Origin of the sequence: Enhygromyxa salina, from assembly GCF_002994615.1 — a bacterium.
GTDB classification, from domain to species: Bacteria; Myxococcota_A; Polyangia; order Nannocystales; family Nannocystaceae; genus Plesiocystis; species Plesiocystis salina_A.
Genome location: NZ_PVNK01000170.1, coordinates 1 through 57,671, shown reverse-complemented (window position 1 = coordinate 57,671; position 57,671 = coordinate 1). Strand labels below are relative to the sequence as shown.

Here is a 57,671-nt window from a genome sequence, read left to right as displayed (position 1 = left end):
CAACCTCAACCTGCTCACGCGGATCAACCGCGAGCTCGACGGCGACTTCGAACTCGACGGCTTCGAGCACCGCGCGGTCTGGGAGCCCGGGCCCGCGCGAATGGAGATCTTCATCCGCAGCACCCGAGATCAGCTCGTCCACGCGGCCGGGCACAGCTACCGGTTCGCGGCGGGCGAGGACATCCTGACCGAGTACTCGCACAAGTACACCCTCGACTCGATCCGCGCGCTCGCGCGCGAGGCCGGGTTCGAGCGCTCGACGATCTGGACCGACCCGGACGAGCTGTTTGGCGTCGGCCTGTTTCAGCTCGCCGACTAGCAGCCCTCAAACGAGCGCCCGGGCCCGCTCGAACACCGCGCGCAGCATCGGCCGGGTCAGCCGCTTGGTGAAGGTGTTTTGCTGGCTCGGGTGATAGCTGCCGAGCAGCGTGTAGGGCCCGATCTCGACCTCGGCGCCGTGGCCGAACTTGGGCTTGCGCGGGAGCGCGTGGCCGCGACTCGCAAGCAAGCGCAGCGCGCCGTTCCAGCCGAAGCCCCCGAGCGCGACGAGGACGGTGACCGTGGGCGAGAGCAGGCGCAGCTCGTCGAGCGCCCACGACATGCAGGCGTCGCGCTCGGTCGTCGCGGGCTTGTTGTCCGGCGGCGCGCACTTGACCATCGAGGTGACCCACGCGCCGCGCAGCTCGAGCCCGTCGCCGCGCGCGGTCGAGGCGGCCTGGTTGGCGAACCCGACCTCGTGGAGGGCGCGGTAGAGCCAGTCGCCCGAGCGGTCGCCCGTGAACATGCGGCCGGTCCGGTTGGCGCCGTGGGCCGCGGGCGCGAGCCCAACGATCAACAGCTTGGCCTCGGGGTCACCAAAGCCCGGGACCGGCCGACCCCAGTAGCGCTCGTCGGCGTAGGCCGCCCGCTTGTCGCGAGCGACCCGCTCGCGCCACTCGACGAGGCGCGCGCAGTCACGACAGCGCACGAGCTTGGCCTCGAGGGTCTCGAGCGAGCGGCTCCGAGGTCGCGCGGCCATGCTCGCTAGGCTCCGACGAGGGCGACGAGCCCGGCGAGATCCGGAACGCTCCAGTCGGGCTCGGCCGCGTCGAGCGGGTCGACGCTCGGTGCCGCGCCCACGTCACCGCGGCCGCTGTCGCGGACCACATGGACGGTCTGCACGCCGTGCCGCCGCCCGGGCACGAGGTCGTGATAGCGGCTCTGGGCCGCGTGGAGCAGGCGGCCCGGGGCGACGCCGAAGACCTCGAACGCGCGCTCGAAGATCGCGTCGCCGGGCTTGTAGCAGCGAGCCTGGGCCGCGGTCACGACCGCGTGGAGCTCGACCTCGAGCGTCCGCGCGGTCGCGGCGAACAGGTCGTCGTCGACGTTGGAGATGATCGCTAGCTTGTGGCCCGCGGCCGCGAGCGCGCGCAGGCCCGCGAGCGTGTCGGGGAAGGGCTCCCAGCGCGGCAGCGCCTCGACCAGGGTCTCGAGCTCGTCGGCCTGGGGCGCGAAGCCGAGATCCTTGGCCATCCCCGCGAAGGTCCGGCGCAGGACCTCGCGGTAGGGCTTGTAGGGGCCGGCCTCGACCGCCGACTCGGCCCGGGCGTAGGCCGCGAGGATCTCGTCGGGCCGGCTGACCAGGTCATGGCGCGAGATCACCGGCTGCATCGCGGCGAGGATCCCCGACTCCCAGTCGATCAGGGTGCCGTAGCAGTCGAAGCTGATGACCTCGAAGTCGCGGGGCCCGGGGCGAGCAGGGTCGGTGGTCATGATCTCTCTCTCGTCTCCTGGACGCGACTCGTCTGTCGGGGCTGCCCGACTCGGGCGTGGACCTTAGCAGAGCGGGTGGCCGCCGCCCGCGCGGACACTCGGTCCCGCGACCGCTCGATCCCGACGTCGGTTCTTTTTGCGCTGACCGTGTGTCCGGACACCCTGGCGAGGTCGCGCTACACTGCTAGCAGTGTCGCGCCGGATCCCCGTCGACGAGCGCTGGCTAGCCCTCGCGCTCGTGTTTCTCCCGGGCTGCGAAGGTGAGATCGCGGCGTTGTTCTCGCTCGCGTTCGGGACCGCGCTCGGAGCCTGGATGGTCAGCCGCGACCGCCAGAACCGAGCTCTGTACGCGGCCGAGAACATGCGCCACGCGATCGCGACCGGTCAGCAGCGCGAGATCGAGATGAACCTGCGCAAGCAGCTCGCGCTCGCGGCCGCAGGCGAGGCCGTCAGCGTCGAGCGCCAGTGGCTCGCGCGCGCCCAGCTCGGCGGTCTGTTCGTGGCCGAGTGGCGCCTCGACGAGGCCCGCGAGATCTACGGAGCCGACGACACCGGGCTGTCGCCCCACCTCCAGGCCCTCGCCAACTTCGGCCGCCACGAGCTCGCGATCCTGACCGGGACCCCCGACGAGGACCGCCTGGCCAAGATCCGCGAAGACCGCGACGCCTGCCTCGACCACGTCCCGCCCCGCTACCGCGAGCTCGTCGCCGACGCCTGGCGAGCGCTCGAGGGCCTGTGCCTGGTCCGCATGGGCCGCGCGCGCGAGGCCGGACCGCTGCTCGAGCGCGGGCTGAGCTCGCTGGCCTACAACCCCGCCCGGGTCGTCTACCTGTATCACCTCGGCCAGGCCTACGAGCACCTCGGCGAGCGCCAGCTCGCGGCCGAGACCTACGAGCAGGCGACCAAGGCGTTCCCGGGTACGCGCCTGGCCAGCGAGGCCAAGTCGCGCCGCCTCGCGCTCGTCGAGGGCGAGCACGGCGAGGGCATGTTTCGGCGCATGCTGCCCGAGACGCCCGTCGGCTCCCCGAGCCTGGTCCCGGCCGAGGCCAACGCGAGCGGATCCCGCGAAGACGGCCAGGACTGAGCCCGCGAGGCGCCGCCCACGGGCCGTGAGCTGTCGCAAGTATGATTCTTGCGCTTGGCCCCCGGGCCATTGTGGTGTAATCGCGGTCGCGAGGTTCCGCCGATGGCCGATCAGAAGTACGACGAACATCCCCCGATTCCGGGCCTGCCCGCCATGGCCTGGTTTGCTCTGTTGCTGGCGATCGCGCTCGTGAGCCTGGTGGTGTTTCTGCAGATCAAGTTCGGCGTGCCGACCCCCTGAGCTCAGCTCGAGCTGACTCGGGCTGACTCGAGCTTGGGCCGGGCTTGCGTCAAGCTGGGGTCGGCGGTAGCAGGGCTCGATGGCGAGCTCGTCAAAAGCGGCGTCGATGTTTCGTTCGGTGCCGCGCACCGGGGTGATCTACGTGATGGCCGAGGCCGCCAAGCGGGGCTTCCGCTACGGCCACCCCGAGTGGTGCAACCTCGGCCAGGGCGCGCCCGAGACCGGCGAGCTGCCCGACTGCGCGCCGCGGCTCGAGACGATCGAGCTCGACGCCGAGGTCTCGGAGTACGCCGCGGTCGCGGGGATGTGGGAGCTGCGTGAGGCCGTCGCCGAGCTCTACAACCATCGCTACCGCCGGGGCCTGGCCAGCCGCTACAGCGCCGAGAACGTGGCGATCGCGTCGGGCGGTCGGGTCGGGCTGACCCGGATCGCGACCGCGCTCGGCCGCGTCAACCTCGGCCACGTGCTGCCGGACTACACCGCCTACGAGGAGCTGCTCGATGTGTTCCGCGCGTTCGTGCCGATCCCGATCGTGCTCCACGAGCGCGACGGCTTTCGGCTCTCGCCCGAGGCCCTGCGCGAGGCGATCGTCGGCAGCGGGCTCGGGGCGATCTTGTTGTCCAACCCCTGCAACCCGACGGGCAGGCTGATCGCCGGCGAAGATCTGCGTCGCTGGGTCACGACCACGAGCAAGCTCGGCTGCGCGCTGATCGTCGACGAGTTCTACGCCCACTACGTCTACGGCCCCCCGAGCTTGCGCGTCCACGGCCCCACCCGCGGCGAGCTGCCCCGGAGCATCAGCGCCGCGGCCTGGGTCGAGGACGTCGACCGCGATCCGGTCGTCGTCGTCGACGGCCTGACCAAGAACTGGCGCTACCCCGGCCTGCGCCTGAGCTGGACCGTGGGGCCCAAGTCCGTGATCGAGCGGGTCGGCTCGGCCGGCAGCTTCCTCGACGGCGGCGCGCCCCACTGCGTCCAGCGCGCGGCCCTGCCCCTGCTCGAGCCCGCGGTCGCCGACCGCGAGGCCGCCGCGATCCAGCGCGCGTTCGCGGCCAAGCGCGCGCTGATGCTCGAGCGCCTCGCGGCCATGGGCATCGGCGTGGCCGGGTCCGACGACGGCGGGCCCGAGGGCGCGTTTTACTGCTTCGCGGATCTGCGCCAGCTGCCCGAGCCGCTGTGCGACGGGATGGCCTTGTTCCGCGCGGCGCTCGAGCGCGAGGTCATCTGCGTGCCCGGAGCGTTCTTCGACGTCGACCCGGGCAAGCGCCGGGAGCACATCGCCTCGCGCCTCGCGGGCTTCGTGCGCCTGAGCTTTGGGCCCCGCATCGAAGAGGTCGAGCTCGGCCTGACCCGACTCGGCGAGCTCGTCGCCGCCGCCCGGCGCTAGCGAGAAACCTGGTACCGCAGACCCGACCCGAAGTCCGTGCCGTGCATGACGGACTTCGGTCTGCCGCTCGAGCTAGAGCTTTTCGCTCGCGATGCCGACGTGGTCGATCCCGGCCTCGCGGGCGGCCGACATGACGTCGATGACCGAGCCGTAGGGGACCTTGTCGTCGGCCTTCACGGCCACGCGTCCGTCGGACTGGGCCTTCTCGCTGGCCTCGAGCGCGGCGACGAGCGCGGCGTGGTCACCCGCGACGGGGGTCTTGCCGATCTGCACGGCCCCGTCCGCGTCGATCTTCACGAGCAGCGTGGCGTCGGGATCGTTCTCGGTCTGCTCGATCGGATCTTGCGGGATCGAGATCGGCTGCTTGTGTTTGGGCGGCGGCTTGGCCGCGACCATGAAGATGATCAACAGGCTCAAGAGCACGTCGATCATCGGCGTCACGTTGATCTCCGCGACCGCCTCGGTCTGGATCTCGTCGTCCACGCGGAGAAGCTAGCAGGTTGGCGAAGAGGCCGAAACGACGAAATGTGATCGCGGTCACCTGTGCGTGTTTGGCGCTGGACCTATCCTCGCCTCATGAATCGCTTCTTGCGCTCTCCCTCCGTCCCCCTCGTCGTGCTCTTGGCTGCCAGCGTGGCGTACGGGTGCAGCGACGACGCGCCCGCGGAGTCCGGCGACACGGCGTCCGAGACCGGGGACGGGGACGGCGACCCCGGGGACGGCGACGGGGACCCCGGGGACGGGGACGGCGACCCCGGGGACGGCGACGGGGATCCGATGCCCTTCGGCGACTGCGGCAACGGAGTGCTCGACGAGGGCGAGGTCTGCGACGACGGCAACAACGTGACGGAGTTCGCGCCCTACGCCGCCAGCGACTGCATCGACGACTGCTCGATGGTCCTCGCGACCTGCAACGACGGCCAGCTCGACCCCGGCGAGGACTGCGACGACGGCAACGCCGACAGCAAGGACGCGTGCACGACCTCGTGCACGGCCAACACCATGGCCGTCCACGCGGCCTGCACCGTGTTCGAGGACGGCGAGGAGGTCGACCCGCTGTTCAACGTCAGCGAGGGCGACATCCAAAACTGCACCAACATGGAGCCGATCGCCGGGACCGAGGTCGGCTGCAACCGCTCGTGGGAGTACATCGGCAACAACCTGGTCTACGCGGCCGGCGGCGACTGCCAGATGATCGCGCTCGAGTGCGACGGCGACCTGTGCCCGGCCGGGCCGATCGGCGACTACGGCAGCGTCAACTCGTGCCCCGCGGGCCACGTGCTCGTCGACAAGGTCATCGAGGGCAACGGCGGCGTGCCGACGATCCGCAGCAAGGTCTGCCTGCTCGCCTGCGAGTCCGACCGCGACTGTCGCTGGAACGAGGAGGACACCTTCTGGGCCGGCCCCGGCGAGTACCGCTGCGCGACCACGCCCTTGTCCGGCGGCGAGAAGGTCTGCAACGACGGCCGCAACAACGCCCTTTGAGCGCCAACCAAAAAGGCGACCCTGGTCGGGTGGAGTCCCTCTTGTCTCCACCCAACCAGGGCCGTGAACACCGAGCACCCCCTCAGGTGCTCGGCTGCGTTTACCGGGCCCGCCTCCCGAACTCCCGGCCTCGCCAGCGCGCACTCACGGTGCAGCGCTCGGGCCGGGGCACCACCGACAGGTCGGGGCGGGCGCTTGGAATGGTTGCCATGTTCCGATGCACGCGCCCCTCACATGAGCAAAGCTCGCGCCACATGAGCCGCGACCGCGGCAAAGCTCGTTTGATCTTGGGCGGTTAGCGGCGAGCTCTCGTCGCTCGTGGCGACCCGCGCGGCGCGGCCAGGGGTCGCCCGCTGGCCGACCACGCCAGCGCTGTCGGGCGCTTGGCTAGCGATCTAGCCGCCTCTCAGCCGAGCCCGAGCAAGCGCCCGCCCTGAAACACCACGAGCGCGGCGAGGTAGGCGATGACGGTCATGCTCACGAGCATGAAGGCCGGCCACCGCCAGCTTCGGGTCTCGCGCCGCACGACCGCCAGCGTCGACATGCACTGGCAGGCGTAGACGAAGAAGACCATCAGCGCGAGGCCCGAGAGCTTGGTGTAGCGCGGGCTGCCGTCCTCGGCCTCGGCCTCGCGGATGACCTCGCGCAGCGGGGCGTCGTCCTCGTCTGCGTTCTCGATCCCGTAGACGAGCCCGAGGGTCGAGACCATGACCTCGCGGGCGGCGAAGCTGCCGATCAGGCCGATGCCCATGCGCCAGTCCTGGCCGATCGGCTCGAGCGCGGGCTCGAGCGCCTTGCCGACGCGCCCGGCGACCGAGTGCTCGATCGCGGTCTCGCCCGGCCCGAGCTCGGCCTCGTCGACGCGCGGGAAGCTCAGCAGCCCCCACAGCACGATCGTGACCGCCAAGATGATCGTGCCCGCGTCGCGGAGGAAGTCGGCGGTCCGATCCCAGACCTGGCGGAGGGTGTCGCGCACCCGCGGCAACCGGTAGGGCGGCAGCTCGAGGACTAGCGGCGGGGTCGGGCTCACGAGCAGCGTGCGCTTGTAGATCGCCCCGAGCGCCAGGGCCGAGAGCGTCGACAGCAGGTACATCGACAGCAAGATCAGCCCGCCCGAGGTGAAGGGCCCGAGGACCCGCGCGTTGGCGACGAAGAGCGCGCCGATCAGGAGGGTGTACACGGGCAGCCGCGCGCTGCAGCTCATGTAGGGGATCATCAAGATCGTGACGACCCGATCTTTGAACGAGGAGATCGTCCGGGTGCTCATGATCGCCGGGATCGCGCAGGCGTAACCCGACAGCAGGGGCACGAAGGCCTTGCCGTTGAGCCCGACCCGGGCCATCAGGCGATCGATGATGAACGCGGCCCGGGCCATGTAGCCGGAGTCCTCGAGCAGCCCGATGAACAGGAAGAGCAAGGCGATCTGGGGCACGAACACGACCACGTTGCCGACCCCGGCGAGCACGCCCTCGGTCAGCAGATCCGTGAACAGCCCGGGCCCGAGGACGTCCGCGACCAGGCCCGAGAGCGCCCCGACCCCGGCCTCGATCCAGCCCATGATCGGATCGGCCCACGAGAAGATCGACTGGAAGATCAGCGCCATGACCAACAAGAAGGTCAGCGGGCCGAGCACGCGGTGGGTCAAGACCGCGTCGATCTTGGCCGAGCGGCGCATCGCGGGCGCGCGGCTGTCGTCGCCCGCGAGCTTTGAACGCCCCGCCCGGTCCGAGGGCCCGCGCTCGGCCGCCGGGAGCTCGGCCGTCGGGAGCTCGGCGAGGAGACGATCGACCTCGGCGTAGCGAAGCTCGACGAGCTCGCGGATCGCGTCCGCGACCGCGCCGGGCTCGAGGCGCGCGAGCTGCTCGCGCTCGACCGGGCTCGCGCCACACAGCTCGAGCTGACCCGCGGCCTCGGCGGCCAGCAGCCACCGCGCGCGCGCGCCCCTCAGCTCGGCGCCCGCCTCCAGCTCGGCGAGGCAGCCGCGCAGCGCGGGCTGATCGGCGCCGGGCTCGACCAGCCGAGGCTCGGTGCCCGCGCCCGGCTCGAGCTGGCCGAGGCAGGCGGCGAGCTCGTCGAGGCCCTCGCCGGTCCGGGCGACCGTCGCGACGACCGGGACCCCGAGCGCGGCCGCGAGCAGCTCGGGCTCGACGCCGACGCCCGCGTCGCGCGCGAGGTCGACCATGTTGAGCGCGACCACGCAGGGCAGCCCGAGCTCGAACACCTGCAGGGCCAGGTAGAGGTTGCGCGCGAGGTTGCTGGCGTCGAGGACCAGGAGCACCGCGTCCGGGCGCCGCTCGCCGCGGATCCCCGTCAGGGTCCGAAACGCGACCGCCTCGTCCTCGGCGAAGGGCGTGAGGCTGTAGGTGCCCGGAAGATCCACGAGCACGGGCGCGGGCGCCCCCGCAGCTGTCGCGCCCGCAGCCCGGAGCGACCCCTCGCGGGTCTCGACGGTGATCCCCGGGTAGTTGCCGACCTTGTAGCGCGAGCCCGTCAGCAGGTTGAACAGGCTGGTCTTGCCGACGTTGGGGTTGCCGGCGACCGCGACGCGCACGGGACGGGTCACGCGCCCACCCCCGAGATCTCGACACGCCGGGCCTCGGCGCGGCGCAGCGACACGTGGTAGCCGCGCAGGCGCAGCTCCAGCGGATCCCCGAGCGGGGCGCGCTTGACCAGCGCGACCTCGACACCAGGGACGAAGCCCATCTCGAGCAGCCGGACCGACATCGACCCTCGCCCAGTGACCGCGCGCACCTGCGCGCGCTGGCCCAGGTCGAGCTCATCGAGGGTCATCGCTGGGCTCCTTTTTGTTGAAAGAGCAAATCAATATGCGTCGATACCACTACAAATGACCGGTTTCAAACGACTGTCGCTCACATAGATATTGAATTGATTTTTCAATTTTGCCTAGTTTTACAACGCGGGCCGAGATCGAGACTAACCTCCGCCCGTGAGCCTCGATCTCGAAGCGCTCGCGGGCGGGCTCCCGATCGCGGGGATCCTGGCGGCGACCCTCGAAGCGGCGCGCCGCGGCAACGTGGTCATCGAGGCGCCGCCTGGCGCGGGCAAGACGACGATCGTGCCGCTCGCGCTGCTCGAGCACGGTCAGCTCGGCGACGGTCAGATCATCGTCCTGCAGCCGCGGAGGCTGGCGGCGCGGATGTCTGCGACGCGCACGGCCGCGCTGCTCGGCGAGCGAGTCGGGCGTCGGGTCGGCTACCGCGTGCGCTTTGACCACGCCGGGGGGAGCCAGACCCGACTGTGGTTCATGACCGAGGGCGTGCTGCTTCGGCGCCTGCGCGACGACCCCGAGCTGGCCGGCGTCGACGCGGTGGTCCTCGACGAGTTTCACGAGCGCCACCTCGACGGTGATCTCGCCCTCGCGCTGCTCCGTCGGCTCCAGCTCCGCGGCCGCCCGCCTGACCCGAACCCAGCGCCGGACGGGCCGCGGCCGCTGAGGCTGCTCGCGATGTCGGCGACGCTCGACGCCGAGCCGGTCGCCGACTTCCTCGACGCCGCGCGCCTCCGGACCGAGGGCCGGAGCTTCCCGGTCGAGATCGAGCACCGCAGCCCTCGCTCGCGCCACGCACCGGTCCCGCTCGAGCGTCGGGTCGCGTCGGCCGTCCGCGAGCTGATCGAGCGCGGCCTGATCGGCGACCCGGCGGCGCCGGGTCACGCGCTGGTGTTCTTGCCTGGCGCCCGAGAGATCCAGGCCTGCGCGCAGCAGTGCGCGCCCCTGGCCGAGCGGGCCGGGCTCGAGCTGCTCACGCTCCACGGACAGCTCGCGCGCGAGCAGCAGGACCGGGCCGTGGCGCCGAGCTCGGGCAGCAAGCTGATCTTGAGCACCAACGTGGCCGAGACCTCGATCACGATCGACGGCGTCGTCGCGGTCGTCGACAGCGGCCTCGCCCGCGTCGCCGACTTCGACCCGGGCAGCGGGCTCCCGCGCCTGAGCCTCGCGCCGATCTCCCGGGCCTCGGCGGCCCAGCGGGCCGGGCGAGCGGGCCGGACCCGCCCGGGCCTGTGCATCCGCCTCTACGCTCGCCACGATCACGATCACCGACCCGAGCACCAGCTGCCCGAGATCCGTCGCCTCGACCTCGCCGGCCCGGTCCTCGAGCTCGCGGCCGCGGGCGTCCACGCGCCCGAGGCCTTCGCGTGGTTCGAGGCGCCCGCGCCCGCGACCCTCACCGTCGCGAGCGAGCTGCTCCGGGCGCTCGGGGCGATCGACGGCCGCGGCGAGCTGCGCGAGGTCGGCCGGGCGATGCTCGGCTTTCCGCTCCACCCCCGGCTCGCGCGCCTGATGATCGCCGGGCTCGAGCTCGGGGTCGGCGAGCTCGCGGCCACGGCCGCGGCGCTGCTCGCCGAGCGCCCCTTGCGGCGCGGGCGTGGAGCTCACACCCGCGCCGCGCCGCGCACGACCGACGCCGACATCCTCGACGAGATCGAGCTGCTCGGGCGACCTCCCGACGCCGGAGCCTCGAGCACGCGCGCCGCGGTCGAGCGCGCGACCAAGCAGCTGCGCGACCTCGTCCGCAGGCGAGGGTCACTGCGAGCCCACGCAGGTCCACGGCCGACCCGCGCCAAGGCCCGCGATCGCGCCTTGCGCCAGGCCCTGCTCGTGGCCCACCCCGATCGCGTGGCCAAGGTCCGGGTCGACGAGCACGATCAACGCACGCTGGTGTTCGCGTTCGGAGGCAGCGCCGAGCTCTCGCGTGAGAGCGGCGTGCGGGCGAGCTGGGTCGTGGCCCTGCGCAGCGAGGAGCGCCGCGAGGGCACCCGTCGGCGCGCGCTCGTCCGCAGCGCGGCGGCGATCGACCCCGAGTGGCTCGTGGATCTGTTCACCGACGCGGTCACCGACACCCAGGCCCTGCGCTTCGACCCCGACCGCGGGCGCGTGGTCGGGGAGTCGGCGCTGCGCTACGGCAAGCTCACGATCGAGTCGTCGGCCATGGCCAAGCTGCCCGAGGCCGAGGCCGCGCGGGTCTTGCTCGACGCGGCCCGCTCGCTCGGGCTCGGGCGAGCGTGCGGCGAGGCCCAGGCCGAGGCGCTGACCCAGCTGCAGCTGCGCGCCCGCTTCGTCCGCGAGCATCGGCCCGAGTTCCCGATCCTCGACGACGCCCTGATCGACGCGGTGCTCGCGACCGCCTGCGTCGGCAAGACCAGCTTCGCCGAGCTCGCGCGCGCCAACGTGCCCGCGCTGCTCAGCGCCGAGCTCGGGGCCCGGGCGGGAGATCACCGGGCCCTCGATCGCCTCGCGCCGCAGCGGGTGACCCTGCCCGGCGGTCGCCGCCTGACGATCCACTACGAGCCCGACCGTGCGCCCTGGGTCGGGTCCCGCGTCCAGGACTTCTTCGGCATGGCCCGCGGCCCGCGGATCCTCGACGGCGCCGTCGCCCTGGTCCTCCACCTGCACGCGCCCAACCGTCACGACATCGCCGTGACCAGCGATCTCGCCGCGTTCTGGCGCGAGCACTACCCGGACCAGCGCAAGCGCCTGAGCCGTCGCTACCCCAAGCACGACTGGCCCCTCGATCCCCTGACCGCCGAGCCGCCGCGGCCCCGGTCCGCGAGGCGTCGGAGCCGATAGCCCCGGCGGGCCGCGCTCGCCTTGATTTAGGGGTAGGAGCCCGTGGTGCAACCCACCGTGTCGTCTCGCGCCGGGCTTCTCGTCGAGGGCAGGGAACCGAACCACCGGCCCCCGCGGTTCGGCGGGACCATCCCGCCGGGGCTGCGCTCGGGGGCGCAGTCGAGCGTGACCTGCAGCGTCGCTTCGCTGGGAGGCTCGAGCTCGCCCCAGGACTGAGCTGGGCCGAGGACTTCGGTGTGGCGGTTGCCCCCGTGAACCACGGTCAGCTCGCTCACTCCATCCGCCGCGGCGGCCGGCTCAGCCGCAGGCGCTTGCGCAGGGCCACGGGCGCGGCCTCGCTGTCGTCGCGCTTGTTCCGGCACGTCGCACAATTGCTCGCGGCTCGCTCGGCCAGGAGCACGCGCGTCTGCGGTCCTCCGCGCGGGCACCTCGACCTTCTTGCCGCGGCATTGCAACCGGACTAACAGTCCGAAGCGTAGACCAGCCGGCTCGCACTATTGCATGATGCCGCCGCTGCCACCACCAGAGCCACCGCCTGAGCCACCGCCTGAGCCACCGCCGCTATCGCCATCCTCGGGCTCGCACGAGGACAAGGGCGGATGCGGCCCGACTCCGAAGGGCTGGCAGTAGCTACCGTACGACCCCAAGGTGTTACAGGTGCAATGATCTGCACAATCACCTGAGTTCGAGCAAGACACGTAGTCACCGCTCCAAAACTCTGGGGGGTAGCTACAGACCTCGGGCGGCGGTAGGGGACTGACGCCGTGCGGTACGCAGTAGCCACCACTGCAGGCACAGTGGTCGTAACAATGGGAATCGAGAGAGCAGGAGCGGGATGGGTGGATGTCAGGGACCGGATCAGGCTGCGCGCCAGGGTTCAGGGCCAGCCCCGACGCCGAGTTCGCTTCGCCCGAGTGTTCGACCGAGGTGTCGTCGGCCTCGACTTCGAACTCGGCGTCATTTGAGGCTTCTGCGTCCCCGTCAACGAGCAGATCGATGTCGGTGGGCAGATCGTACTCGGAGTCGCAGGCGACGAGCCCGCTCAACAACAGACACGAGGAGATCGCTAGCAGGCGAAGAGCGTTCGGTGTGCGCGTGGGATATCGCTTTGTGGTCAGCTGCATTGTCTGGTCCTCATCGCTTTATGCCGGAACCACGTATTTTCTTCATCTCCCGGCCCGTGCATCATATCACACTCTCTTTGTTCGAATACGGCGATTCACTTCAATCGGTCGCGTGGACACAGGGGGCCGAAGGCCGGCAGCAGGAGCTCCCATGGTCACCCTGGACCGACGCGTGCTCCTGAGGCGTCTACGCGCCAGCGAGGACCGGTGAATGCTATCGTGGATGTGATGACAGCGCAACGAAGGTCTCGGCTCCTTGCTCCTCCCTTTGTGCTGAGCCTCGCGGCCGTGGTTGGCTGCGTCGAGCCGGGCGGCGAGGTCTCCGATTCGACATCGGAGACCAGCGCCGACACCAGCAGCACAGGCGACACCGACACTGACACCGACACCAGCAGCACAGGCGACCCCGACACCAGCTCGAGCACAGGCGACACCGAGACCGACTCGAGCACCGACGAGTCGGGCGACACGGACTCCGGCGAGTCCGGCGAGTCCGGCGAGTCCGGCGAGTCCGGCGACACGGACTCCGGCGAGTCCGGCGAGTCCGGCGACACGGACTCCGGCGAGTCCGGCGAGTCCGGCGAGTCCGGCGAGTCCGGTGACACGGACTCGGGCGAGTCCGGCGAGTCCGGCGAGTCCGGCGAGTCCGGCGAGTCCGGCGAGACGGACACGGGCGAGGAGCCCGAGGGCCCGTGTGGCTGGGAGCCGGGGCGTGGGATCATGACCCTGCTCGACGAGGACACCCTCACGGTCTCGCTGCTGCGCAACGACGCGGTCACGATCGAACTCGACACCAGCTTGCCCGCGGCGGCCGACGACGCCGTCCTCGACCTGGTCATGGACACGCGCGGTGAGTCCCTGTTTGTCGCGGTCTACGATGACCTCGGCGGCGGCATGGAGCACACCCGCGCGCACTACCGCGTCTACGACCGCGACACGGGGGCGGTCGTGTGGGAGTTCGCCGATGACGTGTGGGAACCCGAAGGGCGACCGCCCTTTGTGGCCTCGGATGGGCGCGTGGCCTTCTTCGGCTATTCACCCGCCGACGAGTCGGACAACGGCTACTCGCGTGTGCTCGGGCCCGACGGGTTGGTCGATCATTTCGTCGGCGTGGCCGTGGGCCCCGTCATGCCCGACGACTGGATGGCGATCGAGGTTGGCGAGGGCTGGAGCTATCCCCGGTTCCGCAACGTGGTCACCAAGCAGGAGGCTGACATCGTCCACACGATCTGGGCCGACGACATCGGCACATGGCTGCGCTCCGAGTCGCTGTTCATCTACCTCAGCTCAATCAACGGTGAGCTCCACGTCGTCGAGCAGCACGCCAACGATGTGACGCTGCGGCCGTGGCCGGAGCTCGAACCCTACCTGTTCGGCGACTGGACCGTCAGCTCCCTGGCCCTGCGCGGTCATGGCCACGACGTGCTGGTCCGGGTGAGCAACAACGACCAGCACCGCTGGTTGCATCTGGCCGAGGACGACACCAGCAACGACGTCTTGATGATCCCGCCACAGGGGCACTCGGCCACTGGCTGTGTGACGCAGCCTGTCGTCGGGACGCAAGGCGAGCTGTTTACGGTCTGGCGTGACGCCGCGAGCGCGAACATCTGGGAGCTGGTCGGCCCCAACGATGCTTGGGCGCCAGCCGAGCTGAGCCTGCCGGTCAGCCAATTCGCCGGGCTCTACCTCGGGATGCACGAAGGCACCTATTGGCTGACCGCCAGCGAGACCGGCAGCTGCCCCGGGGTCTGGGATCCGCCGCCGATGGAGGCCCTGCTCGGCGGCTCGTTCCAGATCATGCGGCCCCAGGACAACGCCTACGTCTCGCTCGGGTACGCGGCGAGCCTCCGGATCGCTCCCGGGGGGCTCTGCTACGCGCGCCTCGGTCCGTCGCCCGACGACCCTTGGGTTGTCGAGGATCTGCTCAGCCCGGAGACCATCGAGGTGCCTGATTTGGGCACCCTGAGCTGGATCCCCAACGATTAGGCGCCGAGCTCGCTCGCGCCGGGCGAGCCACGCGCTCGGCGAGGCCACGGCGCCAACGCGAGCGACGAGCGGAACAATATCGACACGCAGCAATGCGTGACACCCGGCGCATCATCGGCTCTCGATGCCATGTCGCCGCCGGATCGATTGGCACTTAACGGCTCATGGCCGCCTCATTGACAATGGCTCGAGTCGCTCGCCCATCGCCTCGCCATGTCCCGCCTCATGCACCTCATCCGCATCCCGCTGACGGTCTCGCTGACCCTCGCGCTTCCCGTCACCACTTTGGCGCGGCAGCCACTGGCGGTGACCACCCCCGCCAGCAACGCCCAGCTCGACGAGGACGAGAGGCTCGAGCACGCCAAGAAGCTGTATGTCGCGGCCGAGAGGTTGACCCGGCGGGGCAAATGGGCCGAGGCCGCCGATTACTACGAGCAGGCCTATTACCTCGTCCCCAGCAAGCACGGCTTCGCCCACAAGGTCGCCGTCGCCGCCTACGAGGCCGGCGACTGCGACCGCGCCCAGGAGTACCTGCTCCACTTCCTGACCTACGGCGACAGCGACAAGCACCTCGACGAGCTCGACGAGGCCCAGCGCTTGATCGAGGAGATCGACGCGAGCGGGTGCGCGAGCCAGGCGAGCTGGACAAAGCTCAACGCCGTCGCCGAGCCCGCCGAGAGCGAAGATCCCTTCAGCTTCGACGAGGACGACAAGCCCAGCGAGGACGACAAGGACGACAAAAACCTGCTCATCGGCGGCGCGGTCCTTCTCGCCCTCGGCGGCGCCGGGCTGGCCCTCGGGACCGTCGGCGCCGGCATGGCCACGAGCACCCGCAGCGAGCTCGACGCAGCTGGGAACCAACAGCCGTCCATCCCCAGCGAGTATTTCGGTAGCAACTTCAGCTGCAGCGGCGTCGCGCTTTGCCCTCCCGAACTCGAAGATCAGCTCGCGACTCGAAGGAAGCTCTCCGCGGCCGGCTTCGTGACCGGCAGCGTCCTGCTGATCGGAGGGGCGGCCCTCCTCACCCTGCGCATGCTTCGGCAGGGCAAGCTCGGCGGCCGAGCGGCGCACGTCGGTGGCGGGCCGCGACTCACCGGGCTCGGACCGACCTGGATGCCGGGCGGTGGTGGAGTCGGCGTCGCGCTCGAGTTCTGAGCAGGCTCGATCCGGGTACGAGGGGATCTCGACGAAGCTCGGGGGACGCTGTCGGCGACGAATGAGACCGCGACCGTGCAGCACCGGGCACTCGACTCGAGCTCGGCGATCAGCTCCGGCTCGGGGCTTGGCGGCTCGGCGGCGCGCCCCCTCAGCCGCCCAGTCTCCGATCACGCGCCTGGTTCGGAGCGGGGTCGTCCATCGCCGCGCTAGCACCACGGGCTGCTAGCAGCCCGGAGTGCAATGCATCGTGTCGCCTCGCGCCGGAATTTTCGCTGAGGGCGCGAAGCCAAAACGCCGCTGTACCGGGCGCGAGGCATTGCAGCCCGGGCTGCTAAACCACAATCTCGTCTTCGGGCACGAAGGGCGGGATGTCGCAGCAAAACAAGGTCGCCCGACGCGGGCCAACGTTGACGTAGCGGTGGACCCGGTGCTTGCGCCACACGACCGGCGCGAAGCCCCGGAGGCGCTCGCCGTCGCGCTCGATCGCGCCGTCGACCAGCCACTCGAGCTCGCGCATGATCTGATGGTAGTGGGCCGGGATCTCCCGCCCGGGCTCGATGTGGAGCAGATAGAGCCCGGCCTCGCGGCTCTGATGGAGGATCTCGACCTCGCCAAATTCGTTGTGCTCGCGCATGCGCACGAGCTCGCGGGCGTGGCGATGAACCTCGACGCCGGCCTCGCGGGCCCGGCCCTGCAGCGCCTGCGGCTTGTTGAGGCGCACGCGGACCTCGTCGATCATCGGGTGGACGCCGATCAGCATGGCCGCGAGCTCGCCGGCGGCGACCTCGAGCAGCTTGTAGCGGCGAAACTCGAGCAAGGTCGCGACCTCGTCGGCGACCCGCCCGTAGTCACAGGTCGCGCCGATCCGCCCGCTGTAGGCCGCGGCGGCGGTGTCGAGGCCGAGCTCGAGATCGACGAGCAGCGGCTGCGTTCGATCGCGCTCATGGGCGAACACGCCGACGATGCAGTCGACGCGGAGCTCGGTGATGAAGATCCGATCGCGGGCCATCGCCGCCGGAGACTACTCGATCACGACGCGGCGACCATGCGCCGGGCGAGCTCGACGAGCAGGCGGCAGCCGAAGCCGGTCGCGCCGGGCCCGTAGTACTCGCGCGCGAACTCGGCGTAGGCCTTGCCGCCGAGGTCGACGTGGGCCCAGGGGTAGTCGACGAACGCGCGCAGGAACGCGGCGGCCGAGCAGGGCGAGCCCGCGCTGACGCCGACGTTGCGCAGATCAGCCTTGTGGTGGCCGAGGTCGCGGTCGTGGATCTCGTGGATCGGCATCGACCACAGCAGATCTCCGCTGGCCCGCCCGGCCTCGGTGAGCAGCTCGCGGGCCCGGTCCTCGTTGCAAAACAGGCCCGCGAAGGGCTCGCCGAGGGCCGAGTGGATCGCCCCCGTCAAGGTCGCGAGGTCGACGACGAGCTCGGGCCGAGGGCCGTCTTGTTGCAGCCACGCCAACACGTCGGCGAGGACCAGGCGACCCTCGGCGTCGGTGTTTTCGACGTAGACCGTGGTCCCGTTGCAGGCGGTGAGCACGTCGCCGGGCTTGTAGGCGTGGGCGTCGATGTTGTTCTCGGTCAGCGGGCACAAGGCGATGACGCGCAGCGGGAGGTCGAGGCTCGAGATCGCGAGCATCGCCCCGATCACGGCCATGGCGCCGCACTTGTCGTGGGTCAGCTGGTGGATCGTGGGGCTGGTCTTGAGGTTGTAGCCGCCGGTGTCGTGGGTCAGGCCCTTGCCGACCAGGATCAAAGGCGCGCCGTCGAGCTCGGCGCCGTGCTCGAGCCGGAGGATGCACCCGCGCTCGCTCGCGCCGGCGTCGACGGCGGTGAACAGGCCCATGCCGGCGGCCTCGGCCTCGGCCGCCGAGGTCGTCGACAGCTCGAGCCCGAGCCCGTCGGCGGCCACGCGCGCGCGGACCCGGGCGACGATCTCGCTCGCGGTCCCGAGGTTGCCGGGCAGATCCCCGAGCTCGCGGGTGAAGTTGGTCGCGTCGACGATCTTCGCGGCCTCGCGCAGGTGCTCGGTCAGGGCTCGGCGCGCGCGCTTGGACGGCGCGAGACCGGCGAGGCAGACGCTGACCTTGCGCAGGCTGCTCGCAAGCGGGCCGTCGCTGGTGTGCTCCCACGCGCGCGGATCGTGAGCGCGCAGCTGCATGCCCTCGACGACCAGGCTCGGATCGCAGTCCTCGGGCCACGCGATCAACGCGGCGTGGCGCACGTCGGCGCTGGTGCAGGCGCGCTCGATCACGGCGCCCGTATTGCGCAGGCTTCGGCGCAAGCTCAGGGACTGGCCGTCGCGGTCGTAGCTACCCGCGTGACCCCCGAGATACTCGAGCTCGGGGTCCCAGGGCCTGGTCTCCGGGCCGAGCGAGACGCACAGGACCCGCGGCGTCGACAGCTCGCGGGTCTCGAGCCAGGTCGTGGCCTCGGCCCGGCGAACGAGCAAACGCGCCGCGTCACGGCGCAGGTGGTCGGCGAGCGGCAAGGTGGGCCGCCCGCGCGCGGGCGCCCGGAACAACACCACGTAGGCATCCGCGCTGATGTCCTCGGGCTCCCTCTCGCTGACGCTCAGACGCACGCGGCGCAGCATAACCGCCCGACTGACGCCTGGCGATCGCAGCGGGGCTCAGGCGCCCGGGGCGTTGAACATCTCTTCGATCTGCTCGGCGCCGGGGAGGCTCGACAGATCCGGGACGATCACGATCTCGATCCGGCGGTTCTGCGCGCGACCCTCTTCGGTCTCGTTGCTCGCCGTCGGGCGGCTATCGGCGAACGCGCCCGCGCTCACGCGCTTGGCCGGGAGCCCGGCGTCGACCATCTCCTTGACCACGTTGATCGCCCGGGCCGAGGCCAGCTCCCAGTTGGACGGGTAGGTCTTGGTCTTGATCGGCACGTTGTCGGTGTGGCCCTCGACCTGGAATTTGCGATCGGCGATCTGCCCGAGCAGCCCGCCGACCTCGCGGATCGTCGCCGCGCCCTCGTCGGACAGCTTGGCCGAGCCCGAGCCAAACAAGATGTCGGTCTGGAGCTCGAGGACCATGCGACCGTCGACGATCTTGGCCTTGAGCTTGCCGTTGTCGATCAGGCTCTTGAACTTGGCCAGGACCGCCCGGTACTCGTTCGCGCGGAGCTCGGCCAGGGCCTGGAGGCGCTTGAGCTCGGCCAGCGCCTGCTGCATGTCGTCGACCGAAGCCGCGAGGTTGCTGCGATCTTTGAGGACCTCGGCGAGCTGGGTCTCGGCGTCGCTGGCCCGGGCCTCGGCGATCACGAGCTGCTCTTCGAGGTCGCGGATCCGGGCCCCGAGGATGTCGACCTCCACCTCGGCCTCTTCGAGGGCGACGCCGAGGTCCTTGAGCTCACCGCGGGTGTCGGTCAGCTCGCTCCGCGCCTTGGCCAGGTCGGCCTTGATCGCCTCGTAGTCCTTGCTGCTCACGCAGCCGCTGGCCGCCGCCGTCAACAGACCCACGGTCACGGCCGCGATGATCGAAGTGCTCCGCTTCATGGCCGGAGTATGCACACCCACACAAGCGAGGGCGAACGCCTCGTGTCACTCAGTCCCCCGGACGTGGCGCGAACCCAAGCGCGAGGCCGATCGGCAGCCCCGCGAGCAACCAGATCGCCCCATAGCGACGTCGGATTTTTTTGCGCCCAGCCTCGATCCGGGCCGCGATCGCCTCGGGCTTCTCGACCAGACCCGCCTCGACGCCGAGGGGATGGTCGATCGCGCCTTGGAGGTCGGCGAGCAAGGGCTCGACCTCGCGGACCTCGTAGCTGCGCGCGAGCTTCTTGGCCGGGAAGATCATCAGCAGTAAGCCGATCGCCGCGCCCGCGAGGAGGTTGGTGATCCGATCGGTCGAGAACAACCCGCGGCGCACGGGCGCCGGGCTCGGGCGCGGACCCACCCGCGGCGGGGCGACCGGCCGCGTCGTGGCGCCCGTGCCTGGGCCCGTGCCCGCGCCTGTGCCTGGGCCCGCGCCCGACGAGGGCGCGTCGGCGGGGCGCCGCGACCGATCGTCGTCGTCGTCGTCGAGCTCGAGCACCATCGACGACGGCGGCTGGGTGGGCATGCGGCGGTTTTGGGGCGGGTGCGCGTCATCGCCGACGGGCTCGAGGTTGGGCTTCAACACGGCGCTCTCGGAGCCCGGTTTTTCGCCGGGCGCGCTGAGCTCGGCCCCGGGCCGCGGCCGGCGGGGCGGGGCGGCGGGCTTCGGCTCCGGCTTGGCCCGGCCCGCGGCCTTGCCCGAGGCCTTCCTCGCCATCGCGACCGGATCTTCGTCGACGCCGACGTCGAGCGCGTCGAGATCGAGCCCCGCGAGGCGCTCTTGGTAGTCCGCGGCGGCGGCCTCGCGCCGATCGTCGTCGCCGCCGAAGCCCTGGAGCAGGGGCGGCAAGGTCGACTTCGATCCGGAGCCTGGTTCACCAGCCACGAGACGACGTTAGCAAAGCGAGCGGGCCGGCGGCACCTGCGATGCGGCGAAAATGCGCGTGTCAGCATGTCAACGCGCTGGGGGCTGCGCGCGCGCGCGGCCGCAGATCAACGATCCGCGCCCGATTTGCTCGACCGAGGTCCGCGGCTGGGGGTTTTTTTGCACGGATCCACCGCGCCCGTATGCTGCCCTCCAATATGCGTCACCCCGACCCGAGTCCGCCGACGGCTGCGGCGCCAAAGTCCCCCACGTTCAGGGGGCTAGGAGGCAAATTGGCCGCCTTCGGCCTCGCAGCTCTGGCTTGTGTGGCGTTTTCGAGCGTCGCCGAGGCCAGCCCCGGCGTCGACGGGACGCGCAACCTCTCGATGGGCAACGCCACGCGCGGCTCCTCGACCGGGACCGACGCCGCGATCATCAACCCCGCAGGTCTGAGCTACTCGCAGCAGTTCGAGATCGAGCCGATCTATCAGTTCAACCTCCAGACCCGGACCCACGGGCTCGGCGTGTTCATCAGCGACTCGCTCAACAGCCCGCGGCTCGCCCTGGCCTTGGGCTACGTGTTCATGCGTGGGACCCCGCAGATCCGCTACGACGACATCACTGGCGAGCGCGAGTCCCTCGAGCTGGTGAATTTCGGGCACGAGGTGTCGGGCGTCTTGAGCGTGACCGCGATCAAGAACTGGCTGTTCATCGGCGTCAAACCCAAGTGGCAGTACGTCAGCTTGCGCTACCTCGACACGGAGGGCGTGGCGCTCGACTACATGCCCAAGCACAACGCGTTTGGGCTCGACGCGTCGATCGCCCTCAACTTCGTCGACTGGGCCAAGATCGCCGTGGTTGGCTACAACATCGTCGGGCCCAACCCGCCGGCGCGGACCGATGACCCGGTCAGCGAGATCACCGGGCTCGAGGTCGACGACGACCCGCGCTTCAACGACGAGAACGTCAGCCGCGTGTCCGACTACCAGCGCAGCCTCGGCCACGGCCTCGCGGTCTTCCCCCTGCGCAACCCCAACTTCAGCCTCAACATCGACGCGACCTACGACTTCACCTCGTACTGGGACACCCAAAACAAGTGGACCCGGGTCACCGTCAACGCGGGCGGCGAGTTCGTCGCCGGCCCCGTCCCGATCCGCCTCGGCGGCTGGTGGGACTCCCGCGGGCGCGGCAGCGAAGACGACCGCGGCTACGTCAGCGCCGGCCTCGGCTTCATCCGGCCCGCCAAGCTCGGCGGCGTCGGCGTCGACGTTGGCCTCGGCTTCGCCCAGCAGGTCACCGGCGCCGAGCGCAGCAAGCTCGACACCATCTTGAGCCTCAACATCGGCCTTCGGCTCCGACCGGATCTTTAGGGACCCCCCTGGGCGTTTGCGACTCTGCCACGCACTGCCGCTGCGCGGCAGGTCGCTCGGTCGCTGCGCTCCCTCGCTCGGTGGGCTGGTATGTGCCCTGCGACGGCCTCCGTGGCCCCCTAGAAGGGGGCTCGTTCTCTCGTGTGCACTGGGCCGCTTGGTTCGGAGACGATTCCCGGGCCAACGCGTGCAGGGCAACGGGGACCCATGCCCACGAGCGGTCTTCTCGGGCTCATGCTCTCGTGTGCACTGGGCCGCTTGGTGCGGAGACGATTCCCGGGCCACGCGTGCAGAGCAACCGGGACTCATGCCCACAGTGCACGAGCGGTCTTCTCGGGCTCGTTCTCTCGTGTGCACAGGCCTACTTGGCCCGGGAAGTCACCCGCACCAAGCAGGCCAGTGCACGCGAGAGAACAAGCCCCCTTCTAGGGGGCCACGGAGGCCATTGCGAAGCTCATACCAGCCCACCGAGCGAGGGAGCGCAGCGACCGAGCGACCTGCCGCGCAGCGGCAGTGCGTGGCAGAGTCTCGAACGCCCAGGGGGGTCTCTAAAACCCCTCCTCTAGGACTTCGCCGGTTCTTGGTACCAGGCGAGGGGCTCGATCATCTCGTCGATGCCGTCGAGCTCGACCTTGACGCCCTTGTCCGAGAAGAACAGGTCGTTGGTTGCGAGCGGGTTGCGGCGCTGGGCGATGAACAAGATCGGCTCGCCGAGGCGCGTGTAGCCGAGCTGCACGATCGCGTTGACCAGCCAGCGTCCGCCGCCGTCGAAGGTCTTCTCTTTGAGGAGCCGATAAAAGCCCTCGTGCGGCAGCTTGATCAGCGTGTCGCCCCAGTTCAGCGAGTTGCCGGGGATCTTGATACCCGGCATCTGGAACTGCCACTGGTTGTTGTTGTTCGACACTGGCTTGAGCACGGAGGCGGGGGCGAACTCGCCGTCGGTCCGGATCAGCACGAGCTGACCCGGCTCGAGCTCCGACTCGTGACCAGGGAGGAACTTGGTGGTCTTGTAGATGCCCGGCTTGTACTCGAAGGCCATGCGGCGTCGACCGTACCTGACCGAGCTAATCCGGTCCATACTCGGTCGAGATGGACGCTCACTGTGAGCTCGCGATCCTTGGGGCGGGGGTCCTCGGATGCGCCATCGCGCAGGCCCTGAGCCGACCGGCAGGGCCCTCTTCGGGGCCGTCCTCGGCCGGGAGGGTGCTCGTGCTCGAGGCGGCCGGGCGCGAGGGCACCGGGGTCAGCAGTCGCAACAGCCAGGTGGTGCACGGCGGGCTCTACTATCCGCCGGGCTCGCGCAAGGCCCGGACCTGCGTGGCCGGCAACCAGCTCGTGTGGGACTGGGTCACGGCCCGCGGAGTCGGCCACCGTCAGACCGGAAAATTGGTCGTGACCCAGCACGCCGGGCAAGACGCCCAGCTCGACGCGCTCGTCGACAACGCCCGGGCGAGCGGGGCGGCGCTCGAGCGCGTGAGTCTGGCCCGCGCGCGCGCGCTCGAGCCCGCGCTGCCCGACACCGTGCGCGCGGCTTGCTGGTCCCCGCGCTCGGGCATCGTCGACGCTCACGGCCTCGTCCGCTCACTGCTGATCGCGGCCGAGGAACAAGGCGTGAGCTTCGTATTTGGCGCGGCGGTCACGGCGATCGAGCTCGGGCCGGGCTCGCGCGGGGGCGGCTTTCGCCTGACGACGCCGCGCGGGACCGTGGTCGCCGAGCGGGTGATCAACGCCGCGGGCCTCGGCGCCACGACCGTCGCGCGGCTCGTGGGTGTGGACCGTGAGCTGTTCCTGGCCCGCGGCGACTATTTTCGCCTCCGTCGCCCCGCGCCCTGGCGGCGGCTGCTCTACCCGCTCGCGCTGCCCGGCAGCCCCTCGCTCGGCGTCCACCTGACCCTCGAGCTCGACGGCGGCTGTCGACTCGGCCCCGATCTCGACTGGGTCGACGACCCCGAGGACTTCTCACCCGCGCGAGGTCAGCGCAAGCACGCCGAGTTCCTCGCCGCCGCGCGACGCTTGCTCGGCCCCTGCGCCCCCGAGGATCTGGTCTACGACACCTGCGGGATCCGGCCCAAGCTCGTCGGTCCGGGGGCCCCGATGGCCGATTTCGAGGTCGTCGAGCACCCGCGCGGCTGCTGGCATCTGCTCGGGATCGAGTCACCGGGGCTCACCGCCAGCCTCGCCCTCGCGCGAGAGCTGGCCGCGAGTCTCGGCTAGCAGCCCGGGGTGCAATGCGTCGTGTCGCCTCGGGCTGCTAGACAACGCAGGGCCAGGCGTTTACACACGAGCCATGTCAAGTCAGCGGTTGACCTGCGTACTCGCGTCTTCGGCCCTGCTCGCGCTCGCGCTGGCCGGCTGCGACGCCCGCCATCCGCCGCGGCCGGAGGTCTGGGTCGATCCCCCGCTGCCGACCCATCAGCCCTCGGGGACCCTGCCCCCCGCGACGGCCGAGGGCGTGGGCCCCGACGGCAGCCTGCTCGAGAGCTACGCCGAGCGCTCACCTCGCAAGGTCGACGAGCTCGACACCTGGATGCTGCCCTTCCAGGCCAAGACCATGATCGTCGAGTTGCTGATCGCGGCGGCCAAGGACGACCCGGCGCGGATGCAGCTGCTGCTGTCCGAGAACGCGCGCTGGGGGGTCCCCGACCGTCGCGAGCTGCGGGCCCGCCCGATCGTGACCAAAGACGATCCGCTCGGGCTCGAGTTCCTCGCCGCGTTCCGCACCGCCACCTCGCGCTTCTCGGCCAAGGCCAGCTTCACCTGCACCCCCCTGCAGCCCGGCTGGCAGATGCTCGCGTCCTCGGGCGCCGAGCCCGTGTGGTGCTCGTACACCTCCAAGGACAGCCTCGACATCATCGGCTTTCGCCTGATCACCGAGCGCGGCCGGGTCGTGACCGACTACATCGGGTTCTTCGAGCAGCGTCAGACCGCCGCCATTCGGGTGCCCGACGCCGGTGACCCGCCCCCGCTGACCCCCTTCGTGAAGAAGCCGGTCTCGCTCGAGGCCCCGGAGCTGATGCCCGACGGCAGCAACCCGGTGATCGAGAAGAAGAAGCCCAAGCCCGAGCCCAAGCCCGAGCCCGAGCCCGAAGCCGAAGAGCCCGAGGCCGAGGCCGACGAGGCGATCCCCGTCGAGGCTGCCGAGCCCGAGCCCAAGCCCGACGTCGAGAAGCCCAAGCCCAAGCCCGAGGCCAAGCCCGAGCCCGAAGCCGAAGCGCCCAAGCCCGAGGCCAAGCCCAAGCCCGAGGCCAAGCCCGAGCCCGAGCCCGACGAGTAGCGGCTACTTGCCGATGCAAAAGCGCGAGAAGATCGCGTGGAGGACCTCCTCGCCGACCGGGCCGAGGCCCGTCCGCCCGGTGATCTCGCCGAGGTTGCGCTCGGCCACGGCCAGCGAGAGCGCGACGAGCTCGAGCCCGACACCGTCTCGCAGCTGCCCGTGGGCCTCGACTAGCGCGTCCGCGGCCTCGCGCGCGCGGTCGCGGTGGCGGGCCAGCCCGATCCACTGATCCCCCCCGAGCGCGACGGCCTCGGCGAGCGCGTCACGCAGCAAGCTGAGCTCGACGGGCTCGGTGTCGGCAGGCGCCGCGCGGACACCGATCCAGCTCGGGCGGCGGCGCCCGAGGTCGAGCTTGTTCTCAACCCGGATCACGGCCGCGCCTCGAGCCCCGCTGAGCTCAGCCTCGGGCGCCGCCGCGTGGACCGGCTGATCGGCGCCCTCGACCCACACGATCACGTCGGCGCCCGCGATCTGCTCGCGCCCGAGCTCGACGCCGGCGACCTCGATCGCGTCCGTGCTCGCGCGGAGGCCGGCGGTGTCGACCAGGATCAGCTCGCGACCGCCGAGGCTGAGCTCGGCCTCGACGTAGTCGCGGGTCGTCCCGGCTCGAGCCGAGACCAGCGCCCGGCGGCGCCCGAGCAGCGCGTTGAACAGGGCGCTCTTGCCCGCGTTGGGCGGCCCCGCGATCACGACCCGGGCGCGGGTCCGCGCCCGGCGGCCGCGCTCGAAGCCCGCGAGCCAGCGCTCGACCTCGGCGCCGAGGGCCGCGGCCGTGGTCACGAAGCGAGCCTCATCGCGGGCGTCGACGTCCTCGGGGAAGTCGAGGTTGGCCTCGATCTCGATCCGGAGGCGCGCGACTCGGTCGCGCACGGCCTCGACCTCGCGACCGAGCTCCCCCGCGACGAGGCGCCGGGCCTGATCGAGGGCGGCTTGGGTCTGGGCGCCGATGACCGCGGCGATGCCCTCGGCCTGATCGAGGCTCAGGCGACGGTTGTCGAACGCGCGGCGGGTGAACTCGCCGGGCGCGGCCGCGACCGCGCCCGCGCCGAGGACCGCGTCGACGACCTGCGCGACGTTGAGGGCGCCCGCGTGGACGTGGAGCTCGACGACGTCCTCACCGGTGAACGAGCGCGGCCCGGGCATCACGACGACCAGCGCCTGCTCGAGGCTGACGAGCGGACGCAGGGCCAGGGTCCGCGGCGGCGGGAGCCGGCCCTCGATCACGGCGCCCGCGATCGCCCCGGCCCGCGGCCCGCTCAGGCGCACGACCGCAACGCCGCCGTCCGGGGTCCCGGTTGCGACCCCGACGATCGTGCTGTGCTCGGACACCGGGTCCCGAAGTCCTCGAGCGCCCCGGAGGTGCTAGTCGCGAAACACGACCACGTGCCGGCGGCGACCCTCGCCCTCGGACTCGGTCCGGAGGCCGTCGAGCTCGGCCATCGCCATGTGCACGACCCGGCGCTCCATCGCGCTCATCGGCTCGAAGTGGTAGGGCCGACCGCTGTCGGTCACCTTCTTGGCCACGCTCTGGGCGAGCTCGCGCAAGACCCTCTCACGTCGGTCTCGGTAGCCGCCGACGTCGAGGGTGATGCGCATGCGCCCGAGCCCCTCGGCCTGCAACACCCGCAAGGTCAGATACTGGAGCGCGTCGAGGGTCGCGCCGTGGCGACCGATCAGCAGGCCGCCCTCTTCTTCGCTGGTGTTGAGGTCACAGTGGAGTCCGTCTTCTTCGACGTCGATGTCGACCTCGACCTCGACACCGAGCAGACCGAGCACGGTCTCGAGAAAGGAGCGGACGACCGGCACCGCCTCGGTGATGCGTTGGTCGAGGTCGTCTTCCTTGCGGCTGTTAGCTTCTTCGGACACGTCAGGCTCCCTGGGGTGGGCAACTCTAGTGCGTGAAGCCGGCCGATGGAAGAGCCGGACCCACGGGCGCGCTCACTACTTGCTCTTCTTGCCCTTCGCGCCGCCGTCCGCGGCCTCGGGCGCGTCCTTGGCCTTGATCCGCAGCTGGATGAAGCTCTGGATCAGCGACAGCACGATGTTGGCGAAGATGTAGATGCCGAGCCCCGAGGGCAAAAACAGCATCATCACCACGAAGATGCCGGGCATCATCCACTGCATCATCTTGGCCTGGGCCGCGTCGCCCGCGGTCGGGTTCATGCGGGTCTGCAGGAACATCAGGCCGCCCATGGCGATCGGGAGGATGTAGTAGGGGTCCGGCTGGGTCAGATCCGGGAGCCACAAGAAGGTCTCGTGGTAGAGGTCGACGACCGCCCCGAGCATCGCGTACAGCGCGATCCAGACCGGGAACTGCAGGACCATCGGCATGCAGCCGGCCAGCGGGTTGACGCCGGTCCGCTGGAACAGGGCCTGCATCTCCTGCTGCTGCTTGGCCTTGTCGTCGCCGTACTTCTCGCGCAGCTTCTCCATCTCGGGCTGGAGCTCCTTCATCTTGCGCATGGAGGAGTACTGCTTGATCGTCAGCGGCAGCAGCGTGGCCTTGATGACGACCGTGAGCATGATGATCGCCACGCCCCAGATGCCGGTCAGCGAGTAGAACCAGCGCAGCAGCGAGAGCATCATCGTGCCGATGAACTTCGACAGCTTGCCGAACCAGCCCCAGTCGACGGTCTCGGTCAGGTCGACCTCGGGCAGGGCCGAGAGGCTGTCGCTGGCCGGGAAGGCCTGGAGCATCGAGTCGACCTTGGCGCCGACGAAGAGCCCGAACACGTAGCGCTTTTGCTCGCCGGGCCCGAGCGTGACCTCGCGCCCGACGCCGGTGTTGATCATCGCGGTCCCGGCCTCGTCGCTGGTCACGACGCAGCCCGAGAGGCGCTCGGCGGGGATCAGCGCCTGGACGAAGTACTTGCTGTCGAGCGCCCACCAGTCGAGGCCGCCCTTGATGGTCTCGTCTTCGTCCTCGACGTCGTCGAAGTCGAAGTCTTCCATGTCCTCGGGCGCGCGGCACAGCGCGCGGTGGATGTCGTAGCGGCTCTGCTCGGCCGACATGCCCATGCGCGTGGCCAGCTCGACCCGGTGGCGCTGCTCGCCGACGCCGTGGTTGGCAACCACGACCTCGTAGCGGGCCTCGTAGCCGTCGAGCAGGGTCAGGGTCTCGATGACCTCGACGTCGCCCTGGCGGCGCGCGATCTCGATGCTGCGATCATCTTTGGCCCGGACCTGGCCGGGGATCCGCGACCACGCGAAGTCGCTCTCGCTCGCGACGAAGCTGAGCTCGAGGGTGCGCGCGCCCGCGTAACCGAGGAACAAGAAGTCGATGCCCGCGTCGGCGGCCTCGTCGTGGAATTGATCCGCGAGCGGCTCGACGCCGGTGATCAGCCCGCCCGGGAGGTTGTCGACGGAGATCGCGAGGAGCTCGTTGACGAGGCGATGCTCGACGGTGTCGACGACGGGCCCGGCCGGCGTCGGCGCCTGCGCGGGCTCGACCTGGTCGATCTTCTCGACCGAGCCCTTGGGCCCCTGATCCGACTCGGCGACCTCGCCCCCGGTCTCGACCTCGCCCGCGGTCTCACCCGCGAGCTCGGCTTCGCTCGGCTCGGGCGGGGGGAACAGGTAGTTGTAGCCAACCAGGATCAGGACCGAGATGATCACGGCCAGCGCGACCCGATGCTGCATCTTGAGCTCTTGCAAGACGGATCCTTTCAGGCGCGCGTCTCGACGCGATCGCGCTCGGCGGGGCCGAGCGGCGTCATCGAGGCGGCGGAAGCTGGGCCCGCGCCGCGGGCCAGAGGTGGCGGGTCATGGCCGCCGGGGTGCCAGGGGTGGCAGCGCGACAGCCTCCGGACCGTGAGCCAGCTGCCACGCAGCAGCCCGTGGTCGCGGAGGCACGCGCACGCGTAGTGTGAGCAGCTCGGGCTGAACCGACAGGTCGGCCCGAGCATCGGGGACAAGATCAATTGGTAGACGCGGATCACAGCGACCGCGAGGCGGCTCGGCAGCTGCACCAACCACGATGACGCCGTGAAACCCTTGCTCATCGCGTCACCGCTTGGGCTTTTGCTTGGGCTCGGACCGACGGCGTCGGCCTCGGGCCTGAGTTCGGGTTGCCTCGACCAGCTGCGCGCGCCGAGCGACGAGGGCCTCGAAGTCGCGGGCCACCTCGGCGTAGGTCGCCGCCGCGGCCTGCTGCTTGGCGACCCAGACCATGTCGAGCCCCTGCGGCAGGCGCAGACGGTGGACCCGAAACACCTCGCGGACCAGCCGCTTGATGCGGTTGCGCGTGACCGCGTTGCCGACCTTGCGGGTCACGGTGATGCCGAGGCGCGTCGGCAGCTCGTCGGCGCCGTCCGGGCTCTGGCCCGGGGCGCGACGAGAGACGAAGACCATGAAGTGGCGCACGTGGTGCTTGGCGCCTCCACGTTGGACCCGCAAGAACTCGCGGCGCTGCTTGAGCCGCAGCCGCGGGGGAAATCCTCGACGGGCTACCAAGAGCTACCTGTTCGCGGGCCACCGAACGCATCGCGGCGAGGCCAGACCTCGAGAGCTCGGCGAGAGACTGAGTCTCACCGCCGGCCCCGAGGCTCGAGCTCGCCGCGCGGCTCACTTGCCGCCGGTGGTCGTGCCGAGGCGCTTGCGACCCCGACGACGACGAGCGGCAATGATCTTGCGGCCGTTGCGGGTGGCCATGCGCGCTCGGAAGCCGTGGGTGCGAGCCCGGCTGAGGTTGTGGGGCTGGTAAGTACGCTTGCTCATGTCGAATCTCGACCTCCCCCGAACCCGCCAAAATTGGCTCTGGAGCCGAAGGGGCCGGATCGATAACAGCGAGCCTCAGGACTGTCAAACACATCGGACTCGAGACTCGTGGGCCGTCGGCCGGGACAAGCATGACCGCGATCGGGGCCGAGCTGACGCGCGCTCTGCTCCCGCAAAAGCGTGCCAAAAACTTCCGACCGCCGGAGTTGGCGCCCCTGGTCATTCGAACAGCTACTGATCCAAAGATCGACTGATCGCCTCAAAGCCCGAGCAGACGGGCAAAGGGGTTGGCACCTGGGCGCCCCGGAGATCGGGCGGCTCCGCAAGTCGGCTTGTCATGCCGCTTTGCGGGCTGTCAGGCGCGCAAACTCGCTGCTCTTGCGGCCCGGTTCCCCCCGGGGTCCCCGACACGCAAGATTTCTCGAATGATTTCAAGGAGATCAATTTTGGGTCGGGCGTGTGCCAGAAACGTGGCGCGAAAGTCGCATTCTCATGTCGATTTAAAAAGTCGTTTGATCTCAACGAGTTGTGATCAAGCGACGGGGCGACGCTTGCCCTCCGCGCGAACGGGTGAGTACAAACCCGGGCCCGCCGCCGCAGACCCTCTCGGCCAGCCCGACTTCGGGATCTGCGGTGCGGAAGGCGCGGACGCCCATACGGCGACCCACCCGGAATCACCCGGAATCCACAGTCTCCCACAGGGCTGTGGACTCTGGTCCCAAGCCTGGGGATTTATCCCGTAATTTCAAGCATTTGCTTATTATCCACAGGTACATCGAAAGCTGTGGACAGGAGGACCATGGCGGACATTTGGAGCGAGGCACTCGACGGGCTCGAACCCCGGCTCGACAGGCAAACCTTCGACATGTGGCTGCGGCCGATCCGCCTGGCGAGGGTCGAGGGCAACCTCCTCCAGCTCCGCGCGCCGAACCGCTTCCTCAAGGAGTGGTTCGAGACCCACTACCTCGACCTCGCCCTCGACGAGCTCGAGTTGCGTCATGAGCGCAAGTTCGAGGTCGCGATCGAGGTCGTGGAGGAGGCGGGCGAGGCGACGCGGGGTCAGCTCGAGGTCGTCGTGGATCATCCCGCGACCCGGTCGAGCGAGATCAGTCATGGCCGGGACTCCGGCGCCGCGGGCGAACAACCCAGCGCGTACCGCGTCAGCCCGCGCCGCGGCGCGCCACCTCGCGGCCTCCACCCGCGCTACCGCTTCGACTCGTTCATCAAGGGCGCGTCCAACGAGCTCGCGGCGTCGGCGGCGATGGCCGCGGCCGACGAGCCCGGCACGCGCTTCAACCCGCTGTTCATCTATGGCGGCGTCGGCCTCGGCAAGACCCACCTGCTCCACGGCGTCGGCCACGAGCTCCACCGCAAGGACCCCAACCTCCGCATCGTCTACCTCAGCGCCGAGCAGTTCATGAACGAGTTCGTGACCGCGGTCCGCAACAACGAGTTCGACGAGTTCCGGGCCCGCTACCGCCGCGACTGCGACTGCCTCCTGATCGACGACATCCAGTTCATCGCGGGCCGCGACCGGACGATGGACGAGTTCTTTCATGTGTTCAACGCGCTCTACGAGGCCGGCAAGCAGATCGTCGTGACCGCCGACCGGGTCCCCGCGGACATGGCCGGGATGGAGGAGCGGCTGACCTCGCGGCTCAACTGGGGCCTCGTCGCCGACGTCCAGCTCCCGGATCTCGAGACCCGCATCGCGATCGTCCAGACCAAGGCCGCGCGCGACGACATGGAGCTCTCGCCCGAGGTCGCGCTGTCGATCGCCGAGCTCGTGCGGTCCAACGTCCGCGAGCTCGAGGGCGCGCTGCTGCGGGTCACCGCCTTCGCTCAGCTTCGCGGAGTCGAGATCGACCCCGCCTTCGTGCGCTCGGTCCTCGGCAAGACCACGACCGACAAGCTCCCGGTCACGATCGAGGCCGTGCAAAAGGCCGTCGCGGCCTACTTCTCGGTCAAGATCAGCGACCTCAAGGGCAAGCGCCGCCACCGAGGGATCTCGCGCCCGCGGATGATCGCCATGTACCTGTGTCGCCAGCTGACCGGCTCGAGCTTCCCGGAGATCGGCATGCGCTTTGGCGGTAAGGATCACTCGACGGTGATCAACGCGTGCAAGCGGATCGAGGCCCTGGCCAAAGAGGATGAGGATCTCCACGCCGCCGTGGAGTCGCTGCGCGGGCAGCTGAGCGCGGCCTGAGTCAGTCGCCGGCGTAGATCAACACGAGCGAGCCGAGCTCGAGCGCCACGATCCACAGGGTCGTGACCATCACGCTGCTGACCATCGCGACGGTCACGTCCTCGGCCGAGCGCTTGGCGCGAGCGCCCTTGGCGATCGCGTCGCCGGCGATCCCGAGGGCGTAGACGCAGCACAGCCCGAGCGCGCGGACGCGGAACACCGCCCGCTCCGGCGGGGGATCGAGGATGTCGGCGGTCAGCAGCTCCCACGCGAAGGTCCAGCCGCCGTCGAGCTCGGGCACGCGCAGCTCGATGTAGAGCACGCCGCCGACGAGCATGCCGAGGGTGAACAGGGCGGCCATGGCCAGGTAAGAGCCGACCAGGCCCAACCACGCCGGGACCCACAAGTAGCGAGCCTTGGAGATGCCCAGGGCCTCGAGCGCGCTCGTCTGGCGCGTCAGCGACATGCCCCCGAGCCACGCGACCAGGGCGTTGGCCGAGGTCGCGGCGAACAAGATGCCCGACAGCGGCGGCGCGAGGGCGATCACGTGCATCGAGCCGATCAGCGAGAACACCCGCTCGGGCCGGATCGGCAGCTCGCCGCCGCCGATCGAGCGGTGGAGGATGTAAAGGAGCGTGAACCCGATCAGCAGCGAGACGATCGAGAAGAACGCCGCCGGTCGCCACAGCGCCTGCTTGAGCACCGGGATCATGACCTCGATGAAGTCGCGGGGGCGGGTCAGGGCCCGGGGCGCGCTGGCGGCCACGCGCGGACCGACCTCGAGGCCGCCGAGCGCGGCCCGACCCACGCGCCGGGCGGCTCGGCCGACGCCCGCGCCGATCCGCGCGAGCAGACCCGCGCCGCTTTCGGGCACGCTCGGGGCCTGGTCGGCGGCGAGGCGCGCGATCATCTGATCCCCGATCGCGGCCCCGACCGCGCGGCGCAGGGCCCGGGGACGCCTGGCCTCGCGCAGTGAAGCGCGGGCCTCGACCCGCTCGGCCTCGGGGATCGCGGCGAGGGGGTCGAGCTCGACGATCCCATGCTCGCGGCGGTCCATGAACCAAAAGCGATCCGCGAACCCGGCCGCAAACTCGAGCTCGTGGGTGATGACCAGCGCGGCGGCCTTGCGCCCGAGGATCTCGCCGCGGAGCAGGTCCGCGAGCATCTCGACGCGGAGGGGATCGAGGCCGACCGAGGGCTCGTCGAGGAACAAGATCCGCCGCCCGCCCGCGAGCGTGCGCGCGACCGCGAGGCGCTGGGCCTCGCCGCCCGACAGCCGCCCGACCTCCCGGGCCTCCCCGCCGGCCCACTCCCTGGGCAAGTCGACGCTGTGAAGCGACTCCTGCAGCGCCCCGGCCGTGACCTCGCGGACGGGGTAGGCGTTGCGCATGGCCAGCGCGAGGTTGCCGGCGACGTCGAGATGGTCGAAGAGCGCGCCGCGCTGCGGGACGATGCCGACGCCCGCGTGGCACCCGAGCAGCTCGGCGCGGACCGAGAAGCCAGCCGCCTCGAGCGCGCCGCGGTCGTGGAGCGCGGTGACCAGGGTCGACTTGCCGGCCCCGCTGCCCCCGAGCAGCGCGACGATCTCACCCTCGCGCAGCTCGAGCTCGACGCCGCGCAGCAGCGGCGCGCCGTCGGGCCGGTCGATGTCGAGGGCCCGGGCCTCGAGCAGGATCCGAGGGTCGCGGGGGGACGGCTGCGGGGCGACCATGGCGAACAGGATCGGACAGGAGGGTGGCGAGTTCAAAGGTCGAGGCCGCTCGAGCCTCAGGCGTCAATTCAAAATTGATGGCATCAATTTTGATGGCTCGACGCCACTGCGCGCCACACGCGCAACCTGCCCACCCTCAGCCCGCGCGAAGTCGAAGCCAGGCCACGAGCTCGACGTGGGGCGTCTGCGGCAGCATGTCGTAGCCTCGCAGCCCGAGCACCTCGTAGCGGTCCTCGAGCCGACGCAGATCCTCCGCGAGGGTCTTCGCGCTGCAGCTCATCATGTGGATCCGCGGGGCCGCGAGCTCGACCAGGGCCTCACAGGTCGCCCGACCCAGGCCCGCGCGCGGGGGGTTGGCGAGGACCAGGTCCGGCGTCGCCCGGCCCGCCTCGCGCCAGCGACGACAGACCGCGTCCGCGAGCTCCGGCTCGACCCCGAGGGCCGCGGCCGACTCGGGGTGCGACTCGCAGGCGAGGACCTCGTCGAAGCGGGCGCGCAGCTGCCTCGTGGTCACGCCCGCGCCCGCATACAGATCGAAGGCCAGCCGTCCACGCGGCGCCTCGCCGAGCTCGCCCGGCGCGAGGCCGAGCAAGTCGCGATAGGCCAGCGCCGCGACGGCCAGGTTGGTCTGCAAGAACCCGAGCGCGCCAACTTGGATCTGCACGCCACCGATCTCGACCGCGAGGCGCTCGAGCCCAACCACGTGGGTCGCCTCGTGGCCCCGGATCGCGTTGCCGCGGCTCGACTGCACGCTCCACGCGACGCCATCGGCGAGCCCGAGCGCATGCAGCCGCTGACCGAGCTCGGGCGCGCGGCTGGCTTCGGCCCCGGTGCTCCCGGTGATCAGCGTCAGCAAGACCTGCTCGCCGTTGGTCTTGGCCCACGCGTAGCGCAGATCCCCAGCTCGTCGATCCTCGCGCCACGGCTCGATCCCGAGCTCGTTGGCGACCTGCTCGAGCCCGTCGAAGGCCGCGCGGATCTTGGCGTGGTCGACCCTGCAGCCGTGCATGTCGGCGACGTAGTCCCCCCGACGCTTGCCCGCGGCCCGGCTGCCGAGGCGCAGCTGCCCGGCTCGACCCGTGACGATCCGCTTGCTCGAGCAGCGATAGCCCAGCTCCTGGGCGCCCACGCCGAGAATCGGCTCGCTCAGCACGAGCCCGTGCGCGGCCTCGAGCCACGCGCGCTCGAGCTCGAGCTGAGCCCCGTAGTCGAGCGCCATCAGCGGGCAGCCGCCGCAGGCCGGGTTGCGCCGCGGACCCGCTCGCTGAGCCTCCCGGTCGAGCACGGCGTGCTCGTGGCGCGGGCAGGGGAGCTCGCGCCGGGCGGGGCTCGGCCGCAGGAGCTCACGCAGCTGAGCGTGGGCCTGGTCCGAGTGGCGGGCGAGGGCCTCGACGCGGACCCGCCCGCGCTCGCCCGGAAACAGGCCCGGGACTAGCACGGTGCGTCCGTCGAGCGGCGCGGCTCCGTAGCCGCGCGCGTCGGTGGCCCCGACCTCGACCTCGACCTCGTCGCCGACCTTCAACACGACGCCTCCGGTCCCATCCCGAGCTCGGCGAGGACCTCGAAGTAGCGCGGGAAGGTCTTGTCGACGCAGCGCGGATCCGCGATCTCGACCTCGCCGACCATCGCGAAGGCCATCGCCATGCGGTGGTCGAGGTAGGTGTCGATCACGACCGCGGGCCGGGGCCCGCCCGCGGGCGGAACGATGTCGAGGCCGCCCTCGTGCTCGGTGACCTCGGCGCCGAGCTTGCGCAGCTCGGTCGCGCCCGCGGCGAGGCGGTCGCTCTCGTGGTGGCGCAAGACCTCGACCCCGCGGATCCGCGTGGGCCCCTCGGCGAAGAGCGCGACCACGGCCGCGGTCAAGGTCATGTCGGGCATCTCGCTGAGGTCGAGGTCTCGACCGCGCAGCGGAGGCGCCCCGCGTACGCCCCGTACCGTGGTCTCGTGCTCGCGCAGCTCGACGCGGGCGCCGAAGCGCTCGAGCACCCGGCAAAACTGGGCGTCGCCTTGCAGGCTGTCGCTGCCGAGGGCGGGGATCGTGACCTCGCCGCCCCAGATGACCGGCAGCGCGAGCAGGTAGCTGGCAGCCGACGCGTCGGGCTCGACGACGTAGCGCGGACAGGCCCGGAGCCCACGGGGCCTGACCTCGAGCGCGTCGCCGCCCGACGACGACCACCCGGCGTCGCCCCCAAAGGTCTCGATCAGCGCGAGGGTCATGTCGACGTAGGGCCGCGCGGGGGTGCCCTCGCGCAGCACGATCCGAACGGGCCCGCGCGCGCGACAGCCGGCGATCAGCAGGGCCGACACGAACTGCGACGAGGCCGGCCGCTCGAGCACGACCTCGCCCCCGGCGAGGCCGCGACCGCCGAGCACTCGCAGCGGCAGCGCGCCCGGGTGGCCGAGCCACTCGAACACGGCGCCGAGCTGCTCGAGCCCCGACAGCAGCGCGTCCATCGGTCGCTCGCGCATCCGCGGGGTCCCGTCGACGATGACCGCGTCCCAGCTCGGCGAGGGCGCCCCGGCCAACGCGGCGGTCAAGAAGCGCGCGACCGTGCCCGCGGTGCCCACGTCGAGGGCCGGCACCCCGGCGGCCGAACCGAGGCGTGGACTCCCGTCGAGCTCGAGGCCGTCGGCGAGCTCGGGGCCGTCGCGCTCGACCGCGATCCCGAGCCGCGCGAGGCAGGCCAACATCAGCTGCGTGTCCTCGGCGTCGAGGCAGCCCTCGATCCGCGTGCGGCCCGTCGCGAGCGCGGCGAGCAGCAGCGCGCGGTTGCTGAGGCTCTTCGAGCCCGGGGGCCGCAGCGTCGCCGTGATCGGGCGGCGGGGGCGGCGAACGTGGATGGTCTCGCTCACGGCCAGAGCCTAGCAGCCCGGGGTGCAATGCCTCGCGCCGTCTCGCTTGGCCTTTTCGCCGATGGCTTTGTCTCCAAAACTTGCAGTACGCCCGGTACAGCGGCGTTTTGGCTTCGCGCCCTCGGCGAAAATTCCGGCGCGAGGCGACACGATGCATTGCACCCCGGGCTGCTAGCCTGTGTTCGAGCCTCGCCCCCGATGCCGGGCGGGCTCGGGTTCGCGGCCACAGCGCTGCCAAAAAATCCTTTTCGGGGCCGGCGCCAGGACCGAAAATGCCCCGGATGCGCGTCGATCTGTTTCCTTTGGGCTTTGCTGCTCTGTTTGGCCTGTCCGCGATCTCCGCGTGTACGCCGGAGCCGACCGGTCACGCCGGCTTCACCTTCTCCACGACCCAGGCCGGCGACGGCGACGGCGACGGCGACAGCGCAGAGACAGGGACCGCGAGCGGCGACGGCGACGGCGACCCCGGCGACGGCGACGGCGACGGCAACCCGGACTGCGGCGACGGCGTCGTCCAGGCCGGCGAGGAGTGCGACCTCGGCCCCGAAAACTCCGAGTCCGGCCAGTGCACGCCAAACTGCTTCATCGCCAGCTGTGGCGACGGCTTCGTCTACGAGGGCTTCGAGGACTGCGACGACGGCAACCCCGACAACACCGACGACTGCGTCGAGGGCTGCGTCGCGGCCAGCTGCGGCGACGGCTTCGTCCACGAGGGCGTCGAGATGTGCGACGACGGCAACGACGACGACGCCGACGGCTGCAACTCCATGTGCCTGCCCGGAACCTGCGGCGACGGCATCCTTCAAGAGGGCGAGCAGTGCGACGACGGCAACAGCGACACCAGCGACGACTGCCCGGCCTGTCAGCTCGCGTTTTGCGGTGACGGCTACATCCAAGCTGGGGTCGAGGCCTGCGACGACGGCAACATGGAGAGCACCGACGCCTGCACCCATCCCCTGTGCGAGCCCAACGTGTGCGGCGACGGGATCCTCTACGAGGGCATGGAGGACTGCGACGACGGCAACGACATCGACGGCGACGCGTGCACCCTCGCGTGCACCGAGGCGGTCTGCGGCGACGGGATCAAGTACGTCGGGGTCGAGGACTGCGACGACGGCAACGACGTCGACGACGACACCTGCACCAACGCCTGCGAGTTTGGCGTGCTCGCCTGCCTCGAGGGCTCGGTCCAGATGTCGATCAGCCCCAACAACGACATGATCGTGTGCGACGACCCCAACAACCAGACCTGCGAGGAGGACATGGAGACCCTGTGTCCGCCCGGCTGGGGCCTGTGCTCCTACCAGCAGTACGTCGAGCGCAACGACGGCTGGGACTACGCGGTCGGCGGCCAGACCGTGGTCGTCGCCGAAATCTACTGTCGTGGGGGCAGCGGCGCGGGCCACTTCACGCTCGGGCCCTACGACGACCCCGGGACCCTCGGCACCGACATCCCGCTCAACTGCGGCTACGGCAGCTCGCGGCCCGACTCGTGCTCGTCGAACTACGGCTGCAACGAGATGCAGGTCCAGGCGCTGTGCTGCGCGCCGACCGAGACCTGTGGCAACGGCGTGATCGACTCGGTCGAGGAGCAGTGCGACGACGGCAACCTGATCGAGACCGACAGCTGCCTCAACAACTGCACCAACCGCTCGCCGGGGTGCTGAAAATCGGTCGGCGCGCGGACGCGTGTGCGCACGGTCCCTCGCTCACGAACCGTGCGAGAGCACACCGAAGACCGCGCAGGCCCCAAACGCTAAACGGCCGAATACCCGTGTGTACTCGCACGAATTCGGCACTCTATCGTGCGACGCCACACGCGGAGCCCCAGCCCTGAGGTGCCAAGTGCCTGCTATTTTCCTGCGACATGGGTGACGGTGCAGCGCAGACCGTAGCGGTCGACTTCGAAAAAGATCCCACCTCCTACAAGCACTGGAAGGTCGAGTACGACGGTGCGATCGCCAGGGTCATCATGGACGTCGACCCCGACGGCGGGTTGGTCCCGGGCTACGAGCTCAAGCTCAACAGCTACGACCTCGGCGTCGACATCGAGCTCGCCGACATCGTCCGCCGGATGCGCTTCGAGCACCCCGAGGTCCGCGTCGCCCTGATCGCGTCGGGCAACGACCGCGCCTTTTGCGCTGGCGCCAACATCTCGATGCTCGGCCAGAGCTCGCACGCGTGGAAGGTCAACTTCTGCAAGTTCACCAACGAGACCCGCTGCGAGCTCGAGGACGCGACCGACAACAGCGACCAGGTCTGGATCGCGGCCTGCAACGGCACGACCGCGGGCGGCGGCTACGAGCTCGCGCTCGCGTGCAAGGAGATCTACCTCCAGGACGACGGCAGCTCCGCCGTGAGCTTGCCCGAGGTCCCGCTGCTCGGGGTGTTGCCCGGCACGGGCGGGCTCACGCGCCTGGTCGACAAGCGCAAGATTCGGCGTGACCTCGCCGATGTGTTCTCGACCACCGCCGAGGGCGTCCGCGGCAAGAAGGCGGTCAAGTGGAACCTGATCGACGGGACCTTCCCGCGCTCGAAGTTCGAGGCCAAGCTCCGCGCCCGCGCCGAGCAGGTCCGCGACGAGGTCAGCGCCCAGCTCGACGGCGAGGTCCGGACCGGGGTCGCGCTCGGTCGGCTCCGGGTCGAGGCCACCGAGGACCCCAGCTCCGGGGCCTCGTCGCGGCGCTACAGCGCCGTCTCGCTCGACTGTGACCCAAGCGCCCGGATCGCGACCTTGACGGTGCGCGGACCGAGCGAAGACGACCTCGCCCTGGTCCAAGAGGGCCCGGCGGCGATCCACGCGGCCGGCGACGCGGTCTGGGCCCTGCGCGCCTACCGGGAGCTCGACGACGCCCTGCTCCAGCTGCGCGTCAACCACCTCGGGATCGGCCTGGTCCTGGTCAAGGTCGAGTGCGACGTCGCGCGCACGATCGCCTACGACCGCGCGCTGCTCGACGCCGGCGACGCGAGCAAGCACCCCGGCGCGCCAACATGGTTCTCGCGCGAGATCGTGTGGTTCATGGCCCGGACCCTGCGGCGGATGGATCTGACCAGCCGCTCGTTCTTTGCGATCGGCGAGGCCGGGACCGGGTGGGGCGGCAACCTGCTCGAGCTCGCCCTGGCCAGCGATCGCTTCTACCTCCTCGACGACCCCGACAACCTGGTCTCGGTCGGCGCGAGCGAGATCAACTGGGGTCCGCTGGCGATGAGCCACGGCCAGCATCGGCTCGAGGTTCGCTTCTATGGCGAGCCCGACGCGCTCGAGGCCCTGCGCGGCAACCATGGGGTGCTCGAGCCGAGCGACGCCGACGAGGCCGGGCTCGTGACCGTGCTGCTCGACGACATCGACTGGGACGACGACACCCGCGTCGCGATCGAGGAGCGGGCGAGCCTGTCCCCCGACGCGCTGACCGGCATGGAGGCCAACCTCCGCTTCCCCGGCGCCGAGAACTGCGACTCCAAGATCTTCGCCCGGCTCACGGCCTGGCAAAACTGGATCTTCATCCGGCCCAACGCGACCGGACCCGAGGGCGCGCTGACGCTCTACGGTCGCCCGGAGCGCCCGCGCTTCGACTGGGAGCGGGTCTGACTTGACCGTTCACCCCACACCTCACCAAGGCCAACGACAGGACCACACATGACGGCAAGCACCTCGGTCGATCTCAACGCCAAGATCCCCAACAACATCGGGCTCGCGCACGACACCAAGCTACGCCGCGCGCTCGAGAAGTGGCTGCCCAACTACCTCGAGTGGTGGAACGACATGGGCCCGACGGACTTCGCCGACAAGCCGGTCTACCTCCGGACCGCGGTCAGCGTCTCGACCGACGGCTGGGCCCACTACGAGCACGTCAAGATGCCCGACTACCGCTGGGGGATCTTCTTGAACCCCCGGGATCCGAGCGAGTCGCAGATCCGCTGTGGCGACGACGCGGGCAAGCCCGCGTGGCACGAGGTCCCCGGTGAGTACCGCAACGCCCTGCGCCGGATCATCGTGACCCAGGCCGACACCGAGCCCGCCTCGGTCGAGCAGCAGCGCCTGCTCGGGCACATGGCGCCGAGCCTCTACGACATGCGCAACCTGTTTCAGGTCAACGTCGAGGAGGGCCGGCACCTGTGGGCGATGGTCTACCTGCTCCACAAGTACTTCGGCCGCGACGGCCGCGACGAGGCCGACGAGCTGCTCAACCGGCGCTCGGGCGACCCCGACAAGCCGCGGATCCTCGGCGCCTTCAACCAGCCCTGTGACCACTGGCTGAGCTTCTTCGCGTTCACGATGTTCACGGACCGCGACGGCAAGTACCAGCTCGCGGCCCTGGCCGAGTCGGGCTTCGACCCGCTCGCGCGCACGACCGAGTTCATGCTGACCGAGGAGGCCCACCACCTCTTCGTCGGTCAGACCGGCTTGCAGCGCATCATTCAGCGCACGGCCCAGCTCGAGAAGCTCGACCCCAACGGCGACGTCCGGGCCCAAGGCGGCATCGACTTCGACCTGATCCAGCGGACGATCAACTACTGGTTCACCTACAGCCTCGACCTGTTCGGCGGCGAGGTGTCCAACAACGCCGCCGACTTCTTCGGCTCCGGCCTCAAGGGTCGGTTCCGCGAGATGAAGAAGTACGACGACCACAAGGCGATCACCGGGACCTACCGCCTGCCCCACGTCGAGGGCGGCGTGCTCGTCGACAAGGACATCCCGCTGCGCAACGCCATGAACGCGGTCCTGCGCGACGAGTACATCACCGACTGCGAGCGCGCGCTCCGCAAGTGGAACAAGGTCCTCGAGCAAGAGGGCGTCAGCCGGCGCCTGACCCTGCCGAACCCCCGCTTTCACCGGCACCAGGGCATCTACGCGGGTCACCACTTCAACCCCGAGGGCGAGCTCATCAGCGCCGACGAGTTCGAGGCCAACCAGCCCAAGTGGCTGCTCGTGCCCGCCGACAACGAGTACCTGATCTCGATCATGAAGCCGGTCTACGAGCCTGGGAAATTCGCCAACTGGATCGCCCCGCCCACCCGCGGCATCGAGGGGCAGCCCGCCGAGTTCGAGTACGTCAAGCTTCACGACTGACCCGGCCCGGCGCGGGGTGGCGCGGGGTGTTAGGTTCGCGGGATGATCCGCGCACGGCTCGCCCTCGCGCTCACGCTCACGTCGGCGCTCACGCTCACGCTCGGCGCCTGTCGGCCGAGCGTCGCGCCCGACTGCCCGACCCCCGACTGCAAGCCCGAAGCGCGGCCGCTCCCGGCCGCGGCCGAGCCCGGCGTCGACGAGCGCTTCTTCGAGGCCGCGAGCCGCCTGCTCGACGACTACCTCGACGCTTACCCCCTGCGCGCGGTCGCGCTCGGCCTCCACAAGTACGACGGTCGGATCCGCGACGCGTCCAGCGAGGGGCTCGCCGACGAGGCCGCCCGGCTGCGCGTCGCGCTCGACGAGCTGCGCAGCTTCGACCCCGCCGAGCTCAGCGCGCGGGCCCGGGTCGAGCGCGCCGCGCTGATCTCGACCTTCGACGGCGAGCTGTTCGGTCTCGAGGTCCGGCGCGAGCCGTGGACCAACCCGATGTTCTACATGTCCGGGCTCGAGCTCACGGCCTACATCAGCCGTGACTACGCGCCCCTGGCCACCCGGGCCAAGGCGATCGGCGCGGCCGCCCGCGCGGGCGTGACCCACCTCGATCACGCCGCCCAGAACCTCGAAGACTACCTCCCGCGGACCTTCGTCGAGACCGCGCTGCTCCAGGTCCGCGGAACGATCCGCTTCGTCGAGGTCGACGTCCCGGCGGCGATGGCCGGTCTGAGCGCGGCCGACCACGCCGAGCTCGACGCGGCCCTCGGCGCGCTCGCCGACGCCCTCCGCGGCTACGAGGCCCTGCTCGTCGAGCGCGAGCGCAGCGCGACCGACGACTTCGCCCTCGGGCCCGAGCGCTACGTCGAGATGCTCGCGCGGACCCAGGGCATCGAGCTCGATCTCCCGACCCTCGAGCGGATCGCCGCCGCCGACCTCGAGCGCAACCTCGCGCTCGTCGAGCAGACCGCCCGCGAGCTCGACCCGCGCAAGTCGGTCGCCGAGCTCATGGCCCAAGTCGGCGCCGACAAGCCCGAGGTCGATCAGGTCCTCGCCGAAGCCGCGAGCCAGACCGCCGACACCCGTCAGTTTGTGGTCGAGCGCGGCCTCGTGACGATCCCAAGCGAGGGGCCCGACCCGGTCGCGCAGGTCGAGGTCGTCGAGACCCCGGCCTTCATGCGCTGGAACAGCGCGTTCCTCGACGGCGCCGGGCCCTTCGAGGAGAGCTCGCTGCCGAGCTTCTATTACATCTCCCCCCCGGATCCCGCGTGGCCCGAAGACGCCCAGCTCGCGTACATCCCGAGCCGGACCGACCTCCTGTTCATCACGGTCCACGAGGTCTGGCCCGGACACTTCCTCCATGGCCTCCACGTCGGGGTCAACGAGTCGCACATCCTGCGCGCGCTGTGGAACTTCACGACCGGCGAGGGTTGGGCCCACTACGCCGAGGAGATGATGTGGGAGCAGGGCCTCAGCGAAGATCCGCAGGTCCGGCTCGGGCAGCTGCAAAACGCCCTGCTCCGCGACGTCCGCTTCGTCGCGGCCCTCGGCCTCCACACCCGGGGCATGACGATCGAGGCCGCGACCGAGCTGTTCCAGACCCAGGCCTTTCAAGACCCGGTCAACGCCCGGCAGCAAGCCGTGCGCGGGACCTTTGATCCGATGTACCTCGGCTACACCCTGGGCAAGCTGATCATCCTGGATCTGCGCGAGGACTGGCTGGCCGGGCAGCGCGCGGCCGGAGCCGAGCCCGACCTGCGGCGTTTCCACGACGAGCTGCTCGGCCACGCCGCCGCTCCGCTCCCGGCGATCCGCGAGGCCATGCTCGGCCCCGGCGCGGGACCCATGCTCGAGTGACCCGACAGTGAGCCATCACGCAGCGCCAGGTGCTCTCCACAGCCTGGGGAGAACTCCCCGGGGACGGCGGATCGCGCCGCAAAGCCGGGGATGAAGGGCACTTTCGTCCACCCCGATCCCCGCCGGTCATCCAGCACATAAGTCAATGAAATCATGATCTTAGCCCTGTTACCCACAAAACCACAGGACAGATCGAGATCGAGAGTTCTTTTAAAATTTAATTACCTGATCACCTTGTCCGACGCAGACAAGGCGCGGCCGCGCGATTGACTCCCAACAAGCGCGCTCGACTGGTACAACCCTGCGACCGAGGAACCCCGATGGAGTTCGAGATCGACCAAGCCCGCTTCTTGTCGGCGCTCACCCTGGCTCAGACCGTCGCCGACCGGCGCAGCACGATGCCGGTGTTGGCCAACGTGCTCTTGCGCGCGACGGCCGACGACCAGCTGGTGTGCTGCGCGACCGACATGATGATCGCCCTGACCGAGACCGTCGCGTGCAAGGTCAGCAGCCCTGGCAGCCTCACGCTCGGGGTTCGTCACCTGCACAACGTCGTGCGCACGCTCCCGACCGGCACGGTCAAGGTCACGAGCCTCGACAACTCCTGGGCCCAGATCCTCGCCAGCCGCTCGGAGTTCAAGCTCATGGGCATGCCCGAGGGCGACTTCCCCGAGCTGCCCGACCCCGGCGAGATCACGTTCACGGAGTTCGCCAGCCACAAGCTCGTCGACCTGATCGAGAAGACCCTGTTCTCGGTCTCGACTGACGAGGCCCGGGTCAACCTCAACGGCGCGCTGTTCGAGTCCGACGGTCAGCACGCGACCATGGTCTCGACCGACGGCCACCGCCTGACCAAGTACAGCGTCCCGCTCGAGGGTCCGCAGCTGAGCTCGGGGATCATCATCCCGCGCAAGGGCATGGACGAGATCCGCAAGGTCCTCAATCGGGTCGAGGGCACGTGCAAGCTGGGCCTCTCGGACCAGTACCTGTTCGTCCAGGCCGACGCGCTCACGCTCTCGGTCAAGCTCAACAGCGTCACCTTCCCGCCCTGGCAGCAGGTCGTCCCCAAGGACTTCCAGCGCCGCGCGGGCATCGGCCGTGAGGAGCTCATGGGCGCGCTGCGTCAGGCCGCCGTGATCGCGCCGGAGAAGACCGCCACGGTCAAGCTCCAGCTCGACAAGGGCAACCTCCAGCTCCACGCCGACAACCCCGAGCTCGGGGCGATCAACCTCGACCTGCCCGTCGACTACGAGGGCAGCTCGCTGACCGCCGGCTTCAACGCGAACTACCTGATCGACGCGCTCGGAGCCGTCGACTCCGAGCGCATCTACCTCGACTTTCAGGGCGAGCTCGATCCTTGCGTGCTCCGTCCAGCCGCCGACGAGTCCAAGCCCGAGGCCGAGGCCCCCGACTTCCTCGCCGTCGTCATGCCGATGCGGATCTAGCCATGGCCCCTCGCAGGCATCGTGCACGCTGCCTCGCACGGCCGCGGAGCGTCCGGTCCCTCGTCCCTCCTCCGGTGGGCTGGCATGAGCTTCGCGCTGGCGCGGGTGGTCCCCCACAGGGGGGCTCAGCTCTCGGCCATGGAAGCGTCTGAGTTCCCGTGCAGCTGCGGCAGCTGACCCTCGCGGACTTTCGCAATTTCAGCTCGTCGGGCGCCGCCGCTGGTCCGGGCGCCGCCGGCCAGGTCGTCGAGTTTGGGCCCCGCTTCACGGTCCTGTGGGGCCACAACGGGGCCGGCAAGACCAACGTGCTCGAGGCCCTGTACCTGGTCTCGACGCTGCGCTCGTTTCGGACCTCGGACCTCAAGGCCATGCTCCGCCGGAGCTGCGACCACGCCCGGGTCGAGGTCGAGGCCTTCGACTTCGAGCTCGGGCTGAGCACGCGGCTCGAGGTTCGGATCGACCGCAGCGCCCGCTCGACGCGGCGCAGCGCGCGGGTCGACGACAAGCTCATGCGCAGCGCCGTCGACTTTTACGGCCGCGTTCAGGCGGTGCTGTTCACGCCCGAGGATCTCGGCGTCCTGCGTGGCTCGCCGAGCAATCGCCGCCAGTTCCTCGACCGGGTGCTCTTCGCCCGCGAGCGCGCCCACATCGCCGACGTCCAGGCCTACGACAAGCTGCTGCGCTCGCGCAATCGCGTGCTCAAGGCCGAGCCCCACGACATGCCCGCGGGCGAGCGCGCGCGCCTGCTCGACACCTACGATCAGGGCCTCGCCGAGGTCGGGGCGCGGATCCGCACGCGCCGCGTCGAGCTCGTCGAGCTCCTCGGCGAGCCCTTCGCCGCCGCCTTCACCCAGATCCACGCCAGCGAGGCCCTCGCCAGCGGGAGCTTCGAGAGCGGGCTTCGCTACCGCGCCCGCGGTGAGGGGACGGCCCTCACCACCGCCGACTTGCTCGCCGCGCTGCGCGAGCACAGGCGCCGAGACGAGGCCGCCCGACGCACGACCGTCGGCCCCCACCTCGACGACCTCGAGGTCACCCTCGACGGCAGCCCGGCCGGCGACTTCGCGTCCCAGGGCCAGGCCCGGGCGCTGGTCCTGGCCTTCAAGATCGCCGAGCTCCGGGCCGCGCGCGAGCGCAGCGGGCGGGCGCCCCTGTTGCTCCTCGACGACGTGTCCAGCGAGCTCGATCCGAGCCGCAGCGCCCGCCTGTTCGAGGCCCTCGAGGCCGAGGTCGGGCAGTGCGTCCTGACCACGACCGCGGCGACCTACATCGAGCTCGGCGCGGGGGTCGATCGCCGCGACATCGAGCTGGCCGACGGGGTCATCGTGGACGCCCGAGGGGCCCGCGCCGGGGCCTGATTGGGGGCCCGGATTGGGGCCTCGATCCGGGCCTCGATCCGGGCCGGTGGCCCGGCGCTCAAAACAGCCGATTTCGTCCGCTCAGGTGGCGATATTACCGCGATCTCGACCTGGTCAGCGATCCCCTTCGGTGCTATGTTTCGGCCCGTGCGAGAGCCCCCAGAGCGGTCACCAGCAAGGGCTGAAGTCAGGCCGCGAGGGCAGGGTCGATCAGGCTTTCGATCAGGAGCTCGATTCGGGCTCTAGCCCGGCTCCCGCCGACAATTTTGTGGGCGCTCGAAGCCCAACGAAGGACGTTCATGGACGCCACGGAAAAAGACGGTGCCAGCGTAATCTCGACCCCAGCTCCCGGGGTTGACGCAAGCTACGACGAGACCTCGATCTCTCACCTCGAGGGGCTCGAGGCGGTCCGCAAGCGGCCGGGCATGTACATCGGTGACACCGACGTCACCGGTCTGCACAAGATGGTCTTCGAGGTCCTCGACAACTCGATCGACGAGGCGCTCGCCGGCCACTGCAAGCACATCCACGTGGTCCTCCACCCCGACGACTCGATCAGCGTCGAGGACGACGGACGCGGCATCCCAACCGGGACGATGGAGGTCGAGGGCAAGCAGGTCGCCGCGCCCGTCGCGATCTTCACCAAGCTCCACGTCGGCGGCAAGTTCGACAACCAGGCCTACAAGGTCTCCGGTGGGCTCCACGGCGTCGGCGTGACCGTGGTCAACGCCCTCTCGGACTGGCTCGTGCTCGAGATCTGGCGCGAGGGTCAGGCGTTCACGGCTCGCTTCGAGCGCGGCGAGGTCACCGAGGATCTGCGCGTGGCCGGAGCCAGCGACAAGCGCGGGACCAAGGTCACCTTCCACGCGGATCCGCTGATCTACGGGACGACCAAGGTCGACTTCGAGACCCTCGGCTCGCGCTTTCGCGAGCTCAGCTACTTGACCGAGGGCGTCACGATCACCCTCACGGACCTTCGCCTGGGCGCGGCTCCGGGCGCGGCCGCGGGCGCGGCTCCGGCTGCGGCCAAGCGCGAGCAGGTCTTCACCGGCGAGGGCGGGGTCGCGAGCTTCGTCGGACTGCTGACCGCCAAGCGGACCAAGATCGGCACGCTGATCGAGCTCCGCGCCGAGGTCCCGTTCGAGTTCGAGGGCCATGACCACGAGCTCGGGGTCCAGGTCGCGCTGCAGTGGACCGACGCCTACCACGAGCACATCCACTGCTACACCAACAACATCGCCAACCGCGACGGCGGCACCCACCTCACCGGCCTGCGCACGGCCCTGACCCGGGCCGTCAACAGCTACGCCACCGACAACAACCTGCTCAAGGGTCACAAGTCCGCGGTCAAGGGCACCCTCGCCGGTGAGGACGTGCGCGAGGGCCTCGTCGCCGTCATCGCCGTCAAGCACCCGGATCCCAAGTTCAACAGCCAGACCAAGGAGAAGCTGGTCTCGAGCGAGGTCACCGCCTTGGTCCAGACCGCGGTGTCCGAGGGCCTCAGCCGCCACTTCGAAGAGAACCCCAAGGACGCCAAGCTGATCGTCGACAAGGCCCTGCTGGCCGCTCGGGCCCGGGCCGCGGCCCGCAAGGCCCGCGAGACGATCACCCGCAAGGGCATCCTCGACGGCCTGAGCTTGCCCGGCAAGCTCGCCGACTGTCAGGCCAAGAACCCCGAGGAGGCCGAGCTGTTCATCGTCGAGGGTGACAGCGCAGGTGGCTCGGCCAAGCAAGGCCGAGATCGTCGAACCCAGGCGATCCTGCCCCTGCGCGGCAAGATCCTCAACGTCGAGAAGGCCCGGATCGACAAGATGCTGTCGAGCCAGGAGATCATCACGTTGATCACCGCGCTCGGGACCGGCATCGGCGAAGACACCTACGACGTCGACAAGCTCCGCTATCACAAGATCATCATCATGACCGATGCAGACGTCGACGGATCACACATCCGCACGCTGCTGCTGACCCTGTTCTTCCGCCACTTCGTCGACATCATCGATCGCGGCTACCTCTACGTCGCGCAGCCGCCCCTGTACAAGGTCAAGTCGGGCAAGCGCGAGCACTACCTCAAGAACGACGCCGCGCTCGACGACTTCATCATCGACAGCGCCGTCGAGGACGTCGAGCTCCAGATCGGTGGGGTCAGCGTCGCGCCCAAGGTCCTGTCCGAGATCGCCCACGCCGGGGTTCGCTACGGCAACTCGCTCGAGCAGCTCGAGCGCGAGCACCGACGGCCGATCATCGAGGCCCTGCTCGAGGAGCTCGAGCAGCGTGGGCGCGACAAGGTCGAGGCCGCTCTCGTCGACGGCGACGAAGCCGCGCTGGCCGAGCTCGGCGCGGCGATCGTCGCGCGGGCGCTGCCGCGTATGCCCCTGACCAAGATCGAGAGCGGCGTCGCCCGGGTCGCGGTCACGACCGAAGACGGCCAGCAAGAGCGCGCCGTCATCCGGCTCGAGATTTTGACCGACGGCGTGACCGTGCACGAGGACCTCGGCCTCGCGCTGCTCCGGGCCTCGGAGCTGCGCGAGCTCACCCGGATCCGCGAGGAGCTCGCCGCGCGCGACACCGGGAAGCTCGAGCTGCGCCGCAAGGGCGAGCTGATCGCCGAGCCCGCGCGCCTGCTCGAGGTCGTCGACCACGTCGGCGAGGTCGGCCGCAGCGGGCTCCAGATTCAGCGCTACAAGGGTCTCGGTGAGATGAACCCCGATCAGCTGTGGGAGACGACCATGGATCCCGAGCGTCGCGGGCTGCTCCAGATCAAGGTCGCCGACCCGGACCTCGCCGACGATGTGTTCACGGTACTGATGGGTGACGACGTGGCACCACGCCGGGAATTCATCACCGAGAACGCGCTCAACACCCGAAACCTCGACGTCTGATACGCGTCATGTAGCGGCCCCATGCCGCGGCCGTAGTGCGCGTTTTTGCCCAGGTTGGCGCTGGACGTCCGGGTTTGGGTTCGTCATGATTCCGGGCATGAACAAGCTTGGACTCGCGCCGCTCACGATTCTGGCTGTCTCGGCCACCTTGCTCGGGTGCGCTCCCGAGGATGAGATGATGGACGCCGGGCTCACGCTCAGCACGACCATGATGACCGCGGCGACCCTCGACACCGGTGACGGAGACGGTGACGAGGACGACACCAGCGACGACGCCAGCGCGGACTGTGGCAATGGCGTGGTCGATCCAGGCGAACAGTGTGACTTCGGGCCAGAGAATTCCGAGTCGGGTCAATGCACGCCGGAGTGCACGATCGCCGCGTGCGGCGACGGCTACCTGTGGACCGAGCTCGAGGAGTGCGACGACGGCAACACGAACAACGGCGATGGTTGCGTTGAGAATTGCAAGCTCGCGGAGTGCGGCGACGGCTTCGTCCAGGAGGGCGTGGAGGACTGCGACGACGGCAACGACATCGAGGATGACGGCTGCACGACCGCGTGCGTGCCCGCGACCTGCGGTGACGGCATCGTCCAGGAGGGCGAGCAGTGCGACGACGGCAACATGCTGACCGGCGACGACTGCCCGGCTTGTCAGCTCGCCTATTGCGGCGACGGCCACATCCACGGCGGCGTCGAGCAGTGCGACGACGGCAACATGGAGAGCAACGACGCCTGCGTGTACCCGCAGTGCATCCCCAACGTCTGCGGTGACGGGTTCATCAACGTCGGGGTCGAGCAGTGCGACGACGGCAACGATATCGACGACGACCTGTGCACCAACGAGTGCATGTTGCCCTGAGCTGATCCTGAGCTGGGCCTGGGCCTGAGCCTGAGCCGAGACCCGACGAGAGGTGCGGGTAGATCGCAGGCCCGCGTGTCGGGCCGCGACGCGCTTTGGTTGCTCGAGCGCTGGACGAGACGCGCCGGCATCGTCCATCATCCAGCCATGACGAAGCTTGGCATGAAGTTCGGGTCGCCCTCCTTGGTCGTGTTGGCGATCGCGCCGGTTTGGATCGGCTGCGCTGGCGGGGTGGAAGACTCGCCGTTCACGACCAGCGCGACGATGACCACCTTCGGTGGCGGCGACGGTGACGGCGACGGCGACGAGACGGGGACCGCGAGCGGCGACGGCGACGGCGACCCCGGCGACGGCGACGGCGATCCCAACCCCAGCTGTGGCGACGGCGTCGTCCAGGCCGGCGAGGAGTGTGACCTCGGCCCCGAAAACTCCGAGTCCGGCCAGTGTACCCCCAACTGCTTCATCGCCAGCTGTGGCGACGGCTTCGTCTTCGAGGGCTTCGAGGACTGCGACGACGGCAACCCGGTCAACACCGACGACTGCGTCGAGGGCTGCGTCGCGGCCAGCTGCGGCGACGGCTTCGTCCACGAGGGCGTCGAGATGTGCGACGACGGCAACGACAACGACGCCGACGGCTGCAACTCCATGTGTCTGCCCGGAACCTGCGGCGACGGCATCCTTCAAGAGGGCGAGCAGTGCGACGACGGCAACAGCGACACCAGCGACGACTGCCCGGCCTGTCAGCTCGCGTTTTGCGGTGACGGCTACATCCAAGCTGGGGTCGAGGCCTGCGACGACGGCAACATGGAGAGCAACGACGCCTGCACCCACCCCCTGTGCGAGCCCAACGTGTGCGGCGACGGGATCCTCTACGAGGGCATGGAGGAGTGCGACGACGGCAACGACGTCGACGGCGACGCGTGCACCCTCGCGTGCACCGAGGCGGTCTGCGGCGACGGCGTCAAGCAGGTCGGCGTCGAGGAGTGCGACGACGGCAACAACGTCAACGACGACTTTTGCACCAACAACTGCATCTCGCTGCTCTACTTCGTCGAGGGACCTCAGACAGATGTGCCCGAGTCCGATCTCGGCGGCTGGGAGGAGTGCTGGAGCGGGCTGTTTGGGACCAGCTACCCCAACTTGACCACGACGATCCTCGGGCAGGAGTGCACCGGGAGCAAGCTGCTGATCGGCTGTCGGCCGGTCGGCTCGGAGAACTTCACGGTGCTCGCGATGGGCGACCGCGAGGATGTGTTGTTCGACACCGGCAACGGCAACGTCACCCACGATGCCAACGGGGTGTCGTGGTACTTCGACGAGTCCTACTCGATGGGCTTCGCGGATCTCGGGACCGGGGTGTCACGCAACTCCTGCGACACCTCCAACGTCAACCCCACGCTGCGGATGTGCTGGCACACCAACAACAACTCGATCACGAGCGGCTACCGCTGCGGCACGACGACCCTCAACGGCAACAACACGTGGGAGCGCGTGATCATGCAGGCTGATTAGGCCCCCCGCGGGCTTCCTGCACTTTGCCACGCACGGCCGCTGCGCGGCCGGTCGCTCACTCGCTGCGCTCGTTCGCTCGGTGGGCTGGGTATGAGCTTGGCACGGGTCTCCGTGGCCCCCCAGAGGGGGGCTTGGTGGCTCCGCCGATCACTTGGTGTGAGCTCAATTGGTGTGAGCTCCGCCGATCACTTGGTGGGAGCTCAATTGGTGTGAGCTCGGCGGGGAGTTGCGCGGGGCTTGGGGGCTTGCCGGGTCAGTCGAGATATTTGAGCTCGGTTACGGCGCCGTTTTCCACGGCGATCTCGACCTCGCTGGAGGTGCCGTCGCAGTCGATGTTGACGCGGACGTACTCGCCGATCTTGGGCCCGCTCGTGCACCGGATGAAGGTCTCGTAGTGAACGACGCGGCCGCGGACTTCGACGTCGCGGACGGTCGCGGGGAGGCCCCAGGCCATGTGGGCGGCGAACTCCTTGAACCCGACCTGGACCTCGCCGGTCTCGACGGCGTCGCGCTCGACGCTGGGCAGCTCCAGCCACTGCTGCCAGAGCCCGATCCGCTCGAGGAAGCCCTGGCGCTCGGACTCCTTGAGCTTGAGGTACTCGAGCTGCTGGGCGTCGTCCTCGATCACGTAGTAGAAGTTCTTCGCGGGGGTCGGCAGCCGATCCGGGCTCGGCGTGCAGGCGGCGAGGAACGAGAGCGAGAGCGCGACCGCGCCGAGGGTCCTGGGGGCCATGGCGAGGCATGATAGAGAACCGGCCCGTGGGGGCAAGCCCGCCCCCGACCCGGCCGCGGGCCACACCTGGTGCGCGGTTGGAGCCTCCGGGCCGGCCGCGGGCGAGATCTTTGACTTTTTACGCCTCGCGTGGTACGGGTTACAGCCCGCCGCAGTGCGTTCGCGGCCGAGGACGACCGATAATGGCCGAGTTCCACGTTGGCGATAAGGCCGTCTACCCCGGCTACGGTGTAGCCGAGATTACCGGAATCGAGAACCGAGAGATCTCGGGTACCGAGCAGCGTTTCTACGTTCTGCGCGTGCTCGGGAAGGACATGACCTTGATGGTCCCGATGAGCAACGCCGACTCGGTCGGGCTGCGCAATCTCATCGGCAAGCCCGAGGTCGACGAGGTCTTCGAGGTCCTGCGCAAGCGCGGTGAGAAAATCTCGACCGCGACGTGGAACCGCCGTTACCGCGAATACATGGAAAAGGTCCGCACGGGCTCGCTCACGGAGATCGCGACGGTCATGCGTGACCTGTGCCTGCTCCGCAGCGACAAGGATCTGTCCTACGGCGAGCGCAACATGCTCGAGACGGCGCGGGCCCTGCTCGTGCAGGAGCTCGCCCTCGCCAAGGGCGACGCCGAAGACGCCGTCGAGGCCGAGATCGAAGCCCTGTTCGGCTGACTCGGGCCTGATTGGGCCGGGCCAGGCCCGGCGGTACGATGCGGAGCATGAAGACCCGCGCCGCCGTCGCTCACGCCGCCAACAAGCCGCTCACGATCGAAGAGGTCGAGCTCGGAGGACCTCGCGCCGGGGAGGTCCTGATCGAGATCAAGGCCACGGGGGTCTGCCACACCGACGCCTACACCCTGTCCGGGGCCGACCCCGAGGGCCTGTTTCCAGCGGTGCTCGGTCACGAGGGCGCGGGCGTGGTCGTGGAGGTCGGCGAGGGCGTGCGCTCGCTCGAGGTCGGCGACCACGTGATCCCGCTGTATGTGCCCGAGTGTCGTCAGTGTAGCTACTGCACCTCGGGCAAGACCAACCTCTGCCAGGCGATCCGCGCGACCCAGGGCGCGGGCCTGATGCCCGACGGGACCAAGCGCTTCAGCGTGGGCGGCCAGGAGCTCTACCACTACATGGGCACCTCGACCTTCGCCAACCACACCGTGGTCCCGGAGATCGCCGTGGCCAAGGTCCGCAAGGACGCCCCCTTCGACAAGATCTGCTACATCGGCTGCGGCGTCACGACCGGGATCGGCGCGGTCATCAACACCGCCAAGGTCCGGCCGGGCGACAACGTCGTGGTCTTCGGGCTCGGCGGGATCGGGCTCAACGTGATCCAGGGAGCCCGCCTGTCCGGGGCCAACATGATCGTCGGGGTCGACATCAACAGCGCACGCAAGCCGATCGCCGAGCGCTTCGGGCTGACCCACTTCGTCAACTCGACCGAGGTCGAGGGCGACCTGGTCCCCTACCTCGTCGACCTGACCGGGGGCGGCGCGGACTTCTCGTTCGAGTGTGTCGGCAAGGTCTCGGTCATGCGCCAGGCCCTGGAGTGCTGCCACAAGGGCTGGGGCACCTCGGTGATCATCGGCGTCGCCGGATCCGGCGAAGAGATCTCGACCCGCCCCTTCCAGCTCGTCACCGGGCGCACCTGGAAGGGCACGGCCTTCGGCGGGGCCAAGGGTCGCAGCGACGTGCCGAAGATCGTCGACTGGTACATGGACAAGAAGATCGAGATCGACCCGATGATCACCCACACGATGGGGCTCGAGCGCATCAACGAGGCCTTCGATCTGATGCACGAGGGCGCGTCGATCCGCTCGGTCATCACCTTCTGAATTGGAGACCCCACATGTCCGAAGGCATCTTCGTCCACCGCGTCCTGCTCGGGCCGTGGGATAATTTCATCTACTTCATCGGCGATCGCCCGAGCCGCAAGGTCGCGGTCGTGGATCCGGCCTGGCACGCGCCGACGATCCGCGCCGAGCTCGAGCGCCTCGACGTCGAGCTCGCGGCGATCTTGTGCACCCACAGCCACTTCGACCACGTCAACGCCGTCGAGGCGCTGCTCGAGACCCACGACGTGCCGGTCCACATGCTCGAGCCCGAGGTCGCGTTCTCGGGCTTCGCCTGCGAGAACCTGCGCGTGTCCAAGCCCGGCGACCAGGTCCGGATCGGCGAGCACCTCGAGCTCACGATGATGCACACGCCCGGGCACACGCCGGGCTCGTGCAGCTATCGGCTCCGCGACGGCGTCGTCACCGGGGACACCCTCTTCGTCAACGGCTGCGGTCGCTGTGACTTCGTCGGCGGCGACCCCGAGACCATGTTCGCCACGCTCAAAGCGCTGATCGACAAGCTCCCGGCCGAGACGACCATGTACCCGGGTCACGACTACGGCCCGACCCCGAGCGCGACCCTCGACGCGCAGCTGCGCGACAACCCCTACCTGCGCCACGCGACCGTGGGCGAGTTCGTCGCCCACCGCATGGACGGCAAGACGCCGAACACCTCGCTGCCGCCTGCGCCGAGCGACTGGCAGCCAGACGCCGGCGCGTAGACCTGCTCGGCCTCTACTCGGCGGGGACGTCGGGCGCGCTCGGCTCGGGCGCGCTCGGCTCGGCAGCGCTCGGCTCGGCAGCGCTCGGCTCGGCAGCCTTGGGCAGCTCGGGCATTGCGATGTAGTCGCTCGGGATCTCGCCGGTCAGCGCGTCGAGGAAGGCCAGCATGTTCGCCATCTCCTCGGGCGTGTACGGCCCGGCGCGCTTGGTCTGGTGCTCGACCATCTTCGCGACCATGTCGGGCAGCGTGGCGATCGTGCCGTCGTGGAGGTAGGGCGCGGTCTTGGCCACGTTGCGCAGGGTCGGGACCTTGAACACGAAGCGGTCGCGCTCGTCCTTGGTGACCTCGAACCGACCGTTGTCCGCGAGCCGCGGCCAGGGCTTCTCGGTCCCGAGCTTCTGGTAGGACACGCCGCCGAAGTTGAAGCCGTTGTGGCAGCTCTGGCAGTCGCTATCGAGGAACAGCTTCAGGCCGGCGAGGGCCTCGGCCGAGAGCGCCGCGTCGTCGCCGCCGAGCCACGCGTCGATCGGCGCGGGCGTGGTCAGTTTGCGCTCGAAGGCCCCGATCGCGTTGGCCATGTTGTCGAAGCTCACCGGCTCCTCGGCCTCGGGGAACGCGGTAGCGAAGGCTTCGACGTAACCTGGGATGTTGGCGAGGATCGCGACCACGCTGGCCTCGTCGGGCATCCCCATCTCGACTGGGTTGAGCACCGGGCCCTTGGCCTGTTCCTCGAGGTCGGCCGCGCGGCCGTCCCAGAACTGCGCGAGGTGACCGCCCGCGTTGTAGACGGTCGGAGAATTGCGCTCGCCGAACTCGGCCTTGTGCCCGGGCGAGGTCGGCAGCCCGTCGACGCCGAAGCTCGCGAGGTCGTGGCAGCTGTTGCACGAGATGTCGCCGCTGAGCGACAGGCGGTCGTCGTAGTAGAGCATCCGGCCGAGGTCGATCTTGGCCTCGGTCAGGGGGTTGTTGGCGTTGGGGAACTCCTCGGGCACCACCCCGAACACCTTCTTGGCCTGCTCGCGCAGCGCCGCCGGGTCGAGCTCCGCTTCTTTTGGGGGCGCGGGCGGGACCCGGCCGGCGTAGACTTCGATCCCGCTGCCGTGGGCTTCATCATGTGCGCCGCCGTCCCCGCACGCGGGCAAGCTCAGCAGGCTGAGCACGGCGAGGCCGCGCAGGGGGCTGAGGGCGCGGGGAGAGGGGCGGCCGGGCGTGTCCATGACGGCATGGTATCCGGGCGAGGAAGGGTTGCAACCGCGTTTGCGCTTGCCCCTCGAACGCTGGCTTGTCAGGCTGGGAGCCGTGGATCGTCAGCGCGCCCGTGTTCGTCCGTCTGTCTTCGTTGTCACTGCTTTGACCGGGCTGACCGTGCTCTCGCTCGGCGCGTGCAGCAAGGGGCCCCCGGCCGACGTCGCCGACCGCCTGTGGGTTGCGGAGATGCCGACCAGCCCGCGCAGCCACGTCGACGCCTTCGTGATCACCGAGGTCGGCAAGCGCAACGTCGGCAGCTTCTATCACGGCTCGCTCTACCGCGGCGCCCACGACAGCTTCTTGTGGACGACCAAGGCCAAAGATCGCGGCGTCATCCGGATCCTCCAGACCGAGCGCGACTACGAGATCCAGACCAAGGCTTGCAAGCCCGACCTCGGCTTCGACCAGTGCATCCTGCTCGAGGGCGACCCCAACAAGATCGTGCGTTACCAGTCGCGCAAGCGCTGGGTGATCCCCGGCAAGGGCAAGTCCCTCGACGTCCCCACGCTCTTCGTCGAGCTCGCCGAAGACGACGAAGAGCTCGAGGCTGCCTTGATCACAGGACCGTAGCCGGTCCCACGATCAAACTGGCAAGTGCGAAAGGGCCGGTAGAGGGCCAAAAACAGCAGAGTCTTGAGTGGCTGCGGAGGGCAAAAACAGCCCCCCTTTCGGGGGGGCACGCAGGCCGTGGCGAAGCTCATACCAGCCCACCGAGCGAGGGAGCGCAGCGAGCGACCGACCTGCCGCGGAGCGGCAGTGCGTGGCAGAGTCTCGAGTGGCTGCGGGGGGCTAAGGCAGCCACAGCCACGCAGGCGATGGCGAAGCTCATACCAGCCCACCGAGCGAGGGAGCGCAGCGAGCGAGCGACCGGCCGCTTGCGGCCGTGCGTGGCAGAGTCTCGAGTGGCTGCGGGGGGCTAAGGCCGCCACAGCCACGCGGCTCCGCGGACGCCGCTGCTGTCGCCGAACTTCGGCCGCAGCAGTTTCGTGACGACGCGGTCCGAGAACACATGCTCGGTCCACAGCTCGGGCACGCGCTCGTAGAGCGCAGCGCAGTTCGACAGCCCGCCGCCGAGCACGATCGCGTGGGGGTCGACCAGGTTGATGACGACAGCGAGCGCGCGGGCGAGCCGCTCGGCGTAGCGCTCGATGGTGGCCGCGCACGCGGGATCCCCAGCCGCGGCCGCCTCGACGATCGCGCGGGCGTCGGGCATCTGCTGGCCACCGTGGGCCCAGACGTGATCTTCGACCAGGCCCTGGCCCGACAAGAAAGACTCCACGCAGCCGCGCCGGCCACAGTGGCAGCGCGGACCCGGGCGCTCGTCGTCGCGCGGGCGCGGGAGCGGGCTGTGGCCCCACTCCCCGGAGACCGCGTTGGCGCCGACCAGGAGGCGACCATCGATGACCAGCCCGCCGCCGACGCCAGTCCCGATGATGACCCCGAACACGCTCGGGAGTCCGGCCGCGGCGCCGTCGCTGGCCTCGGACATCGCAAAGCAATTGGCGTCGTTGGCCAGACGCAGCTCGCGCCCGAGCGCGCGCCCGAGGTCGACGTCGAGGGCGTGGTCGTTGAGCGCGGTCGAGTTGGCGTTGCGGATCAGCCCGGTCGTTGGCGAGAGCGAGCCGGGATGACCGACGCCGACGCTTCCGCGCTGGCCGAGCTCGGCCTCGAGGCCCTCGACGAGGTCGACGACCGCCGCGATCGTGGCCTCGTAGGTCCGGGGCGTGGGCGTGCGTCGGCGTCCGAGCTCGCGGTTGTCGTCGCCGAGCGCGAGCGCTTCGATCTTGGTGCCGCCGAGGTCGACGCCGATCCGCATGGTCACTCAGCCTGCCTTCGGGGCCGGGGC

Annotated in this window: 49 protein-coding genes (1 of these 49 running past the window's edge); 25 read left to right on the top strand and 24 right to left on the bottom strand. The window is 69.9% G+C overall.

All coding sequences use genetic code 11. The features are described 5' to 3' along the window. Positions 1–319, top strand: partial view of an L-histidine N(alpha)-methyltransferase gene (gene egtD / locus ENSA5_RS19765; protein WP_181197952.1) — the 3' portion only. 686 nt of this gene lie to the left of the window's left edge; 319 of the gene's 1,005 nt are visible here — the last part of the coding sequence; the start codon falls outside the window, past its left edge; its stop codon occupies positions 317–319. Positions 320–325: 6 nt separating this feature from the next. On the opposite strand, the gene ENSA5_RS19760 is transcribed toward egtD, so the two are convergent. Both ENSA5_RS19760 and ENSA5_RS19755 read right to left on the bottom strand, forming a co-directional pair. After that, on the bottom strand, positions 326–1,018 hold the full coding sequence (locus tag ENSA5_RS19760; RefSeq protein WP_106393233.1) for a uracil-DNA glycosylase: 693 nt from the start codon (positions 1,016–1,018) through the stop codon (positions 326–328). A 5-nt stretch (positions 1,019–1,023) separates the two neighbouring features. Next, the gene (locus tag ENSA5_RS19755; RefSeq protein ID WP_106393232.1) at positions 1,024–1,752 is read right to left on the bottom strand and encodes a haloacid dehalogenase type II; all 729 of its coding nucleotides are present in this window, start codon (positions 1,750–1,752) and stop codon (positions 1,024–1,026) included. 190 nt (positions 1,753–1,942) lie between these two features. Here ENSA5_RS19755 and ENSA5_RS19750 point away from each other — a divergent pair, with 190 nt between their 5' ends. From ENSA5_RS19750 to ENSA5_RS19745, 3 genes are all read left to right on the top strand, one after another. Further along, positions 1,943–2,836 (top strand): tetratricopeptide repeat protein, encoded by an 894-nt coding sequence (locus ENSA5_RS19750; protein ID WP_106393231.1) that lies wholly within the window; start codon positions 1,943–1,945, stop codon positions 2,834–2,836. 102 nt (positions 2,837–2,938) lie between these two features. Further along, the gene (locus tag ENSA5_RS37910) at positions 2,939–3,076 is read left to right on the top strand and encodes a hypothetical protein (RefSeq protein ID WP_181197951.1); all 138 of its coding nucleotides are present in this window, start codon (positions 2,939–2,941) and stop codon (positions 3,074–3,076) included. Positions 3,077–3,155: 79 nt separating this feature from the next. Further along, a complete protein-coding gene (locus tag ENSA5_RS19745) occupies positions 3,156–4,463 on the top strand; it encodes a pyridoxal phosphate-dependent aminotransferase (RefSeq protein WP_106393230.1) in 1,308 nt (435 codons plus the stop codon). Between the two features lie 72 nt (positions 4,464–4,535). Here ENSA5_RS19745 and ENSA5_RS19740 read toward each other — a convergent pair whose 3' ends face one another. Then, on the bottom strand, positions 4,536–4,946 hold the full coding sequence (locus ENSA5_RS19740; RefSeq protein WP_106393229.1) for an ExbD/TolR family protein: 411 nt from the start codon (positions 4,944–4,946) through the stop codon (positions 4,536–4,538). A gap of 93 nt (positions 4,947–5,039) precedes the next feature. Between ENSA5_RS19740 and ENSA5_RS19730 the strand changes: the two genes are divergently transcribed. After that, positions 5,040–5,948, top strand: coding sequence for a hypothetical protein (locus ENSA5_RS19730; RefSeq protein WP_146155894.1), 909 nt, complete (start codon positions 5,040–5,042; stop codon positions 5,946–5,948). Between the two features lie 406 nt (positions 5,949–6,354). Here the strand turns inward: ENSA5_RS19730 and feoB are convergent, their stop codons facing one another. Then, the gene (gene feoB / locus ENSA5_RS19725) at positions 6,355–8,511 is read right to left on the bottom strand and encodes a ferrous iron transport protein B (protein WP_106393227.1); all 2,157 of its coding nucleotides are present in this window, start codon (positions 8,509–8,511) and stop codon (positions 6,355–6,357) included. After that, positions 8,508–8,738 (bottom strand): FeoA family protein, encoded by a 231-nt coding sequence (locus tag ENSA5_RS19720; RefSeq protein WP_106393226.1) that lies wholly within the window; start codon positions 8,736–8,738, stop codon positions 8,508–8,510. Before ENSA5_RS19720 ends, feoB begins: the two co-directional genes overlap by 4 nt. Positions 8,739–8,895: 157 nt before the next feature. Between ENSA5_RS19720 and hrpB the strand changes: the two genes are divergently transcribed. Next, positions 8,896–11,535, top strand: a complete 2,640-nt coding sequence (hrpB, locus tag ENSA5_RS19715) for an ATP-dependent helicase HrpB (protein WP_181197950.1) — start codon at positions 8,896–8,898, stop codon at positions 11,533–11,535. Positions 11,536–11,561: 26 nt separating this feature from the next. Here hrpB and ENSA5_RS19710 read toward each other — a convergent pair whose 3' ends face one another. After that, positions 11,562–11,810, bottom strand: a complete 249-nt coding sequence (locus ENSA5_RS19710; RefSeq protein WP_106393225.1) for a hypothetical protein — start codon at positions 11,808–11,810, stop codon at positions 11,562–11,564. Further along, positions 11,807–11,935 carry a hypothetical protein gene (locus ENSA5_RS39285; protein WP_258182933.1) on the bottom strand — a complete coding sequence of 43 codons (129 nt, stop codon included), beginning with the start codon at positions 11,933–11,935 and terminating at the stop codon, positions 11,807–11,809. The genes ENSA5_RS19710 and ENSA5_RS39285 overlap by 4 nt, the downstream gene beginning before the upstream one ends. Positions 11,936–12,929: 994 nt before the next feature. Here ENSA5_RS39285 and ENSA5_RS37905 point away from each other — a divergent pair. After that, positions 12,930–14,645 (top strand): hypothetical protein, encoded by a 1,716-nt coding sequence (locus ENSA5_RS37905; RefSeq protein WP_181197949.1) that lies wholly within the window; start codon positions 12,930–12,932, stop codon positions 14,643–14,645. 213 nt (positions 14,646–14,858) lie between these two features. After that, positions 14,859–15,800 carry a tetratricopeptide repeat protein gene (locus tag ENSA5_RS19700; protein WP_146155893.1) on the top strand — a complete coding sequence of 314 codons (942 nt, stop codon included), beginning with the start codon at positions 14,859–14,861 and terminating at the stop codon, positions 15,798–15,800. Between the two features lie 334 nt (positions 15,801–16,134). Here the strand turns inward: ENSA5_RS19700 and folB are convergent, their stop codons facing one another. Genes folB through ENSA5_RS19680 form a run of 4 tightly spaced genes read right to left on the bottom strand, consistent with a single transcriptional unit; the run spans position 16,135 to position 20,235 of the window. Then, entirely contained in the window at positions 16,135–16,812 is a 678-nt protein-coding gene (folB, locus tag ENSA5_RS19695; protein WP_106393223.1) for a dihydroneopterin aldolase, read from the bottom strand. Between the two features lie 20 nt (positions 16,813–16,832). Then, a complete protein-coding gene (locus ENSA5_RS19690; protein ID WP_181197948.1) occupies positions 16,833–18,386 on the bottom strand; it encodes a leucyl aminopeptidase family protein in 1,554 nt (517 codons plus the stop codon). Between the two features lie 48 nt (positions 18,387–18,434). Then, positions 18,435–19,310: an OmpA/MotB family protein gene (locus ENSA5_RS19685; protein ID WP_106393221.1), complete on the bottom strand. Its 876-nt coding sequence runs from the start codon at positions 19,308–19,310 to the stop codon at positions 18,435–18,437. Between the two features lie 49 nt (positions 19,311–19,359). Then, on the bottom strand, positions 19,360–20,235 hold the full coding sequence (locus ENSA5_RS19680; protein WP_146155892.1) for a hypothetical protein: 876 nt from the start codon (positions 20,233–20,235) through the stop codon (positions 19,360–19,362). Positions 20,236–20,540: 305 nt separating this feature from the next. On the opposite strand from ENSA5_RS19680, the gene ENSA5_RS19675 reads away from it, so the two are divergent. Next, the gene (locus ENSA5_RS19675) at positions 20,541–21,584 is read left to right on the top strand and encodes a hypothetical protein (RefSeq protein ID WP_106393219.1); all 1,044 of its coding nucleotides are present in this window, start codon (positions 20,541–20,543) and stop codon (positions 21,582–21,584) included. Between the two features lie 562 nt (positions 21,585–22,146). Here ENSA5_RS19675 and ENSA5_RS19670 read toward each other — a convergent pair. Continuing rightward, a complete protein-coding gene (locus tag ENSA5_RS19670; RefSeq protein WP_106393218.1) occupies positions 22,147–22,623 on the bottom strand; it encodes a hypothetical protein in 477 nt (158 codons plus the stop codon). Positions 22,624–22,673: 50 nt separating this feature from the next. On the opposite strand from ENSA5_RS19670, the gene ENSA5_RS19665 reads away from it, so the two are divergent. Both ENSA5_RS19665 and ENSA5_RS37900 read left to right on the top strand, forming a co-directional pair. Further along, on the top strand, positions 22,674–23,798 hold the full coding sequence (locus ENSA5_RS19665) for an NAD(P)/FAD-dependent oxidoreductase (protein WP_106393217.1): 1,125 nt from the start codon (positions 22,674–22,676) through the stop codon (positions 23,796–23,798). Positions 23,799–23,871: 73 nt separating this feature from the next. Then, entirely contained in the window at positions 23,872–24,858 is a 987-nt protein-coding gene (locus ENSA5_RS37900; protein WP_181197947.1) for a hypothetical protein, read from the top strand. A gap of 3 nt (positions 24,859–24,861) precedes the next feature. Here ENSA5_RS37900 and ENSA5_RS37895 read toward each other — a convergent pair whose 3' ends face one another. From ENSA5_RS37895 to rpmH, 6 genes are all read right to left on the bottom strand, one after another. Next, the gene (locus tag ENSA5_RS37895; protein ID WP_181197946.1) at positions 24,862–26,187 is read right to left on the bottom strand and encodes a tRNA modification GTPase; all 1,326 of its coding nucleotides are present in this window, start codon (positions 26,185–26,187) and stop codon (positions 24,862–24,864) included. Between the two features lie 33 nt (positions 26,188–26,220). Further along, positions 26,221–26,724, bottom strand: coding sequence for a Jag family protein (locus tag ENSA5_RS19650; protein ID WP_106393216.1), 504 nt, complete (start codon positions 26,722–26,724; stop codon positions 26,221–26,223). A gap of 75 nt (positions 26,725–26,799) precedes the next feature. Continuing rightward, positions 26,800–28,512: a membrane protein insertase YidC gene (yidC, locus tag ENSA5_RS19645; protein ID WP_106393215.1), complete on the bottom strand. Its 1,713-nt coding sequence runs from the start codon at positions 28,510–28,512 to the stop codon at positions 26,800–26,802. Positions 28,513–28,523: 11 nt separating this feature from the next. Continuing rightward, entirely contained in the window at positions 28,524–28,859 is a 336-nt protein-coding gene (gene yidD, locus ENSA5_RS19640; RefSeq protein ID WP_106393214.1) for a membrane protein insertion efficiency factor YidD, read from the bottom strand. A gap of 4 nt (positions 28,860–28,863) precedes the next feature. Next, complete coding sequence (gene rnpA / locus ENSA5_RS19635; RefSeq protein WP_106393213.1) at positions 28,864–29,310, bottom strand: ribonuclease P protein component; 447 nt, start codon at positions 29,308–29,310, stop codon at positions 28,864–28,866. Between the two features lie 111 nt (positions 29,311–29,421). Beyond that, a complete protein-coding gene (gene rpmH / locus ENSA5_RS19630; protein ID WP_106393212.1) occupies positions 29,422–29,574 on the bottom strand; it encodes a 50S ribosomal protein L34 in 153 nt (50 codons plus the stop codon). A gap of 799 nt (positions 29,575–30,373) precedes the next feature. On the opposite strand from rpmH, the gene dnaA reads away from it, so the two are divergent. After that, positions 30,374–31,780, top strand: coding sequence for a chromosomal replication initiator protein DnaA (gene dnaA / locus ENSA5_RS19625; RefSeq protein ID WP_106393211.1), 1,407 nt, complete (start codon positions 30,374–30,376; stop codon positions 31,778–31,780). A gap of 1 nt (position 31,781) precedes the next feature. Here dnaA and ENSA5_RS19620 read toward each other — a convergent pair whose 3' ends face one another. The 3 genes from ENSA5_RS19620 to aroA all read right to left on the bottom strand — a co-directional run bounded on the left by ENSA5_RS19620 (position 31,782) and on the right by aroA (position 36,323). Further along, entirely contained in the window at positions 31,782–33,470 is a 1,689-nt protein-coding gene (locus ENSA5_RS19620; protein ID WP_146155891.1) for an ATP-binding cassette domain-containing protein, read from the bottom strand. Positions 33,471–33,606: 136 nt separating this feature from the next. Further along, positions 33,607–34,995 (bottom strand): class I SAM-dependent RNA methyltransferase, encoded by a 1,389-nt coding sequence (locus ENSA5_RS19615; RefSeq protein WP_146155890.1) that lies wholly within the window; start codon positions 34,993–34,995, stop codon positions 33,607–33,609. After that, positions 34,989–36,323 carry a 3-phosphoshikimate 1-carboxyvinyltransferase gene (gene aroA / locus ENSA5_RS19610; RefSeq protein ID WP_181197945.1) on the bottom strand — a complete coding sequence of 445 codons (1,335 nt, stop codon included), beginning with the start codon at positions 36,321–36,323 and terminating at the stop codon, positions 34,989–34,991. Before aroA ends, ENSA5_RS19615 begins: the two co-directional genes overlap by 7 nt. A gap of 281 nt (positions 36,324–36,604) precedes the next feature. Here aroA and ENSA5_RS19605 point away from each other — a divergent pair, with 281 nt between their 5' ends. From ENSA5_RS19605 to ENSA5_RS19565, 9 genes are all read left to right on the top strand, one after another. Next, positions 36,605–37,990, top strand: coding sequence for a DUF4215 domain-containing protein (locus ENSA5_RS19605; RefSeq protein WP_106393252.1), 1,386 nt, complete (start codon positions 36,605–36,607; stop codon positions 37,988–37,990). A 200-nt stretch (positions 37,991–38,190) separates the two neighbouring features. After that, complete coding sequence (boxC, locus tag ENSA5_RS19600) at positions 38,191–39,912, top strand: 2,3-epoxybenzoyl-CoA dihydrolase (RefSeq protein WP_106393207.1); 1,722 nt, start codon at positions 38,191–38,193, stop codon at positions 39,910–39,912. Between the two features lie 48 nt (positions 39,913–39,960). Beyond that, positions 39,961–41,394 (top strand): benzoyl-CoA 2,3-epoxidase subunit BoxB, encoded by a 1,434-nt coding sequence (boxB, locus tag ENSA5_RS19595; RefSeq protein WP_106393206.1) that lies wholly within the window; start codon positions 39,961–39,963, stop codon positions 41,392–41,394. 42 nt (positions 41,395–41,436) lie between these two features. Next, complete coding sequence (locus ENSA5_RS19590) at positions 41,437–43,242, top strand: DUF885 domain-containing protein (protein ID WP_106393205.1); 1,806 nt, start codon at positions 41,437–41,439, stop codon at positions 43,240–43,242. 320 nt (positions 43,243–43,562) lie between these two features. Beyond that, positions 43,563–44,687 (top strand): DNA polymerase III subunit beta, encoded by a 1,125-nt coding sequence (gene dnaN, locus ENSA5_RS19585; RefSeq protein ID WP_106393204.1) that lies wholly within the window; start codon positions 43,563–43,565, stop codon positions 44,685–44,687. Between the two features lie 158 nt (positions 44,688–44,845). Further along, positions 44,846–46,045, top strand: a complete 1,200-nt coding sequence (recF, locus tag ENSA5_RS19580; protein WP_106393203.1) for a DNA replication/repair protein RecF — start codon at positions 44,846–44,848, stop codon at positions 46,043–46,045. A 299-nt stretch (positions 46,046–46,344) separates the two neighbouring features. Continuing rightward, positions 46,345–48,924 carry a DNA topoisomerase (ATP-hydrolyzing) subunit B gene (gene gyrB / locus ENSA5_RS19575; protein ID WP_106393202.1) on the top strand — a complete coding sequence of 860 codons (2,580 nt, stop codon included), beginning with the start codon at positions 46,345–46,347 and terminating at the stop codon, positions 48,922–48,924. A 97-nt stretch (positions 48,925–49,021) separates the two neighbouring features. Further along, positions 49,022–49,783 (top strand): DUF4215 domain-containing protein, encoded by a 762-nt coding sequence (locus ENSA5_RS19570; protein ID WP_258182932.1) that lies wholly within the window; start codon positions 49,022–49,024, stop codon positions 49,781–49,783. Between the two features lie 147 nt (positions 49,784–49,930). After that, on the top strand, positions 49,931–51,295 hold the full coding sequence (locus ENSA5_RS19565; RefSeq protein WP_258182931.1) for a DUF4215 domain-containing cysteine-rich repeat protein: 1,365 nt from the start codon (positions 49,931–49,933) through the stop codon (positions 51,293–51,295). A 253-nt stretch (positions 51,296–51,548) separates the two neighbouring features. Here the strand turns inward: ENSA5_RS19565 and ENSA5_RS19560 are convergent, their stop codons facing one another. After that, the gene (locus ENSA5_RS19560; protein WP_106393201.1) at positions 51,549–52,028 is read right to left on the bottom strand and encodes a hypothetical protein; all 480 of its coding nucleotides are present in this window, start codon (positions 52,026–52,028) and stop codon (positions 51,549–51,551) included. A 179-nt stretch (positions 52,029–52,207) separates the two neighbouring features. On the opposite strand from ENSA5_RS19560, the gene ENSA5_RS19555 reads away from it, so the two are divergent. Genes ENSA5_RS19555 through ENSA5_RS19545 form a run of 3 tightly spaced genes read left to right on the top strand, consistent with a single transcriptional unit; the run spans position 52,208 to position 54,575 of the window. Further along, complete coding sequence (locus tag ENSA5_RS19555) at positions 52,208–52,696, top strand: CarD family transcriptional regulator (RefSeq protein WP_444843372.1); 489 nt, start codon at positions 52,208–52,210, stop codon at positions 52,694–52,696. A gap of 47 nt (positions 52,697–52,743) precedes the next feature. Beyond that, complete coding sequence (locus ENSA5_RS19550) at positions 52,744–53,853, top strand: S-(hydroxymethyl)glutathione dehydrogenase/class III alcohol dehydrogenase (protein ID WP_106393199.1); 1,110 nt, start codon at positions 52,744–52,746, stop codon at positions 53,851–53,853. A 14-nt stretch (positions 53,854–53,867) separates the two neighbouring features. After that, positions 53,868–54,575, top strand: coding sequence for an MBL fold metallo-hydrolase (locus ENSA5_RS19545; protein WP_106393198.1), 708 nt, complete (start codon positions 53,868–53,870; stop codon positions 54,573–54,575). 13 nt (positions 54,576–54,588) lie between these two features. Here the strand turns inward: ENSA5_RS19545 and ENSA5_RS19540 are convergent, their stop codons facing one another. Beyond that, the gene (locus ENSA5_RS19540) at positions 54,589–55,794 is read right to left on the bottom strand and encodes a cytochrome-c peroxidase (protein WP_106393197.1); all 1,206 of its coding nucleotides are present in this window, start codon (positions 55,792–55,794) and stop codon (positions 54,589–54,591) included. A gap of 133 nt (positions 55,795–55,927) precedes the next feature. Between ENSA5_RS19540 and ENSA5_RS19535 the strand changes: the two genes are divergently transcribed. Continuing rightward, a complete protein-coding gene (locus tag ENSA5_RS19535; protein WP_106393196.1) occupies positions 55,928–56,395 on the top strand; it encodes a hypothetical protein in 468 nt (155 codons plus the stop codon). A 346-nt stretch (positions 56,396–56,741) separates the two neighbouring features. Here the strand turns inward: ENSA5_RS19535 and ENSA5_RS19530 are convergent, their stop codons facing one another. Beyond that, positions 56,742–57,641, bottom strand: a complete 900-nt coding sequence (locus ENSA5_RS19530) for an ROK family protein (RefSeq protein ID WP_181197956.1) — start codon at positions 57,639–57,641, stop codon at positions 56,742–56,744. Positions 57,642–57,671: the final 30 nt, after the last annotated feature.

Coding starts and splice junctions, on each gene's coding strand:
- yidD (WP_106393214.1), bottom strand. CDS start 28,859: ATGAGCAAGGGTTTCACGGCGTCATCGTGGTTGGTGCAGCTGCCGAGC.
- ENSA5_RS19540 (WP_106393197.1), bottom strand. CDS start 55,794: ATGGACACGCCCGGCCGCCCCTCTCCCCGCGCCCTCAGCCCCCTGCGC.
- ENSA5_RS19565 (WP_258182931.1), top strand. CDS start 49,931: ATGACGAAGCTTGGCATGAAGTTCGGGTCGCCCTCCTTGGTCGTGTTG.
- ENSA5_RS19685 (WP_106393221.1), bottom strand. CDS start 19,310: ATGAAGCGGAGCACTTCGATCATCGCGGCCGTGACCGTGGGTCTGTTG.
- ENSA5_RS19700 (WP_146155893.1), top strand. CDS start 14,859: ATGTCCCGCCTCATGCACCTCATCCGCATCCCGCTGACGGTCTCGCTG.
- ENSA5_RS19755 (WP_106393232.1), bottom strand. CDS start 1,752: ATGACCACCGACCCTGCTCGCCCCGGGCCCCGCGACTTCGAGGTCATC.
- ENSA5_RS19560 (WP_106393201.1), bottom strand. CDS start 52,028: ATGGCCCCCAGGACCCTCGGCGCGGTCGCGCTCTCGCTCTCGTTCCTC.
- boxC (WP_106393207.1), top strand. CDS start 38,191: ATGGGTGACGGTGCAGCGCAGACCGTAGCGGTCGACTTCGAAAAAGAT.
- ENSA5_RS37900 (WP_181197947.1), top strand. CDS start 23,872: ATGTCAAGTCAGCGGTTGACCTGCGTACTCGCGTCTTCGGCCCTGCTC.
- ENSA5_RS19720 (WP_106393226.1), bottom strand. CDS start 8,738: ATGACCCTCGATGAGCTCGACCTGGGCCAGCGCGCGCAGGTGCGCGCG.
- ENSA5_RS19620 (WP_146155891.1), bottom strand. CDS start 33,470: ATGGTCGCCCCGCAGCCGTCCCCCCGCGACCCTCGGATCCTGCTCGAG.
- ENSA5_RS19530 (WP_181197956.1), bottom strand. CDS start 57,641: ATGCGGATCGGCGTCGACCTCGGCGGCACCAAGATCGAAGCGCTCGCG.
- dnaA (WP_106393211.1), top strand. CDS start 30,374: ATGGCGGACATTTGGAGCGAGGCACTCGACGGGCTCGAACCCCGGCTC.
- folB (WP_106393223.1), bottom strand. CDS start 16,812: ATGGCCCGCGATCGGATCTTCATCACCGAGCTCCGCGTCGACTGCATC.
- ENSA5_RS19570 (WP_258182932.1), top strand. CDS start 49,022: ATGAACAAGCTTGGACTCGCGCCGCTCACGATTCTGGCTGTCTCGGCC.
- ENSA5_RS19545 (WP_106393198.1), top strand. CDS start 53,868: ATGTCCGAAGGCATCTTCGTCCACCGCGTCCTGCTCGGGCCGTGGGAT.
- boxB (WP_106393206.1), top strand. CDS start 39,961: ATGACGGCAAGCACCTCGGTCGATCTCAACGCCAAGATCCCCAACAAC.
- ENSA5_RS37910 (WP_181197951.1), top strand. CDS start 2,939: ATGGCCGATCAGAAGTACGACGAACATCCCCCGATTCCGGGCCTGCCC.
- ENSA5_RS19730 (WP_146155894.1), top strand. CDS start 5,040: ATGAATCGCTTCTTGCGCTCTCCCTCCGTCCCCCTCGTCGTGCTCTTG.
- ENSA5_RS19760 (WP_106393233.1), bottom strand. CDS start 1,018: ATGGCCGCGCGACCTCGGAGCCGCTCGCTCGAGACCCTCGAGGCCAAG.
- ENSA5_RS19745 (WP_106393230.1), top strand. CDS start 3,156: ATGGCGAGCTCGTCAAAAGCGGCGTCGATGTTTCGTTCGGTGCCGCGC.
- ENSA5_RS19665 (WP_106393217.1), top strand. CDS start 22,674: ATGGACGCTCACTGTGAGCTCGCGATCCTTGGGGCGGGGGTCCTCGGA.
- ENSA5_RS19590 (WP_106393205.1), top strand. CDS start 41,437: ATGATCCGCGCACGGCTCGCCCTCGCGCTCACGCTCACGTCGGCGCTC.
- rpmH (WP_106393212.1), bottom strand. CDS start 29,574: ATGAGCAAGCGTACTTACCAGCCCCACAACCTCAGCCGGGCTCGCACC.
- ENSA5_RS19605 (WP_106393252.1), top strand. CDS start 36,605: ATGCGCGTCGATCTGTTTCCTTTGGGCTTTGCTGCTCTGTTTGGCCTG.
- gyrB (WP_106393202.1), top strand. CDS start 46,345: ATGGACGCCACGGAAAAAGACGGTGCCAGCGTAATCTCGACCCCAGCT.
- ENSA5_RS19550 (WP_106393199.1), top strand. CDS start 52,744: ATGAAGACCCGCGCCGCCGTCGCTCACGCCGCCAACAAGCCGCTCACG.
- dnaN (WP_106393204.1), top strand. CDS start 43,563: ATGGAGTTCGAGATCGACCAAGCCCGCTTCTTGTCGGCGCTCACCCTG.
- ENSA5_RS19670 (WP_106393218.1), bottom strand. CDS start 22,623: ATGGCCTTCGAGTACAAGCCGGGCATCTACAAGACCACCAAGTTCCTC.